Origin of the sequence: Pseudomonas lactucae, from assembly GCF_016937615.1 — a bacterium.
Taxonomy (GTDB): domain Bacteria; phylum Pseudomonadota; class Gammaproteobacteria; order Pseudomonadales; family Pseudomonadaceae; genus Aquipseudomonas; species Aquipseudomonas lactucae.
In genome coordinates, this window is the sequence record NZ_JAFHKI010000054.1 from 1 (window position 1) to 57671 (window position 57671).

Annotated in this window: 45 protein-coding genes and 5 pseudogenes; 24 read left to right on the forward strand and 26 right to left on the reverse strand. The window is 56.4% G+C overall.

Features of this window, described 5'->3' with window-relative positions; genetic code table 11:
- The 4 genes from yidC to rpmH form a co-directional block, all read right to left on the reverse strand.
- On the reverse strand, window positions 1-483 hold a 483-nt coding region (yidC, locus tag JWR98_RS10695), incomplete at its 3' end, for a membrane protein insertase YidC (protein ID WP_205489990.1).
- 2 nt (window positions 484-485) lie between these two features.
- Window positions 486-731, reverse strand: coding sequence for a membrane protein insertion efficiency factor YidD (gene yidD / locus JWR98_RS10700; RefSeq protein ID WP_003213574.1), 246 nt, complete (start codon window positions 729-731; stop codon window positions 486-488).
- A complete protein-coding gene (gene rnpA, locus JWR98_RS10705; protein WP_425273179.1) occupies window positions 724-1131 on the reverse strand; it encodes a ribonuclease P protein component in 408 nt (135 codons plus the stop codon). Before rnpA ends, yidD begins: the two co-directional genes overlap by 8 nt.
- 13 nt (window positions 1132-1144) lie before the next feature.
- Window positions 1145-1279, reverse strand: a complete 135-nt coding sequence (rpmH, locus tag JWR98_RS10710) for a 50S ribosomal protein L34 (protein WP_003213577.1) — start codon at window positions 1277-1279, stop codon at window positions 1145-1147.
- 586 nt (window positions 1280-1865) lie between these two features.
- Here rpmH and dnaA point away from each other — a divergent pair.
- From dnaA to JWR98_RS10750, 8 genes are all read left to right on the forward strand, one after another.
- Window positions 1866-3383, forward strand: coding sequence for a chromosomal replication initiator protein DnaA (dnaA, locus tag JWR98_RS10715; protein ID WP_078735326.1), 1518 nt, complete (start codon window positions 1866-1868; stop codon window positions 3381-3383).
- 38 nt (window positions 3384-3421) lie between these two features.
- Window positions 3422-4525 (forward strand): DNA polymerase III subunit beta, encoded by a 1104-nt coding sequence (gene dnaN, locus JWR98_RS10720; RefSeq protein WP_003170701.1) that lies wholly within the window; start codon window positions 3422-3424, stop codon window positions 4523-4525.
- A gap of 20 nt (window positions 4526-4545) precedes the next feature.
- A complete protein-coding gene (gene recF, locus JWR98_RS10725; RefSeq protein WP_003170702.1) occupies window positions 4546-5649 on the forward strand; it encodes a DNA replication/repair protein RecF in 1104 nt (367 codons plus the stop codon).
- Between the two features lie 4 nt (window positions 5650-5653).
- The gene (gene gyrB, locus JWR98_RS10730) at window positions 5654-8071 is read left to right on the forward strand and encodes a DNA topoisomerase (ATP-hydrolyzing) subunit B (protein ID WP_003170703.1); all 2418 of its coding nucleotides are present in this window, start codon (window positions 5654-5656) and stop codon (window positions 8069-8071) included.
- A gap of 267 nt (window positions 8072-8338) precedes the next feature.
- A complete protein-coding gene (locus JWR98_RS10735; RefSeq protein WP_205489992.1) occupies window positions 8339-9949 on the forward strand; it encodes a type I restriction-modification system subunit M in 1611 nt (536 codons plus the stop codon).
- Between the two features lie 77 nt (window positions 9950-10026).
- Window positions 10027-11265 carry a restriction endonuclease subunit S gene (locus JWR98_RS10740; protein ID WP_205489994.1) on the forward strand — a complete coding sequence of 413 codons (1239 nt, stop codon included), beginning with the start codon at window positions 10027-10029 and terminating at the stop codon, window positions 11263-11265.
- Window positions 11266-11724: 459 nt separating this feature from the next.
- A complete protein-coding gene (locus tag JWR98_RS10745) occupies window positions 11725-15009 on the forward strand; it encodes a type I restriction endonuclease subunit R (protein WP_205489995.1) in 3285 nt (1094 codons plus the stop codon).
- Window positions 15010-15022: 13 nt separating this feature from the next.
- Window positions 15023-15733 carry a YgjP family zinc-dependent metalloprotease gene (locus JWR98_RS10750; protein WP_205489996.1) on the forward strand — a complete coding sequence of 237 codons (711 nt, stop codon included), beginning with the start codon at window positions 15023-15025 and terminating at the stop codon, window positions 15731-15733.
- A 58-nt stretch (window positions 15734-15791) separates the two neighbouring features.
- On the opposite strand, the gene JWR98_RS10755 is transcribed toward JWR98_RS10750, so the two are convergent.
- Window positions 15792-16022 (reverse strand): hypothetical protein, encoded by a 231-nt coding sequence (locus JWR98_RS10755; RefSeq protein ID WP_205489997.1) that lies wholly within the window; start codon window positions 16020-16022, stop codon window positions 15792-15794.
- Between the two features lie 166 nt (window positions 16023-16188).
- Window positions 16189-16974, reverse strand: coding sequence for a hypothetical protein (locus JWR98_RS29380; protein WP_225908666.1), 786 nt, complete (start codon window positions 16972-16974; stop codon window positions 16189-16191).
- A gap of 193 nt (window positions 16975-17167) precedes the next feature.
- Between JWR98_RS29380 and JWR98_RS10765 the strand changes: the two genes are divergently transcribed.
- Window positions 17168-17356, forward strand: coding sequence for a hypothetical protein (locus JWR98_RS10765; RefSeq protein ID WP_205489998.1), 189 nt, complete (start codon window positions 17168-17170; stop codon window positions 17354-17356).
- A 107-nt stretch (window positions 17357-17463) separates the two neighbouring features.
- On the opposite strand, the gene JWR98_RS10770 is transcribed toward JWR98_RS10765, so the two are convergent.
- The 3 genes from JWR98_RS10770 to JWR98_RS10780 form a co-directional block, all read right to left on the reverse strand.
- A complete protein-coding gene (locus JWR98_RS10770) occupies window positions 17464-18378 on the reverse strand; it encodes a DUF4868 domain-containing protein (protein WP_205489999.1) in 915 nt (304 codons plus the stop codon).
- Between the two features lie 2 nt (window positions 18379-18380).
- On the reverse strand, window positions 18381-18962 hold the full coding sequence (locus tag JWR98_RS10775) for a hypothetical protein (RefSeq protein WP_205490000.1): 582 nt from the start codon (window positions 18960-18962) through the stop codon (window positions 18381-18383).
- Between the two features lie 249 nt (window positions 18963-19211).
- Window positions 19212-20129 (reverse strand): hypothetical protein, encoded by a 918-nt coding sequence (locus JWR98_RS10780; RefSeq protein ID WP_205490002.1) that lies wholly within the window; start codon window positions 20127-20129, stop codon window positions 19212-19214.
- A 120-nt stretch (window positions 20130-20249) separates the two neighbouring features.
- On the opposite strand from JWR98_RS10780, the gene JWR98_RS10785 reads away from it, so the two are divergent.
- The 7 genes from JWR98_RS10785 (at window position 20250) to JWR98_RS10815 (ending at window position 29417) form a co-directional block, all read left to right on the forward strand.
- Complete coding sequence (locus JWR98_RS10785; RefSeq protein ID WP_225908667.1) at window positions 20250-20966, forward strand: TnsA endonuclease N-terminal domain-containing protein; 717 nt, start codon at window positions 20250-20252, stop codon at window positions 20964-20966.
- The gene (locus tag JWR98_RS10790) at window positions 20956-22887 is read left to right on the forward strand and encodes a Mu transposase C-terminal domain-containing protein (RefSeq protein ID WP_205490003.1); all 1932 of its coding nucleotides are present in this window, start codon (window positions 20956-20958) and stop codon (window positions 22885-22887) included. Before JWR98_RS10785 ends, JWR98_RS10790 begins: the two co-directional genes overlap by 11 nt.
- Window positions 22884-23792, forward strand: a complete 909-nt coding sequence (locus JWR98_RS10795; protein WP_162884098.1) for a TniB family NTP-binding protein — start codon at window positions 22884-22886, stop codon at window positions 23790-23792. The genes JWR98_RS10790 and JWR98_RS10795 overlap by 4 nt, the downstream gene beginning before the upstream one ends.
- 12 nt (window positions 23793-23804) lie before the next feature.
- Window positions 23805-25727 carry a TniQ family protein gene (locus tag JWR98_RS10800; protein ID WP_205490004.1) on the forward strand — a complete coding sequence of 641 codons (1923 nt, stop codon included), beginning with the start codon at window positions 23805-23807 and terminating at the stop codon, window positions 25725-25727.
- Window positions 25728-25812: 85 nt separating this feature from the next.
- Window positions 25813-26211, forward strand: a complete 399-nt coding sequence (locus JWR98_RS10805; protein ID WP_115581281.1) for a DUF6957 family protein — start codon at window positions 25813-25815, stop codon at window positions 26209-26211.
- A 46-nt stretch (window positions 26212-26257) separates the two neighbouring features.
- Window positions 26258-26611, forward strand: coding sequence for a hypothetical protein (locus JWR98_RS10810; RefSeq protein WP_198864756.1), 354 nt, complete (start codon window positions 26258-26260; stop codon window positions 26609-26611).
- A gap of 430 nt (window positions 26612-27041) precedes the next feature.
- Window positions 27042-29417: a TOTE conflict system archaeo-eukaryotic primase domain-containing protein gene (locus tag JWR98_RS10815; protein WP_205490028.1), complete on the forward strand. Its 2376-nt coding sequence runs from the start codon at window positions 27042-27044 to the stop codon at window positions 29415-29417.
- Between the two features lie 76 nt (window positions 29418-29493).
- On the opposite strand, the gene JWR98_RS10820 is transcribed toward JWR98_RS10815, so the two are convergent.
- The 4 genes from JWR98_RS10820 to JWR98_RS10835 all read right to left on the reverse strand — a co-directional run bounded on the left by JWR98_RS10820 (window position 29494) and on the right by JWR98_RS10835 (window position 34243).
- A complete protein-coding gene (locus tag JWR98_RS10820) occupies window positions 29494-30468 on the reverse strand; it encodes a plasmid partitioning protein RepB C-terminal domain-containing protein (RefSeq protein ID WP_205490005.1) in 975 nt (324 codons plus the stop codon).
- Complete coding sequence (locus JWR98_RS10825) at window positions 30468-31373, reverse strand: plasmid partitioning protein RepB C-terminal domain-containing protein (RefSeq protein WP_205490006.1); 906 nt, start codon at window positions 31371-31373, stop codon at window positions 30468-30470. The genes JWR98_RS10820 and JWR98_RS10825 overlap by 1 nt, the downstream gene beginning before the upstream one ends.
- Window positions 31370-32941 (reverse strand): recombinase family protein, encoded by a 1572-nt coding sequence (locus JWR98_RS10830; RefSeq protein WP_225908668.1) that lies wholly within the window; start codon window positions 32939-32941, stop codon window positions 31370-31372. Before JWR98_RS10830 ends, JWR98_RS10825 begins: the two co-directional genes overlap by 4 nt.
- Before the next feature lie 579 nt (window positions 32942-33520).
- The gene (locus JWR98_RS10835) at window positions 33521-34243 is read right to left on the reverse strand and encodes a response regulator transcription factor (protein WP_078735328.1); all 723 of its coding nucleotides are present in this window, start codon (window positions 34241-34243) and stop codon (window positions 33521-33523) included.
- A gap of 448 nt (window positions 34244-34691) precedes the next feature.
- Here JWR98_RS10835 and JWR98_RS10840 point away from each other — a divergent pair, with 448 nt between their 5' ends.
- Complete coding sequence (locus tag JWR98_RS10840) at window positions 34692-36971, forward strand: CHASE2 domain-containing protein (RefSeq protein WP_205490007.1); 2280 nt, start codon at window positions 34692-34694, stop codon at window positions 36969-36971.
- Window positions 36972-37150: 179 nt separating this feature from the next.
- On the opposite strand, the gene JWR98_RS10845 is transcribed toward JWR98_RS10840, so the two are convergent.
- The 4 genes and pseudogenes from JWR98_RS10845 to glyQ form a co-directional block, all read right to left on the reverse strand.
- Entirely contained in the window at window positions 37151-37921 is a 771-nt protein-coding gene (locus tag JWR98_RS10845) for a lysophospholipid acyltransferase family protein (RefSeq protein ID WP_078735330.1), read from the reverse strand.
- Between the two features lie 83 nt (window positions 37922-38004).
- Window positions 38005-38541 (reverse strand): D-glycero-beta-D-manno-heptose 1,7-bisphosphate 7-phosphatase, encoded by a 537-nt coding sequence (gene gmhB / locus JWR98_RS10850; RefSeq protein WP_179119980.1) that lies wholly within the window; start codon window positions 38539-38541, stop codon window positions 38005-38007.
- Between the two features lie 2 nt (window positions 38542-38543).
- Window positions 38544-40597: pseudogene (gene glyS / locus JWR98_RS10855) on the reverse strand (glycine--tRNA ligase subunit beta).
- Window positions 40594-41546, reverse strand: a pseudogene (gene glyQ, locus JWR98_RS10860) (glycine--tRNA ligase subunit alpha). Before glyQ ends, glyS begins: the two co-directional pseudogenes overlap by 4 nt.
- An 81-nt stretch (window positions 41547-41627) precedes the next feature.
- Here glyQ and JWR98_RS10865 point away from each other — a divergent pair.
- Window positions 41628-42185: a DNA-3-methyladenine glycosylase I gene (locus tag JWR98_RS10865; RefSeq protein WP_078735333.1), complete on the forward strand. Its 558-nt coding sequence runs from the start codon at window positions 41628-41630 to the stop codon at window positions 42183-42185.
- A gap of 40 nt (window positions 42186-42225) precedes the next feature.
- On the forward strand, window positions 42226-43113 hold the full coding sequence (locus JWR98_RS10870) for a lysophospholipid acyltransferase (protein ID WP_078735334.1): 888 nt from the start codon (window positions 42226-42228) through the stop codon (window positions 43111-43113).
- 73 nt (window positions 43114-43186) lie between these two features.
- Here the strand turns inward: JWR98_RS10870 and JWR98_RS10875 are convergent, their stop codons facing one another.
- The 5 genes from JWR98_RS10875 to def form a co-directional block, all read right to left on the reverse strand.
- Window positions 43187-43498 carry a tetratricopeptide repeat protein gene (locus tag JWR98_RS10875; protein WP_078735335.1) on the reverse strand — a complete coding sequence of 104 codons (312 nt, stop codon included), beginning with the start codon at window positions 43496-43498 and terminating at the stop codon, window positions 43187-43189.
- A gap of 18 nt (window positions 43499-43516) precedes the next feature.
- Complete coding sequence (gene trkA, locus JWR98_RS10880; protein ID WP_078735336.1) at window positions 43517-44890, reverse strand: Trk system potassium transporter TrkA; 1374 nt, start codon at window positions 44888-44890, stop codon at window positions 43517-43519.
- A 22-nt stretch (window positions 44891-44912) separates the two neighbouring features.
- Window positions 44913-46223 carry a 16S rRNA (cytosine(967)-C(5))-methyltransferase RsmB gene (gene rsmB / locus JWR98_RS10885; protein WP_078735337.1) on the reverse strand — a complete coding sequence of 437 codons (1311 nt, stop codon included), beginning with the start codon at window positions 46221-46223 and terminating at the stop codon, window positions 44913-44915.
- The gene (fmt, locus tag JWR98_RS10890; protein ID WP_205490008.1) at window positions 46220-47173 is read right to left on the reverse strand and encodes a methionyl-tRNA formyltransferase; all 954 of its coding nucleotides are present in this window, start codon (window positions 47171-47173) and stop codon (window positions 46220-46222) included. The genes rsmB and fmt overlap by 4 nt, the downstream gene beginning before the upstream one ends.
- A gap of 69 nt (window positions 47174-47242) precedes the next feature.
- Window positions 47243-47749, reverse strand: a complete 507-nt coding sequence (def, locus tag JWR98_RS10895; protein WP_042943972.1) for a peptide deformylase — start codon at window positions 47747-47749, stop codon at window positions 47243-47245.
- Window positions 47750-47884: 135 nt separating this feature from the next.
- Between def and JWR98_RS10900 the strand changes: the two genes are divergently transcribed.
- The 3 genes from JWR98_RS10900 (at window position 47885) to tsaC (ending at window position 50461) form a co-directional block, all read left to right on the forward strand.
- Entirely contained in the window at window positions 47885-48661 is a 777-nt protein-coding gene (locus tag JWR98_RS10900) for a peptidoglycan-binding protein (RefSeq protein ID WP_078735339.1), read from the forward strand.
- 63 nt (window positions 48662-48724) lie between these two features.
- Window positions 48725-49828: a DNA-processing protein DprA gene (gene dprA, locus JWR98_RS10905; protein WP_078735340.1), complete on the forward strand. Its 1104-nt coding sequence runs from the start codon at window positions 48725-48727 to the stop codon at window positions 49826-49828.
- Window positions 49829-49903: 75 nt separating this feature from the next.
- A complete protein-coding gene (tsaC, locus tag JWR98_RS10910) occupies window positions 49904-50461 on the forward strand; it encodes an L-threonylcarbamoyladenylate synthase type 1 TsaC (RefSeq protein WP_078735341.1) in 558 nt (185 codons plus the stop codon).
- Between the two features lie 146 nt (window positions 50462-50607).
- Here the strand turns inward: tsaC and JWR98_RS10915 are convergent, their stop codons facing one another.
- The gene (locus JWR98_RS10915) at window positions 50608-51585 is read right to left on the reverse strand and encodes a quinone oxidoreductase family protein (protein ID WP_205490009.1); all 978 of its coding nucleotides are present in this window, start codon (window positions 51583-51585) and stop codon (window positions 50608-50610) included.
- Window positions 51586-51744: 159 nt separating this feature from the next.
- Here JWR98_RS10915 and hemF point away from each other — a divergent pair, with 159 nt between their 5' ends.
- Window positions 51745-52677 (forward strand): oxygen-dependent coproporphyrinogen oxidase, encoded by a 933-nt coding sequence (hemF, locus tag JWR98_RS10920; protein WP_205490011.1) that lies wholly within the window; start codon window positions 51745-51747, stop codon window positions 52675-52677.
- A complete protein-coding gene (gene aroE / locus JWR98_RS10925) occupies window positions 52677-53495 on the forward strand; it encodes a shikimate dehydrogenase (protein WP_205490013.1) in 819 nt (272 codons plus the stop codon). Before hemF ends, aroE begins: the two co-directional genes overlap by 1 nt.
- A 34-nt stretch (window positions 53496-53529) precedes the next feature.
- Here the strand turns inward: aroE and JWR98_RS10930 are convergent.
- From JWR98_RS10930 to betC, 3 pseudogenes are all read right to left on the reverse strand, one after another.
- Window positions 53530-55097 (reverse strand): annotated as a pseudogene (locus JWR98_RS10930) (SulP family inorganic anion transporter).
- A 99-nt stretch (window positions 55098-55196) separates the two neighbouring features.
- Window positions 55197-56110, reverse strand: a pseudogene (choX, locus tag JWR98_RS10935) (choline ABC transporter substrate-binding protein).
- Between the two features lie 16 nt (window positions 56111-56126).
- Window positions 56127-57640: pseudogene (betC, locus tag JWR98_RS10940) on the reverse strand (choline-sulfatase).
- Between the last annotated feature and the right edge of the window lie 31 nt (window positions 57641-57671).

Genomic DNA, 57671 nt, shown 5'->3' on the forward strand with positions numbered 1-57671 from the left:
TTGGTAGCTTTTCTTCTCCGAAGAGAAAATCGGACGACCGGCTGCGCTCGCATCTGGGCCGTTGGTGCCGATCAGGCCACTTTGTGCCTGGTAAACACGTTCGCCACCGTTATCGAACAACTGGAATGGAATTTCCGGGTGATCCTGACGACGCGGATACAGCGGCAGTGTCAGCTTGGCAACATCGCCACCTTGCGGGTCGATAGCCAGGTCCAACACATCCGTTTTGATCTGAATGAGGTCGGTGCTTGTGGCAACTGCCACTTCGGCAGGTGCTTTTGTTTCGCCCGCTGCGCGTGGAATGTCATCACTGGCGGCAGTATTGGTGCCACTCGCTGCATCGGGTAGCCCCGTTGGAACAGCATTGGCAGCAACATTCTGAGTCGGCAGGGCAGCCTGGCCGTAGTCCTGGTTCCATTTAAGGACCATGACGTAGGACACGATTGCCAGGGCGACGATCAGGATCGTGCGTTTAATATCCATGATTACTCGGCCATCGAAGAAGAACGGGAGGTAGGGATAGGCGGAACCGGGTCATAACCACCGGGATTCCACGGATGACAGCGACCTAAACGACGAAAGGTCAGCCAGCCACCGCGTAGAAGACCATGATTTTCTATGGCTTCTAACGCGTAGCAGGAACAACTGGGGTAGAAACGACAGTGGTTGGCCATCAGAGGACTAATGGCATAGCGATAAAACTGGATCGGAACGAGCGCCAGTTTACGCATCAAGGCTGTCTACCCCTACAGTTTCGGTGCTGACTGCTGGTGTTGGCTTGTGGGTACGCGCCAAACGTTTCCAGAGCTTGCCGAAATGCTGAATCAATTCGGGGTTTTCTACATCACCCAAGCCTTTGCGCGCGACGATAACAATATCCCAACCAACCAGAGTGTCCTGGTGGAGGCGAAACGATTCGCGCATCAGACGCTTGAGGCGATTGCGCTCAACGGAGAGCTTTACGCTCTTCTTGCCGATCACCAACCCGAGACGGGGATGATCAAGATCGTTGTTACGCGCAAGGAGCAGGAGATTTTTCCCCGGAACCTTGCCGGTGGGGGAGTCAAAGACTGCCTTGAAATGCCGGGGGGTTAGCAGACGCTTTTCCCGACTGAAGTCCTGACTCACCACCAGTACCGGATTATCAAACTGCCAGACGCGCACGACCTTTGGCGCGACGACGCGACAGGACAGCACGGCCGTTCTTGGTAGCCATGCGAGCACGGAAGCCGTGGGTGCGGGCGCGTTTGATGGTGCTTGGTTGGAAAGTACGTTTCATGGCGTTGTTACCTGGTTCGTCCACAACGGGCCGGAATGGCCCCCGTTTTAAGAGACCGGCGATTCTAGAGAAAGCAAGCCTCTAGGTCAATTTCCAACCAGCTTTTCCTTCTAATTAGATATTCATGGGCAACGCGGCCTTTTCCACCCGCTCGGCTTCCAAGGGCAATGCCATAGATATAAAAATAAAGAAGGAAGTTATTTAAAGCTTTTCTGTAAAGCTTATAAAAGCTAGGCAGGCCATCCTCTGTGGATAAGTGCCTTTAGGCCATATTCCACGTGATGTACAGAGAATGACAACACGGGGGAGAAACGGTGGCCTGCCTGTGCTGCGCTGTCGGATAAGCTGTGCATGGAAAGGGTTGTTATCCACAGGCCGGTTACCCACAGACTTTCGACCCCACTTGTACAACGAGCTTAGGCACGCTTATCCACAGAGCTTATGCACAGACCATTGGTCGCCTTTTTTTAGCATAAGACGTTGATTTTGGCTGGCCCGTGAGCAAGCTACATGTGGATAAGTGGACGGCTGGCCGCTACAATGGCGGCTGTTTTTGCCTCACCGGCTTTCAACTTAGGGGATATCCGTGTCAGTGGAACTTTGGCAGCAGTGCGTGGAGCTTTTGCGCGATGAGCTGCCTGCCCAGCAATTCAACACCTGGATCCGTCCGCTACAGGTCGAAGCCGAAGGCGACGAGTTGCGTGTCTACGCACCCAATCGTTTTGTTCTCGACTGGGTCAACGAGAAGTACCTGGGCCGCGTTCTCGAATTGCTCGATGAACACGGCAACGGTCTCGCGCCCGCGCTCTCCTTATTAATAGGCAGCAAACGCAGTTCCGCACCTCGTGCCGCGCCGAATGCGCCATTGGCCGCCGCCGCTTCGCAAGCCCAGGCTGCAGCCGCGCCGCCCGCTGCTGCTCCCGCACCGGCACCTGCGCGTTCCAAGTCCTCTGCGCCAAAAAATGCCCCAGAGAACGAAGAGCCCTCCCGCGACAGCTTCGACCCGATGGCGGGCGCCAGCTCCCAACAAGCACCGGTGCGCGCCGAACAGCGCACCGTACAGGTCGAAGGTGCGCTCAAGCACACCAGTTATCTGAATCGCACCTTTACCTTCGAGAACTTCGTCGAAGGTAAATCCAACCAGTTGGCCCGTGCGGCCGCCTGGCAAGTCGCCGATAACCCCAAGCACGGTTACAACCCGCTCTTCCTTTATGGTGGCGTCGGCTTGGGTAAGACGCACTTGATGCATGCTGTGGGTAACCACCTGCTAAAGAAGAATCCGAATGCGAAGGTCGTGTACCTGCACTCCGAGCGCTTCGTGGCAGACATGGTCAAGGCCTTGCAGCTCAACGCCATCAACGAGTTCAAGCGGTTCTACCGCTCCGTGGATGCCTTGCTGATCGATGACATCCAATTCTTCGCCCGCAAGGAACGTTCCCAGGAAGAGTTTTTCCACACCTTCAACGCCTTGCTCGAAGGTGGCCAGCAGGTCATCTTGACCAGCGACCGCTATCCGAAGGAAATCGAAGGCCTGGAAGAACGCTTGAAATCCCGCTTCGGCTGGGGCCTGACCGTTGCTGTAGAGCCACCGGAGCTGGAAACCCGCGTCGCGATCCTGATGAAAAAGGCCGATCAGGCCAAGGTCGACCTGCCCCACGACGCGGCGTTTTTTATCGCCCAGCGCATTCGTTCCAACGTGCGTGAACTGGAGGGTGCGCTCAAGCGGGTCATCGCGCACTCGCACTTCATGGGCCGTGATATCACCATCGAGTTGATTCGCGAATCCCTGAAAGACTTGTTGGCACTGCAGGACAAACTGGTGAGTGTGGATAACATCCAGCGCACCGTGGCCGAGTACTACAAGATCAAGATTTCCGACCTGCTGTCCAAGCGCCGCTCGCGCTCGGTCGCACGCCCGCGTCAGGTGGCCATGGCCCTCTCCAAGGAGCTGACCAACCATAGTCTGCCGGAAATCGGTGATGTATTTGGCGGTCGCGACCACACCACGGTCTTGCACGCATGCCGCAAAATCAACGAACTTAAGGAATCCGACGCGGATATTCGCGAGGACTACAAGAACCTGCTGCGTACACTGACTACGTGATGACACCAGCGCAGCTTATTAAGGCAAGGGACTAGACCATGCACTTCACCATTCAACGCGAAGCCCTGTTGAAACCCCTGCAACTGGTCGCAGGCGTCGTCGAGCGCCGACAGACCTTGCCGGTGCTTTCCAACGTATTACTGGTTGTAGAAGGCCAGCAGTTGTCCCTGACCGGTACCGACCTTGAAGTCGAACTGGTTGGTCGTGTACAGCTGGAAGAGCCTGCCGAGCCGGGCGAGATCACGGTACCGGCGCGCAAGCTGATGGACATCTGCAAGAGCCTGCCGAACGACGCGCTGATCGACATCAAGGTTGATGAGCAGAAGTTGGTGGTGAAGGCCGGCCGTAGTCGTTTCACCTTGTCGACACTGCCGGCCAATGATTTCCCGACGGTAGAAGAAGGCCCTGGCTCGCTGACCTGCAGCCTGGAGCAAAGCAAATTGCGCCGTTTGATCGAGCGCACCAGTTTCGCCATGGCCCAGCAGGACGTGCGTTACTACCTCAACGGTATGCTGCTGGAAGTGTCCGAGGGCATCATCCGCGCTGTAGCAACCGACGGTCACCGTCTGGCGATGTGCTCGATGCGCGCCGATATCGGCCAGCCGGACCGTCACCAGGTGATCGTGCCGCGCAAAGGTATCCTTGAACTGGCGCGCCTGCTGACCGAGCCGGACGGCAATGTCAGTATCGTGTTGGGCCAGCATCATATTCGCGCGACCACCGGTGAATTTACCTTCACTTCCAAACTGGTCGACGGCAAGTTCCCGGATTACGAGCGCGTGTTGCCAAAAGGCGGCGATAAGCTGGTACTTGGCGATCGCCAGGCGCTGCGTGAAGCGTTCAGCCGTACGGCGATTCTGTCCAACGAAAAGTACCGGGGTATCCGCCTGCAACTGGCCAATGGTCAGCTGAAAATCCAGGCCAATAACCCGGAACAGGAAGAGGCAGAAGAAGAAATCAGCGTTGATTACAACGGCGGCTCGTTGGAAATCGGCTTTAACGTCAGCTACCTGCTCGATGTACTGGGTGTGATGACCACCGAACAGGTTCGCCTGATTCTGTCGGACTCCAACAGCAGCGCCCTGGTGCAGGAATCCGATAACGACGACTCGGCTTACGTTGTCATGCCGATGCGCCTGTAATCATGCTCAGCAGAAGCTAGATGTCCCTCAGTCGCGTCTCGGTCACCGCGGTGCGCAATCTGCACCCGGTGACCTTCTCTCCCTCTCCCCGCATCAATATCCTCCACGGCGCCAATGGCAGTGGCAAAACCAGCGTGCTGGAAGCCATTCACTTGCTGGGGCTCGCTCGTTCCTTCCGCAGTGCGCGCCTGTTGCCGGTTATCCAGTACGAACAACTGGCAGCCACGGTATTCGGCCAGGTTGAATTGGCGGAAGGTGGGCACAGCAATCTAGGGATATCCCGTGATCGCGGCGGTGAGTTTCAAATTCGTATCGACGGACAAAATGCTCGCAGTGCTGCGCAGCTGGCGGAAATCCTTCCGCTGCAATTGATCAACCCTGACAGTTTTCGCCTGTTGGAAGGGGCACCGAAAATCCGCAGGCAATTCCTCGATTGGGGAGTGTTCCACGTGGAACCACGGTTCATGGCCACTTGGCAGCGCCTGCAGAAGGCCCTGCGGCAGCGGAACTCATGGCTTCGACATGGTACACTTGACGCCGCTTCGCAAGCGGCCTGGGACCGGGAACTGTGCCTGGCCAGCGACGAAATAGATGAATACCGCCGCGCCTATATCAAAGCCTTGAAACCAGTCTTTGAACAGACCTTGAGCGAGTTGCTGGATCTCGAGGGACTGACCCTGAGCTATTACCGTGGTTGGGACAAAGATCGTGAACTGAGTGCGGTACTTGCCACCTCTTTGCAGCGGGATCAGCAAATTGGTCATACCCAGGCAGGCCCCCAACGGGCTGATTTGCGTCTTAGGTTAGGCGCTCATAACGCCGCGGATATCTTGTCCCGTGGCCAGCAGAAGTTGGTGGTGTGCGCATTGCGTATCGCCCAAGGCCACTTGGTTAGCCAAGCTCGACGTGGTCAGTGTATTTATCTGGTGGATGACTTGCCGTCCGAACTCGACGAGCAACACCGCCGCGCGCTATGCCGCTTGTTGGAAGACTTACGCTGCCAGGTGTTTATCACCTGTGTAGACCACGAATTATTGAGGGAAGGCTGGCAGACGGAAACGCCAGTCGCTTTGTTCCACGTGGAACAAGGCCGTATCACCCAGACCCACGACCATCGGGAGTGAAGGCATGAGCGAAGAAAACACGTACGACTCGACCAGCATTAAAGTGCTGAAAGGTTTGGATGCCGTACGCAAACGTCCCGGTATGTACATTGGCGACACTGATGACGGTAGCGGTCTGCACCACATGGTGTTCGAGGTGGTCGACAACTCCATCGACGAAGCTTTGGCCGGTCACTGCGACGACATCAGCATCATCATCCACCCGGACGAATCCATTACCGTGCGTGACAACGGTCGTGGCATCCCGGTAGACGTACACAAAGAAGAAGGCGTTTCGGCGGCAGAGGTCATCATGACCGTGCTCCACGCTGGCGGTAAGTTCGACGACAACTCCTATAAAGTCTCCGGCGGTTTGCACGGTGTCGGTGTGTCGGTGGTGAACGCGCTGTCCGAAGAGCTGATCCTGACCGTTCGCCGTAGCGGCAAGATCTGGGAACAGACCTATGTCCACGGTGTTCCACAAGAACCGATGAAAATTGTCGGTGACAGTGAAACCACCGGCACCCAGATCCACTTCAAACCATCGGCCGATACCTTCAAGAATATCCACTTCAGCTGGGACATCCTGGCCAAGCGTATTCGTGAACTGTCTTTCCTTAACTCCGGTGTGGGAATCGTCCTCAAGGACGAGCGCAGCGGCAAGGAAGAGCTGTTCAAGTACGAAGGCGGTCTGCGTGCGTTCGTTGAATACCTGAACACCAACAAGACTGCGGTCAACCAGGTCTTCCACTTCAACATCCAGCGTGAAGATGGCATCGGCGTAGAAATCGCTCTGCAGTGGAACGACAGCTTCAACGAGAACCTGTTGTGCTTCACCAACAATATTCCACAGCGCGACGGCGGTACTCACTTGGTGGGTTTCCGTTCCGCACTGACGCGTAACCTGAACACCTACATCGAAGCCGAAGGTCTGGCCAAGAAGCATAAAGTCGCCACCACCGGTGACGATGCGCGTGAAGGCCTGACTGCGATCATCTCGGTGAAAGTGCCGGACCCTAAGTTCAGCTCCCAGACCAAAGACAAGCTGGTGTCTTCCGAAGTGAAGACCGCCGTGGAACAGGAGATGGGCAAATACTTCTCCGACTTCCTGCTGGAAAACCCGAACGAAGCCAAGCTGGTTGTCGGCAAGATGATCGACGCCGCACGTGCCCGTGAAGCCGCGCGAAAAGCCCGTGAGATGACCCGCCGTAAAGGCGCGCTGGACATCGCCGGCCTGCCGGGCAAATTGGCTGACTGTCAGGAAAAGGACCCTGCCCTTTCCGAACTGTACTTGGTGGAAGGTGACTCTGCTGGCGGTTCCGCCAAGCAGGGTCGCAACCGACGCACCCAGGCTATCCTGCCGTTGAAGGGTAAGATCCTCAACGTTGAGAAAGCCCGTTTCGACAAGATGATTTCCTCCCAGGAAGTCGGCACCTTGATCACGGCGTTGGGCTGCGGTATTGGCCGTGACGAGTACAACATCGACAAGCTGCGCTACCACAACATCATCATCATGACCGATGCTGACGTCGATGGTTCGCACATCCGTACCTTGCTGCTGACCTTCTTCTTCCGTCAGTTGCCGGAGCTGATCGAGCGCGGCTACATCTACATTGCCCAGCCGCCGTTGTACAAAGTGAAAAAGGGCAAGCAAGAGCAATACATCAAAGACGACGACGCCATGGAAGAGTACATGACGCAGTCGGCCCTGGAAGATGCCAGCCTGCACTTGAACGACGAAGCCCCAGGTATCTCCGGCGAATCGCTGGAGCGGTTGGTCAACGATTTCCGCATGGTAATGAAGACCCTCAAGCGTTTGTCGCGCCTGTACCCGCAGGAGCTGACCGAGCACTTCATCTATCTGCCGGCCGTGAGCCTGGAACAACTGGGTGATCACGCTCACATGCAGGATTGGTTGGCACAGTACGAAGTACGTCTGCGCACCGTCGAAAAGTCTGGTCTGGTTTACAAAGCCAGCCTGCGTGAAGACCGTGAACGTAACGTCTGGCTGCCAGAGGTCGAACTGATCTCCCACGGCCTGTCGAACTATGTCACTTTCAATCGTGACTTCTTCGGCAGTAACGACTACAAGACCGTGGTGACCTTGGGCGCACAACTGAGCACTCTGTTGGACGACGGCGCTTATATTCAACGTGGCGAACGCAAGAAGCAGGTCAAGGAATTCAAGGAAGCCCTCGACTGGCTTATGGCTGAAAGCACTAAGCGTCACACGATTCAACGATACAAAGGTCTGGGGGAAATGAACCCGGATCAATTGTGGGAAACCACCATGGACCCGGCCCAGCGCCGTATGCTGCGCGTGACCATCGAAGACGCCATTGGCGCAGACCAGATTTTCAACACCCTGATGGGTGATGCGGTCGAGCCTCGTCGTGACTTCATCGAGAGTAACGCCTTGGCGGTGTCCAACCTGGATTTCTGATCCAGGTGTAGGCGGGCAAAGTTATTTGTCCTTTCGGACAAAGATAAGCTGTTCGGCCAAAATTAAGCGCTCACTGCCCCGCTGAAAAAACCTCGGTCGACTGAAAGGTCTGCCGGGGTTTTGTCTTTAGAGGGGGATTGATTTTTCGGGCTTCAGAGGGCGTCGACTTGTACAATCCAACACCCTCAACCTTCTAATATGTCCGAGTGCTATGGCTGCGATTGCCGTGTACTGGGACGTCACGCATCCTATAGGGACTGATTACCCATGGCCGACAAGCTGTCACTCGAAACGCTGGAGTCTTGGCTCTGGGAGTCCGCGAACATCCTGCGCGGCTCCATCGACTCCTCTGACTTTAAGAACTACATCTTCGGTCTCCTTTTCCTCAAACGTTACAACGACGTATTCGAAGAGCGTGTCGCCAAGCTAATGAAGGACGAAAGCCTTAGTTATGGCGATGCCCATGAAGAAATCGAGGACAAATGGGGCACCTTCCCTATAAGTGCTCGCTGGTTTGATCTGATCTCGCGCACTGAGAACATTGGTGAGGCGTTGGATAAGGCCTTCGCAACCATTGAAGCGAATAACCCCGAACTGCAATACGTACTGACCGCCACTCAGTACGGTGACAAGCGGGTATTGTCGGATGCCACTTTGCAGCGACTGCTACGTCACTTCAACCAATACAAGCTGGGCAATAACGACCTGTACAAGGCCGATATGCTTGGTGATGCCTACGAATACCTGATCAAGCAATTTGCTGACGATGCAGGGAAGAAAGGTGGTGAGTTTTATACGCCCAAGGCTGTAGTAGAACTGGTGGTTAAGCTGATCAATCCACAGCCGGGGCACAGTGTCTATGACCCAACCTGCGGCAGTGGCGGCATGTTGGTAGAAAGCGCCCACCATGTGTCCCGTTTGCCCAACGGTACGCTGATGGGTAAACCCAATGTGCTGCTCTTCGGGCAGGAGAAAAACCTGGGCACTTGGGCCATCGCTAAGCTCAATCTTTATCTACACAACATGCATGCAGCTATTGAGCGCGGCGACACTTTGGTCGAGCCCAAGCACCTTGAGGGCGATTACCTGAAGACCTTTGACCGGGTGATTGCCAATCCCCCCTTCTCCGCCAAGTCCTGGTGGACGCCGCTGGAACTGAGTACCGAAAACGAGCAGGAAATCGGAAAGAAGCCCAAAGCGCCCAACTACAAGCAAGTTAATGACCCTTTTGGGCGACTGTTGTACGGCATACCGCCACGGAGTTATGGTGACCTCGCCTTCGCTCAGCACATGCTGGCCAGCCTAAAGGCTGATGGCCGTATGGGTGTTATCCTGCCCCATGGCGTACTGTTCCGCAGTGGTGAAGAAGGCAAGATTCGTGAAGGGCTGCTGTTTGGCTCTGACGCCGCCAGTGGCAACCAGCCGGGCGACCTCATTGAAGCCATAGTTGGCCTGCCCTCGGCTCTGTTCTACAACACAGGTATCCCGGCCTGTGTACTGATATTGAACAAGCAGAAACCCGTTGCCCTGAAGGGCAAGGTCATCATCATTGATGCCAGTCGTGGCTACCTCGAAGGTAAAGCCCAGAACAGCCTGCGCATTGAAGACATCACGCGTATCGTCAGTGCCCACAGGGATGCGTTCGAACAGCAGATGGAGATAGATAACTACTGTCGCGTGGTGTCGCTGGCGGAAATCCGCAGCTACGAATGCAACCTCAATATTGCCCGCTATATCGATAACGGTGAGACTGAAGAAATTGTGAACTTGGCCGCCACCTTGGAGCAACTGGCGGTGCTGGCCGAGGAAGATGCGCAGGTTGATGCACGACTGAATGGTTATTTGGCTGAGTTGGGGTTGCTGGAGACAGACGCATGAGGGATTGTGGCAATTCGGTATGTAAGGAAACAGCGATTGGGCGCATACCCTCAGAATGGTCTGTCGAACGAGTAGAAGTGCTTGCTGCCGTTGATTCTGAATCATTGTCAAACAAGACGACCGCAGACTTCTCGTTTCGCTACATTAGCCTTGGTGACGTTGATTCTGGAAAGTTAATCAATGGAAACACCAATATAACTTTCTCGGAGGCTCCCTCGCGAGCACGGCGAATAGTGAAATCGGGGGACATCCTGTTTGCCACCGTCCGCCCGAACTTAAAGGGGCATTACTTTGCTCGTCGAGTGGATGGAAACGTAATTGCCTCAACAGGGTTTTCTGTGGTTCGTGCAAGGGCCGAAATTGCCTCTTCCGACTTTTTGTACCACTCGCTTTTATCTGGAATTGTAGATGCACAAATCGAAAAGCTCACAGTTGGCTCCAACTATCCTGCCATCAACTCGGCTGATGTAAAGGGATTACTGATTTCAGCCCCGCCACTCCCCGAGCAACAAAAAATCTCAGCCATACTCACGGCCGTGGATGATAAGCTGGATGTGATTGCCCGCCAGATTGAAGCCACTAAAAACTTTAAACTGGGTCTGATGCAAACGCTGTTCAGCCGTGGGGTGGGCACCCAAGACGTTACTGGTCGCTGGGTGCCGCGTACCGAATTCAAGGACAGTGTGCTGGGGGAGATTCCAGCTGAGTGGCAGGTTGTACAGATTCAGGCGGTCAGTGAAGTTATTCGCGGTGCTAGCCCACGCCCTCAAGGTGATCCTAGATATTATGGGGGAGATGTGCCGAGGCTGATGGGGGCAGATGTTACCCGTGATGGAAAGTGGGTAATTCCGAAAATAGACTTTTTAACTGAGGAAGGTGCAAAGCGTAGTCGCCCATGTCCTAAAGGAACTCTTACGATAATTTGCTCTGGTGACGTTGGAGTTCCTTCATTTCTGGCTGTTGACGCTTGCATACATGATGGATTTCTAGCGCTAATTAACATTGATGAGTCGCAGGCAAACAAGGATTACCTGTATCACATCATCTACTCAGTTAAGCAAAGATTTTATACATCTGCTACGCATGGAGGAGTCTTTACAAATCTTACAACGGGAATATTGAAAGAATTTTTGGTTCCTCTTCCGACGTTAGTAGAGCAACAAAAAATTGCGTCAATATTGGACGTTGCGGACGAAAAAATTTCAGCTGTATTAAGAAAGCGGGAGTATTACCAAAGCCTTAAACGTGGTCTGATGCAGAAGCTGCTAACCGGCGAATGGCGCGTAAAGTTAGATAACCCTGCCGGCACAGTCTGAGTCGCATTTCATGGACGAGGTTCCTACCCTGTTCTCGGATCCTATGCCTGATCTGCAATACACCGTGCAGCGCAAGCTTGGGCGCTGTATGTTGCAGTCGCAGCAGTACGAACGGTGCTCAAGGCCATGGTGGCCAATAGCGAGCTGAGTGGCCCCCTGTTTCAACGATATTGGGCTGGGGGGCGCCTTACACTAGCCCCGCAGGGGGATTACCGTCTGCTTGCGTGAGGTGGAAACCAAGCTGGATCAGGCGGGTGGTGGAAGCCTCTTTTGGAAGCCATTTGTTGGATTGCAGAGTCCTATCCAGAGCAGACGCCAAAGCACTATGGCTGTGGTAATTGGCGTCTTGTCATACATGAGTAGTTTGAAGTTCGCAAGCAACGCCAAACCGTTGATAGCCTTACAGTGGTTTGATATCAAAGTCGTTCGGGGGAAACCTCCAAGGAGCAGGAGTAAGCAATGAGCCAGTCACCAGAGAAACTCGGCGTTGAGTTGCCCGCTATCAATTGGCTGATCAAGCTGGGCTATACCCATCTGCCCGGTAACCAGGTGCAGGTTGAGCATCGTCACTTGGCACCGGTACTGGACAATGTGCTGCAGGCCAGGCTGGTGACCCTTAACCCATGGCTTACGAGTGCGCCCGGTGGCATCAGTACCGCATTGATTGAGCTACGTAAACGCGTCAGCGATAAGCTGTTGCCCGCTAACAAGGCGTTCTGGGAACAGGTGGTGCACCGTTCGGACATCCAGGTGAAGGACGTTGAAGGCAAGCCGCGCAGCGTGTGTTTCTTCGACGCCAGTAACGCAGCTAACAACGACTTCCATGTGGTTGATCAGTACGTTGGACGCAATGCTGATGGAGATATCTTCCGCCCCGATCTGCTGCTGTTTGTGAATGGCCTGCCACTGGCCATTATTGAATGCAAAGCCAGCCATCACCGCCTGGATGAAGCTTTGGGCCAACTGGATGGCTACCAAAGCACATTTCCAACACAGTTTGTATTCAACCAGGTATGCGTTGGACTTAATCGGCGTGAAGGGCTGTATGGTGCGATCCTTACAAAGCCTGCATATTACGCTCGCTATCGGTTGCAGACGCAGGAGACAGCCGCTGTTGCTGCCTTGTTAGGCGACGCTCCAAGTGAGCAGGAAAGCGTGCTGTGGGCATTGTTCGAGCCAAGCCGATTCCTGCAACTAATCACACATCTTGTGCTGTTCGAAACCCGCGACGGCAAGACCGTGAAGAAGCTACCGCGCTATCAGCAATGGCGGGCCGTACGCAAAACGGTGGATCGCCTATGTGCGCCCAAACCCACAGGCGGCGTTGTCTGGCATACCCAGGGTAGCGGCAAGTCGCTGACTATGGCCCTGCTTGCGCGCATGCTGCGTGCCGATAGCACGGGTTTGAACAATCCAACCGTGTTGGTATTGACCGACCGCAAAGACCTCGATAAGCAGATATTCGATACCTTCCATGCGGTGGGCATTAATGCCATTCAGGCTGTGTCGGTTGATGGCTTGCTGAAGATGCTGTCCAACGACTACGGTAGCGTGTTCACCAGCACGGTGCAGAAATTCCAAGAGAATGATCAGCCCAGTGAGAAGGCCGCCGATTCTCCTGATGAAGACGATGACACCCTGCAAGCGAACCGCCACAGGCGGATTCGCGAGGACATGGACTTCTTCATCGTGCATGAACGCAACGTCCGCCACCGGGAGGTGGATGAGAACGGCGCGTTAGTCAAAGCTAAGTGGGAAGAAATCAGCCGGGAGAAGGTGCACTTCCGGGTGCTGAGCACCAAGCTCAATTTCTATGTGCTGGTCGATGAGGCTCACCGTAGCCAGTACGACTTTCTCGCGGCCTTTATGCGCGCCAGTTTGCCCAACGCTAAGTTCATAGCGTTTACCGGTACGCCGCTGCTACAAGAGGATAAACACACGCTGGGCGAGTTTGGTGGTGGTGAATACATCGACGAATATCGCCTACATGAAGCAGTGGCGGATGGCGCAACCCTACCGATCAAATACCAAGATGCCTGGGTGGCATTGTCGGCCAATGCTGATTTGGATGCCGCCTTCAAAGAGCAGTTCGTTGACCAGAGTGAAGTTCGCCAGCACGAGTTGAAGCGTGAGTTGCTGCGCAGCTGGCGTCAGGCTGGCGACCGTATGGAGCAGGTCGCGGAGCATCTGGTCGAGCACTTCCTCAGTAACGTAAAGGCCAAGGGCCTGAAGGCCATGCTGGTGTGCGATGGCCGCGATATGGCGGTGCGTTACAAGGATCTGCTCGATGCGATCATGGTCAAGCGGGCGAAAAAAGGGCTGCCAACCTTTGACAGCAAGGTGGTTATTTCCTTGGCCAGCATTACCTCTTCGCGTACGGGGGCTTCTGCCATGGACGAGGCAGCAGAGTACGAGGTGGATGCTGACAAGATTCGAAGCATTGAGGAGCGGGTCAAAGCTGAAGTGAAAGCCGGAAAGACTCCTGTGGCCATGCCGTCCGAACAGATTGGCAACTTTGTCAGCAAGCTGTTCCCCCTGCCCTACGGGGAGGAAAGTGAAGGGCTTGATGGTAAACCGCAGGTGAACAACGTCGGGCTGATCATCGTTTCCGACATGCTACTGACCGGGTGGGATGCCCCGATTGTTGGCACCATGTACCTCGACAAGCCGCTTAAGGAACACACCCTGTTGCAGGCTATCGCACGGGTGAACCGCACCCTGTCCGGCAAGAATGCCGGTTACATTGTGGATTACCACGGAGTAGTCGAACACCTTGACCATGCGCTGAAGATTTACGGCGGCGACGTGAAGCCTTCGCAGGTCTGGGAAGGCGTTGAAACTGAACTGCCCAAGCTGCAAGCCACGCTCGACCGCATACTCAAGCTGCTACCGAAAAAGCATGACCCGGTGGCGCAGCGTGAGGCGTACAAGGATGACGCCGAGCGCTTCCTTGATCCTGCCACTAGGCTAGACATGGTCGAGGCGTTCCTCGACTTGGTAAAGCAGTTCAACCGCTCTGTGGACATCATCCTGCCGGATGTGCGTGGCGTACCCTTCAAGCCCTACTTCACCCTGTTAGGTGAAATAAGACTGATGCTACGGGACAAGCTACCGGGTAATACCTACAAGGAGCGCATCACCAAGCTGGAATCCGCACTGCTTCAACAACTGCTGGATGAGTACATCGCCGCCAGCCCGGCTAAGAGTCTGCTGGGCCATGCGGTATCGATTTTGGATGCCAGTGATATGGAGCGCTTAAAGAAGCTGGCGAGTCCCGGTAGTCGCGCCTTGGTGATGAAGAACCAGCTGAAGCAAACCATCGTCACGGGTAAGGATAAGGATCCAGCATTCTTCGACAAGATAGCCGAGGAGTTGGAAAAGCTGCTGGAAGAGGAAAAGGCGGGTCGCATTACCCAGGCCAAATTTCTGGAGCAACTGGAGTTGTTCAGCCAGCGTATTCAGGACAAGGACAACACCGGTTTTAATAAGCCCGCGCATTCAGCGGTGTACCATTACCTTGCCGCCTTACTGGCTGATAACACGGCAAGAGTGGCAACGACCAAGCTGTTCGAGGATGAAATGCTGAATCGTGCTTTGGCTACTGAAAACTGGAAAAAAATGCCGGATACGCACCCTGACTTCAGAGACCATCTACGGGGGGTGTTGATGCCTCTGGCGGGTTGGGAGCGCTCAGTAGCACGTGATCACGCCAAGCGAATCTTCGAAATTTTGCTGAAAAACTAACGCGGCGTTGACCATGCCAGTATTGAATTACGGCCAAACGACTATCGAGTGGCGCTTCCAGCTCGATGCCAAGCTCAAGCGCCATTATGTGACAGTGGAACGGGGACGACCTGTGCTTCTGCGTGGGCCGCAGGTGGATGAGCCTGAACAAGAGGCTTTGGTGTTGCGTCGTGCGCGCTGGATTCGCGAAAAGCTGGCTCAGGTGAATCAGCCCCTGGCTAGCGAGCCCATCGTGACGGGTAGCCGTCTGCGCTATGCCGGGCGCACCTACTTCACCGAAGTCAGGCATGCGCCGGATATTCTCAAGCCCCGACTGACCTTCACCGCATCACGCTTTATTGTGAGTAACCCTGATGGTGCGAGCATCCATTCCGATGTCTTGATGCCATTGCTGGAGCGTTTCTACCGGGAACGTGCTCAGGAGAAGCTGATGCTACGTGTTCGCCATTGGCAGCGTGAAACCGGTCTTCAGGCAACAGGCACTCGCATCCGTCATTTCCAAAGTCGTTGGGCCAGCTGTGATGCTAACAATACACTTGAATTTCATCCGCGCGTGATGGAGCTACCGGCTAGCGTGCAGGACTATGTCATTGTTCATGAACTCTGTCATACGATGGAGAAAAACCACACCAAGGCATTCTGGGCCCTGGTGGCTAGCCACATGCCCGATTGGCAGAAGCAGCATCGGGTACTGGAGCAGGCGGCATTTGGGGACGCGGTGTGATATCTAATGTCGACATCGAAGATGTTTGGAGGGCTCGACAGAGATAGCGAGAGGTTGGTCAAAGCTCGACGGTCAGCATCCTGATGCCCACGCCTGAGCAAAAGCGCCCGACGGCAGTCAGTGAGCGCCAGTAACGCACTGGCTCCCGTCGCGAGCGGATTGGCAGCCACCTGGCGCCGAGGCGCAGCTCCAGGCGCCAGGCCTCGCCGTCGCGCAGCACGCGAAACTCCCGCGCCGCCCCGGTCTCGACCAACGCGGCCAGGGTTTCCTGCTCGATGGCTTTCTTCATGTCATACCCTCCAGCGCGACGGCTTAACCATAGCCCAGGGTACTGGTAGTGCGCAGCATGCCGATCTGGTGCTCAGTATCCAGTCGGCATGTCACCAGCGCCGGCCCGACCGTGGGGGCCGATTGACCATAATGGTCAATTACGCGCAGCTCAAATCGTAGGGAGGTTAGGAATGTCCCTGACGTTCCTGAGCCTTGCGAAAGGCTAAGGCCATGGTCGTGGTCGCTGCAGTCTGCTCAGTCGGTTTTTTCGGCTCACGCTGGACGTTGGGCCAGCGTGGACTGGACGTCTTAATCAACGAGGCAGTTCGCTTATCTGCAGGGATGGGTTTCGCCGACTCAGCCGGTGTATTTCGCCCATATCTCGCTTGAGCAAGCAGGCTGTACACGTCGAGGGTGACTGGCGAGCCCTGCGGGAGCAGAATCGACAGCAGAAAGTGACCGTCGCTTAAGGCTTTAATCTGCGCCAGGTTGTGCTCGGACAGCACCTGATGGTGTTGATGGTGCGCCACGACCCGCCGCAGGTAGAGGGAAAGGTGCTGTCCCTGACGAGTTCCGGTCAGCTTGAGGTAGCTTTTGTCGATGCCTGTGATCGCTTCGATAATGAACGGTTGCCAGCCGGCGCGCTGCCAAGCATAGGTGGTTGGCTCACCTGTGGCTGGAGCTTTACCTGGTCGGCTGCTAGTGTCGGTGCAGGGATGTTTAGGCCAAGGCGGGCCCAGCTCGTCGAAGAAAACTCGGCCACCCCTGGCCGATTGATAAAAGAACACCGCCGCCCCGCACACTGGGCAGCTGGCGTTGGGATTGACGTAGCTGTGGTAGGTATTGGTAAGTGAAATGAACCAGCCGCTGGGGGCCAATGGCGCGCTAAAGGTATTGATGGATCGCCCCATATGTCCATCACCGCCCCAACCACAACTGCAGTTTTTAGGATGATTCCAGGCATTACACATCAGCACCTCCTTGTGGTCGCGAATGGCGGTATTTTCCTAGTCACTCTCAGCTTTTCAATCGGCTCCTATTCAAGGGGCGTAGGCTGCTTGTATAGCACTCGACTGTTCTGGTGGAATCCTAGTAACTGACGACCGGTGTGTCGCCGGGGGCTGGCAATGCTACGTTGAATGAAATCGTACGGAGGGTCTCAGTATGGGCTGGTTCAGAAAACCTCGACAACTCACCTACTGGGAGCGCCGTGAACAAGCGTTCATTGATGCCGTGAACAAGCTAAAAACCTTGCACGTTACCCCTGAAGGGGCGATGTACATCGATCCAGAAGAGCTTCGCGAGCAAATCATTGCTTCTCGAGAACAACTAAAGCAATTCGTCGTTAAGTAGAAGGAAAAGTAAGCGGCGCGCCAGTCGGTTTTCCGCCCTCCGAATTTTAGCGCCGCCAGCGGGCAGGCTGGTATTTACTAAGTGGTGCTCCTGGATTTTTCGTAGGGTTAAATTTGTACGGCATCAGGTACGTCGTAAATATTACTCGTGACTTCACTCATCAGACGGTGATCCAACAGGACTTGTAGAATTGTAGGTGCTGTTAAATTGCAGACAACAATCTTGCCGTTGACTTGATCAAAATTCATTCCCCAGTTCCTAAGCGTATTAACCTGTTTTAGACTGTTTATAAAGCCAGGATTGGAATAAAGAGATTTTTGCTCAATCGTGGCCATGCGTCGTAATTGCGTGGAGTTAGTCCCGATGTACTCTACAAGGGGGGTGATGTCAGAAAATAAATTTGAGAAATCAGCGTTAGTTTGCAACACCATGAAGGCTTGTTTGTAAGCTTCTTTGTACTGCATTAATGATTCGAATGCGCGCTTAGAGGTGATAAGCAAAGTGTCCGCTGAGCAGTAAAAGTCAAAGTTTTTTTCTATAGTGAAACCATTGTCCTCAGCTGCTGAGAGCTCACCATTACTGAAAATCATATTGATAAACTTGTTGGGGTATGACGTTTTCCATGAAGCGGTCGAGCGCTTTACAGCATAGAGCGTCTGCCCATTATGAGAAAACTTGACTACGTAACCTTGAGCACCCTTTAGTTCGTCGACTGAGGTTACCGCGCACTCAGGCTCGGGGCGATCTACCTGCGATTTTAGTAGCAAAAAATTGGTTGCGAGGGCTGGGGCAGTTAAACAACTATTTTCATTAGTTTGAGCAAGGTAAGAGTATTGTGCGAACTCGGTCGTACGATTTGCTTCTCGGATAAGCACATTTTTAAGAAGGAGATTTACTTTGTCATCTGTTTGAACGTAAGCAGTGTTGAATTTTCGATCTGTTGTGCTTTTCTTAAATATCCATAGATGGACGGTAGAATCGGTATAGTTAAAGTTTTTAAAACTGTCAAAGTGCGCTTTCATGGCTACTCCTTGCAGATATAGAAATCTTGGATAGTTTGTGCTTTATAATGCCCTGGCGGGAAAGAATCTTTTTTCAAGATTTTCACCACTCGCGTCACACCATTGATTTTGATATTGGCCTCGTAGAGATTCCAACCGAAAATCAGCAGGAGAGGATTCATGATTATTTGTCCAGATTTATAGGTGATAGCAAACATCCACAAAAGAAATATGAGAAACCCTAAAAGCTTTTCTGGCTCTGAATAGCTAATGCCCATAAACGAAACGACATAAGGAAATGTATAGTTGATAATTTCATTGGGCACTGCTTTAACGGAAACTACTTCAATGCAGTGGGGGAAGCTAATTCGTTTGAATAGCTCACTTGCTAAAGCGGCAGAGCTTATAGTTAATATAATGAATGCTATTGCTAATATCGGATTTTTAAATGGGTTGATCGCACAGGTCAATGCCACAAGTTCTCTAGGAGCGCAAAAAGAGCGAGACCACCAGTCGAATGGAATATTTTGGATCGCGAGAATTATCGCCAGTGGCGTATAAGAGCCGATAAATATTAGGAATGCAGAGATCAGTCTAAATTGCAAAATAGCACCTCCCAGTTAAGGTGCTTAGTGCTTCTTCAAAATTACTTTGAGCTTTTCCTTGCTCCACCATTAGTGATTTCCCTTTAGCGAATGGCTAAAAGCTATCATGGCCTGCTTCCATACGCCCGCAATTTGTGACAGAAGGCAGGCAGTTGCCCATACCATTTGGTGGAAGTCAGGACGGCTGCAAAATATCGTCGCCGTTTCAGTCTGCCTGTGGTGCCATCGGTAATCGCGCTGACCGAACAATTAGGCTTTTTTGGAGGTTTCATTGCTGACGGGACGGAATGAGCCACTTGCGCGCCGTTTACTTGGCAGGCTAAAACCCTCCCAGCCTAATGGGTCTGACCATCCGAAAAGCTCCCGCTCAACCGTTTTTCCTAGATTATGGAATGGCTCAATCAGCGATCCTTCTTCGTTGAGGGTGCCCAAGAAAAGCCATTTTCTAAAGGAATTCATACTATGCGCATAAAAAGCGAGTTCGTGAACAAGGGACGAGCCATGAGGAAATACGTACCATACTTTTTCAAAATACGTTCGAGCCAAGCTAGCCAGCTTGAGCAAGTCTGCGGCAGCTCTCTCCTCTTTTCGCGAAGTGTCTCCCACCCTTATAAATATGGCTGCCTTGGGGTGCCCATCCACTTGGATCATGAAGAACTGATTGAATAAATCAGAATGAACGACCTTTATCATTTCTCCTTCGGAATAACCGAAAAAGTCTGGCCCCGATATCTCCAGCAACTCGCCGCACCGACGTTCGTGCTCGGCGACTCGGGAGCGAGCGCGGGCGCGACTGGTGGTGGTGGGCGTGCCCACGCTTTTCGCATGACCTTCTGTAATATTGCGAAGGTCGAGCAAAGTCTGTTGGTTAGCGAGCGTGCTTTGCAGAAGTGACAAAGCTACTTCACTGTTGAGCTGGTGTAGTCGTTCAAGCTGTTCAATGTGAGCGTAACCGCAGCCCACCTGTTCAGAGGAACATGGCCCTGCAATACGATCCAGGAAATTGCCGGCTTTCAGCATTCGCGAAACGACCTTGGCGTCGTACCCCTGCTCGTCTGCGAGTTTTCGGATCAGCAGGTTGATGCTGTCGTTTCCCTGGTAGGCATCCAATTGCGCCTGCACATTTTTGTATAGCGTGTACCAGTGTTGGCGTGCCTGCCTACCCATTTCAATCCCCAAGCTAACCGTGTAGTCCAGATGTGTCCTTTGAGTACACATCACCAAATCTTGACAGTCTATCGACCTCGGGCTATACCTAACAGCTCAATTATTTGGTGAAGTGTACCAATGAAGTCTGACAGTAAAAGCCATGCTTTCAGCCGAGACGTTGCAAAACGGGTCAGGCGTTCGCGCAGGGCATATGTCATGTGCTCGGCAAAAAATGGCAATGTCGAAATCCGAGTGGAGTCTCGGCTTGAGCAATCCGTTGCTCAGGTGTTCGAGCTGGATCCCCGAGTTCGCTCCTACCGGGCACAACCGTTCACTCTCGATTTATCAACGGGTGATCTGTTATTAGAGAAGCACCTGATCAAACCTCAGGGCACGATGTATTACACGCCTGATTTTTCTGTCCTCTTGGACGAGCTACAGGTTGTCGTGGAGGTAAAACCTCGTCTTTTTGTGGAGGAGCAAACTGAGTTCCTGAGGTTGGTGAGAAGTGCCCTGCTGAGTAAAGGCATGCGCTTCATCGTTATTTCTGAAGATGACTTTAAGGGTCACTACCTCAGAAATGTTCAGCTGTTCATACCCTATTTAACACAAGCATCGGCTGCTCTCTCGCAGTGGGCCGCTCCTTTGCAAACACTTACTCCCGACCGCCTCAAAGGCCCTGTCCGCCAAATCCTGGATACAGGCTTACCGGCGAACTACCAGCTCGCAGCGGGGGTGCTACTCGGGGTTGTCAAATTTGACCTTGAGATACACCAGTTCGAGCTGATGGATTTTGAAATTGCGCCTGCATTTGGCTCGTTGGAAGCCTTTGAGGTGATTCGTTATGAACTCTAATTTAGAGGCAGGGCAAGCTGTCGTATGGCAAGACACCTGCTACGTTATCAAGGCCATCAAGCCACTGTTGGGGGACATCGTTCTCGAGGCGAAGGGTGGTGTTGAGCGCGCTGTCGATATTCGAGCCTTTTATAATCAGGTCGCCTCTGGTGACATTGTATTGCCTGGTCGGAAAGTCGAGGCTACAAAGCGCTCTTGGTCTAAAACCGAGCAAGAGGAAGCCGACTTTCGTCAGAAACTGATCGAGCTTCTGGTATCACTTGATGCCCAATCTCTGGATGATCAAGCGTGCAATGAGCGTGTGGATGCATTTTGTTTACTCCACCAGCACAAAAGGCCTTCGAACAAAAGCATCCAGAATTACCGGCGCAAATTCAAATGTCATGGGTTCGAAGGACTTATCCCAAATTTCAGTCGCAGGGGCGGTTCCGGGTGGGCGAAAAAATCCGGAGCAAAGGAGGTCGCAGAACGTGTCCTGATTCAGACGTTCATGAAAGACGATAAGGTGAATCTGTCGTCCGTGACGACGATGATCAATCAAGAGTTGAAAGACCTCTGCCAAGAATCAGGGGCTGAAGAACAGATTGATCGAAAGACGATCAGTCGTCTTCTCCAGAAATTGCCCAGCTCTTTGGTGAAAGAAGGGCGCCTTGATCCTCGCACGTTCAATCTTTGGAATCGTCAGGCTGTCCGGCGTTATGACGTAAAGCAGCCCTTTGAGCGTGTTGAAATCGACGCTAAGACATTGGATGTGTATTGCCGCGACGAATTCGGTAACCGCTATACCGAGCTGACCATGTACGCCATGGTTTGTGCACACGCTTCATACCCTGTCGCCGTATATGTAAGCGGCGGTAAGCCCAGCGAATACACCTTGTTGAAAGTGTTCGAGTTCTTTCTGGCGCCGAAAGACCAGGCGTTCAAAGACCGTTTCGGCATCGAAACGGACTGGGTGCAGCCTTGCGGCATCTCCACAGTGGTTCTCGACAATGCGTCAGAGAATTTCTCCGACCTATCTTTGGGCATCGTACGGCGCTTGGGGATTCAGATCGAGTACGCCCGGGTTGCCCGAGGCGACGACAAGCCGCACGTGGAGTCATTCTTCAAGGCATCCGACGACGGTGTTTTCACCAAAATGCCGGGTGCTAAGCAGAGCCAGGACAAACGAATCAAAAATCGTCATGCCAAGGCCGAGGCTGAGGCCTGTTACTCAATCGAAGAGATCTACCGGCACATCGTGACATTCGTTGCCGACGTCTACATCCACCGTCCAAATCAGAAGCTTGGCTTTCGATATGGCAAGCCCATGACCCCCAAAATGGCGATGGATGAGGCCTTGTCTAATTTCCTGCCAGTGCCGCCACCCTCCCTCGATCAACTGAAGAAGTTGCTTCTTGAGGTGAACAGGGATACTCGCCAGCTTCAACACTACGGCGTCGACTTTGAAGGCTTTCAATTCCATAGCCAAGCTATGGCCGCATTGGCGCGCGAGCGTGCCATCAGCACTATCGACATCTTGTACAACCCCGAAGATTGCACCGCGATCTTTGCTGTGCATCCTGACGATGGCAGCCTGATCCGACTTCACAATAAAACCGTCGGTATCCCAGAGGTGTCATTCGTGGTGGCCAAGATGTTGAAGAAGGCTTATTCGGGTGGCAACGCTGAGATGAATGGACACGACTATCAGCGCGTGTATGCCCGAATGCTCGCCCAGTTCACGGCTGACAGCCAGCGGCGTCCAAAAATCAAGGCTAACAACAAGGCATTGCGTGAGCGCGAAAAAGTCTCGGAGAAGGCCGAAATAGCAGGCCAGCTCGAAAAGTACACGTCCCAACCACTAGATGCTTTCGTATCGCCAAAGGCGGACGACTCCAGTGAGGATGATTTTGAACCCGCGCCGCGCAGGGCACAACCATGAACCAAGTGATGAACCCTTTAGTCTGTCATCACCGTTTTAACGTCGTACAGACTGAAATTGAATCAGCCTTGGCGCGCACGGAGAGCGGTGATCCACAGATCCTGCCCATCGTCGGGCCCACCCGCGTCGGCAAGTCGAAGTTATTGGCAAGTATCATCGCTAGCCATACAACCAGTGAACCTTTGGGACACCGCAAAATTATCTATGTGGTAAGTCCCAAACATCTCACCGGGCGGGCTTTGCCGGATGCCTGTTTGGTCAGCATCGGCATGAGTACCGCGCTGTTCAGGAATCATGTGTTGGCGACCGATGCCTTCATCAAAGCGGTCAACAAGCAGTCGACGCGGCTGCTCATTTTCGACGAGACGCAACACATGCTGGAGCGCAGTGGACGCACGACAGTGCGTGCGGCTGCTGACTTCATCAAGCTGATTTTTGATCAGACGCGAGCCAGCATCGTGCTGGCGGGACTACCGACCCTGCTCGGGCTGTTCAAGGAAAATGAACAATTGGCTGATCGAGCCCTGAGCCCCATCGAATACTACCCATATCAATGGCAGGGCACAGATTACAAGCATTTCCGCAGCGCGCTGGGCAGCGCACTGGAGCACCTGTCTGAGAATGGCTGGGACACGTTTGCGTTTAATGATGCGGAGTTTGCTCGCCGCATGTACTTGGCCTCTGCAGGTCGGTATGGGCTGATCCACAAGCTTTTCGGCGAGGTGCAACTGGTTGGGCAAGCCGACAAGGTAGCAGGCTATGAAGCGTTTACTTTGGCCTATCAACGCGCCGTGATGGGGCGGCTGATCGACTTCAATCCCTTCGACATTCAGCAGCCTGTATTGGTTGAACACATGGCCTTGGTTTATGCGAAGGTCATGCAAGAAGCCGGCGTGCGCATCTAAGGGGAAAAAACCATGCTGGCGTTCATACCAAACGATGACATATCTGACGAAAGCCTCAACGGCTATCTGTTGAGACTGACAGAGGAGAACTTTCTTGGGTCTAGCCATGCCCTTTTGCGACCGCCCGGTGTCCGGCTAAAAAGCCGTTACACCGATGGGGAGCGGTCTGCCATAGCGCAGTACCATGGGCTAGATGCGCAACGGCTTGATCGTTTGGCAGCGTTTCCTGCTGTAGAAGGATCGATGGCTGCTGGGTTATTCCTGAGAAAGCTTGTCCCCGTCTGTCCGGAGTGCCTGCAGCTATCAGGTCATATCCGCCAGGCGTGGCATCATCAGCTATTTACGGCCTGTCCGCTGCATCAGGTACTGCTCATCGCCGAGTGCCCGGAATGTGAATCGTCGTTGGAATTAAATCGGGGGGCCGTGTCTCAATGCGGTTGCGGATGCGATCTGTCACTAGCGACCGCGCTGCCAGCCGATGCCGCCAACCTCCTGATTTCATCGATCCTCCTGCGCACCGGTGAGAATCAGCAGGTGCTTTCAGGTTTGAACCATGCGCCGGGTGTCCCGCAGGACATCGACAAATTCCTGCTGTTTCTCGCCAATCTGACCTTGAAGGTGCCACACAGGAAAAATGTGGCCATTGATTTTAAACGTGCCGTTGAGATCAATCAGGCTTGTTATGTGATGGCTCAGGATTTATTGACTGGATTTCGGACATTTGTGCTAGCAAAGGTACAGGCCGCGAACCAGGCAGACTCCAGGCAATTCATTCGTCATTTGGGGGCTTGGTACAGAGAGCTGAACGCCTCGTTCAACTCCGCAGCTTACGCACCCTTACGGGCCATCGTTACCGATATCATCCTCGGCCATGCCCATACTCCGATCAACCGAAAAATGAAGTATATCGGCGCAGAGCTATTGGGCTTAAAGGCTACGTTTACCGCTAATGAAGCTGCCCGTTTGCTTGGTTCTTCGCCCGACCGAATCATGTCGTACGTGAAGACTGGCCAGTTGCCTGGGAAGGTCATACAGGGGGCGTTGGTCGACTTCTGCCTAATCGACCGCGCAGCAGTTGAGGCGCTCCAGCAGGCTGCAGAAGGTCTCGTCACCAGCAAAGATTTGCTCCGTATCCTCAACATCACTCGTCGGGTGCGCGCGCGCCTACTGGAATCGGGAACCTTAAATCGAGTGCCGGAAAGCGACAGACCCCTGTTCGCTAAAGGGGAATTTCTAAAGAAGGATGTCCAACGCCTGATCGACGTGCTCGCCGAAGCGCCGGTGCCTGTGGTTTGCCACACAACCCTCGGGATTGAAGACATCAGCGCTAAGCGCTTCTCCTACCACCAAGCCTGTGAAGTCTATCGGCTGATTTTCACTGGTCAGATCAAGCCAGTATCAAGAACTCCTGAAGTACAGGGGTTAGCAGCCTTTGGATTCGATCAGGAAGAAATCCTGGGGCATCTGCGACAAGACTCTGCCTTGTTTGAGCTGACCATTACGGATCTCACCAAGATGACTCGCTGGAAGCACGAGAACATCAAAGCCTGGGTGGAACAAGGTCATTTGAGGGCCCGTGTTGAGTCCTTGGGCAGAAGCCGCAGGGTGTTTATTTCGGTAGTGGATCTGCTGATGTTTCTCTCCACGCACATTGTGGTCGCAGAAGTTGCCGAGCGCTTGGGCAGTAAGTCAGTACACCTAACCAACTCTTTGGCAAGTAAAGGCGCCATGGTAAGAGGCGGCCACGTGACGTCTGAAGGTACTCAGCGCGGTGCCTTGATATCAACAGATGCCCTGATCAAATTAGCGTTGGGGCGTGCTGCTGGCGAAAGTCCTCGAAAAGCTAGCGACGCGAGTATGGGGGCGACAACTCGGTGTTTGACTATGGCGGATCTCGCGGACGGGTTGTTCGGGGCGGAGTATCGGCCCGGCTAAGGTAGTCGTGCTATCAGATCGAGTGCTTAACGTATGCGCCGGGCAAGGCGTCGACGATGCACATGCTCAGCGGAGGTTAGCTGTCATGAAAAACTTGGATGCGATCACAGAGCTGTTGTATGGCGAGGGCATTTCTATGCTCGGCCACAATGCTTCCGATGAAGAGGCCATAGCACTCGCCCAGCGGCGTTTCGGTCATGCGCCGTATTGTCTAGTTAGGCAATGGATCTGGATTGATCTGGTGATGCCGCCATCACTATTGGAAGCGCTGGAGCGTGATGCTCGTCTCCCAGTCATGATCTATGCGCACGAGGTGGTCATGGACAGCCAAGGACGGCTGAAGCCGGGAGACTGGGTGCGTACTACTCCAATGGTGTCGTTCTCGGATGGTTTCTGCTTTCAGACCCGCAACACCGCGTATTTTCTGCTGGGCCCTGGCACTCGTAAATCAGCAGAGTTGGCGACAGTGGTAAAGGTGTTCTAGACCGGGCCTTGCCTGGCCTACCCACCTCATTGGCAGGGAATCTGACATGACAACCTCAACAGGTTTCGGTGAGCTCCGGCTCGCGGCGGCAGAGCGGCATTTCAGCGGTATGGCAGTGACCGCCTTCCTGACAGAAGTCGAGATTGTGGCGTGTTCTGCGGTCGGTGTGGTGCATAAGCATACTCGTGCAGGTGCAGGACGGTTTGAAGACGGGCATCGCATTCGCACCTCTGATATCCACCTGATGGCGCACAGGAGCCCTTACTGGATACTCCTTACCGCCAGCGGCAGTTGCTATGTAATCGTCACGTTCAAAGGTAACAATGGTCGGCAGTCACTTAACGACTTTTTGAAGGTACTGACCGGTGGCTTTTACCCCACCCCCAGGCACTTACAATAGGAACCTCGCTGGCGAAAACAGGCGATCATTAGCACTCACCACCTTGCACCAGCATGTGCAGACAAGAGTGGAGTAATCTTTCTCGCCCGAAGCGGGAGCATTTGGCCCAAGTTCGTTTGTCGACAGCGGACTCGAACAGCATTGTGCAGTGCGTATACCAGAGGTTAAATCCTGCTTTATCCAGCGTAACCCTGTGAGTCGTCCCCAAGTTTTCGTCGACGCGTGCCCTGCGTTATGGATGCCGCGCACGTGGTAGATTACTTTTCTAGGGGCGCTATTTAGCGGAGCGATTTGGCTGGCAGAGATAGCTCGTTGCGACTGGCTTGTCATACCCTGTCGAGAATGGGCCGAGGGCTACTGAAGCTTTTGATACACGTTGTAGTCCTGACACTGAGACATTGTGGTTTGTACAGGTATGAAAATCGACTCCATGACTGACTCTGATCTCCTGGTTGAGCTCCAGGCAGAAAATGCTCGATTGATTGCATTGCTGGAGGCCAACGCTATTGAATGGCGACTGCCAGCAGCGGTGCCTGCCACACCTGTTTCTGTAGTCGAGCTACCCACACAGAGTCTTGGAACCAAGGCGAAACTGAAGCTGTTTCAGCGCTTGTTTCTAGGACGTACTGATGTATTCCCCCAGCGCTGGGAGAGTAAAGCCGGAAAGGCAGGGTATTCGCCAGCTTGTGCGAATGAATGGCGTCCGGGTGTTTGTCAGAAGCCCAAAATCAAGTGTGGAGAGTGCAGCCACCGTCAATTAGTGCCGTTGGATGAACAGGTGCTGTATCGGCACCTGGCGGGTGAGATAGTCGCAGGCGTTTACCCCTTACTCACCGACGACACATGTAACTTCCTTGCTGTTGATTTCGACGAGGCCGACTGGCGCGATGACTTGCTAGGTTTCGCCCAGTCCTGTCGAGAGCTGGATGTACCCGTGGCTTTGGAAATCTCGCGCTCCGGTAATGGAGCTCATGCTTGGGTATTCTTTGCGAGGGCTGTCACAGCTCAGGACGCCCGGCGACTGGGCACGGCGATCATTAGTCATACCTGCGCTCGAACTCGACAGCTGAAGCTGAGTTCGTATGACCGACTTTTCCCGAACCAGGACAGGATGCCGAAAGGTGGTTTTGGCAACTTGATTGCGCTGCCTTTGCAGAAGAAAGCTCGCGAGTACGGATGCAGTGTCTTTGTTGACGACGAACTTAAACCGTATGTTGATCAATGGGCATTCCTGGCCAGCATCCAGCCTATGGCCGTGGAGGATATTGATCCGGCCATCGTATGTGCGACGGGCCACGCTCATCCTTTGGATGTAACGTTCGTTGCTGAGGAGGACGAGCAAGAGCCTTGGAAGAACCCAAGTGAACAAAGACTATCTTGCCCAATGCCAGCATCTTTAACGGTTACATTGGCAAACCTGATTTACTTTGAAAAAGAAGGATTGCCCCAGGCGTTGGCTAATCGGTTGGTCAGGCTGGCTGCGTTTCAGAATCCAGAATTCTACAAGGCACAGGCGATGCGTCTGTCGGTTTGGAACAAGCCCCGCATCATCGGTTGTGCAGATAACTTCCCCAAGCACATCGCCCTACCCCGTGGCTGCCTAGATGTCGTGTTAGAGCTTTTGAAGGAAAACGGCATTGCTCCGATCATTGAGGATGAGCGTTTTGGTGGCGAGCCCATCAACCTGAACTTCGTCGGTGCATTGCGGGAGGATCAGGAGGCTGCTGTAACGGCGATGCTACAACATGATGCTGGTATCCTTTGTGCCCCGACAGCTTTCGGTAAAACCGTGGCCGCTGCTGCATTGATCGCGCGTCGCGGTGTGAATACGCTCGTGCTTGTGCATCGAACGGATCTGCTTCGCCAGTGGCAAGAGCGACTGCAGGCGTTCCTTAGTCTCGGTAAAGGTGTAGTCGGCACCATCGGCGGCGGAAAAGCCAAGCCTACGGGGATTATTGATATAGCCGTAATGCAGTCCCTATCGAGGCAGGGTCAAGTTAGCGAACAGGTGAAAAACTACGGGCAGGTCATAGTTGATGAATGCCATCATTTATCGGCATTTTCGTTTGAAGCAATCCTGAAAAATGTTCGGGCAAAGTATGTACTTGGGCTAACAGCTACACCGGTACGCCGTGATGGTCAGCACCCCATCATATTTATGCAGTGTGGGCCGATTCGACATACGGCGAGCAGGCCAACCAGTGCTCCTGATGATTTGATGGTGGAAACTCTGCTGTTAGCAGCTCCGATCAACCTACCCGAGGGAGCTGGTATTCAAGATGTATTCCGGCACCTTGCTGAGAATATTGAACGCACAGAGCGGGTCACGCTTGAAGTCGAAAAGGCGTTCAATCAAGGACGTAAAGTGCTGGTGCTGACAGAGCGCACTGATCACCTGAGCGTCATCGAGGCGGCACTCGTTGGTCGTGTGCAGAATCTATTTACCTTGCATGGACGTATGTCGAAAAAGCAGCGCATAGCCCTGACAGATGAGTTGGCCGCCCTACCACCGGATGTTCCTCGAGTGCTATTGGCCACTGGCAAGCTCATAGGTGAGGGATTTGACCATCCGCCATTGGATACTTTGGTGCTTGCAATGCCCATTTCTTGGAAAGGCACACTGCAGCAGTACGCAGGGCGTTTGCATCGAGAGCATGCGAGTAAATCCAATGTGCGCATAATCGAGTTTATCGATGCCGGGCATCCAGCGTTGATGCGGATGTGGGAAAAGCGCCAAAGCGGGTATCGAGCGATGGGTTATCGTCTTGAAGACCGTTCGAGTTCAATGGATCTGTTTCAAGCTTGAGTGGTCAGGTTTGTCGCGCCAGATCAGCGGTTCAACCTCGACATATAAATTCCCACCGTCGCTTGATCACGTGAAATTATTCTTGTGCCTCGACAGCCGGCTCCAGTTGGGCAGCATCTGATTCGTGAATTCCCCAAGGTAGCTCGGTCGACTCGGCGATGGATTGGAACTCTTTCAGGAACTCAGGTTGGTGCCTAGCCAGCCACCGAACGACAGCAGCGTTGGCAAGAAGCTTGGCCAGGTAGCCTTTAATGACAGTGAGATGTAGGACATCAGGCCCGTAGTCTTCTTCCACTGTTTTGATCTGCATCTGCAGTGCGGCAAGCTCGCGCTCAAGGCGAGCGATTGATTCGGCAGAGATCTGTTGATCAGGTTGGTTTTTTCTCGGTACTGCCAACTGGTCTGAAGGTGTGGCAGCCAAAAGTGCTTTAGCGAACAGTACAGAAAGATTTCTATTCCCAATCATCAATTCAGCCGCTTCAATTTGCCTCAGTGGTTTCATCTGCCGCAGGAGGTTGAAAACATTCGCTGGGCAGTCCGTATCACCCAGAAGCGAAATCGCCTCAGCGCAAATGCCATTCAGCAGCCGAAATTTTTGCTTGATGGTCTGCGGTGATAATCCAAGCGCTTTGCCAAGCCGCTCCGCAGAGACTCCACGCTCCATTGCCCGCACTATCATTTTGTTGCTTTGAACGGCAGATATTCTGTTGGTACGTTTGTTATAAGAGTAGGTGTCGTCGTCGGTTGCCACGAGGCAGTCGACTTCCAACTCTCCTAGGTCTTTCAGCGCCTCAATGCGTAGATGGCCATCTAGCAGAAAGTAATGTCCACCACGTCCAGGTACTGGTGTTACAGCGGGTGGTTCGACCAGGCCGACGTCCTGGATTGATGCTAAAATTTGCTGGTATTTGAGGCTTTCTTTTACCGCAGGCCTTGAGATTTTCAGGGGCAGAATATTGGCCACTTCGACTCGAACGCACTCATCCAAAAAGGCATTTTTCGGAAGGTGGGTCGGCTGAGCGTGAGTAGGCTCAAGTCTTTGGTCAGACATCACAACTGCCCTCCATTCTGAAGCCGAGTCTGTATCAGCTTTGGCATCAAATTCAGATGCTCTGCAGAGAGTAGCTTTTCGAAGTCACTGATGGATAAGAGCTCTTTAATCGCTTGAATGGCGAAAACAACCCGGTCGTGGGTAAAGGCTGCCTTTTTTACCATTAAGCGCTGTCGTTCGGCCTCCCGTTCGAATAGTCGTCTCAAGTCTGCGGGCGTCAGTCTTTTCTTTTTATTCTGGCTGACACCTAATGAGCTCCCCCGCACAAATTTGTCTTTCTTGGCTCGGAGCTCTAAAAGGTGTCGCAGCTTTGTTATTTTCTTTCCTCTTATTCCACGCTCGTAGGCATCAGTGAGCAAATTTTGGATGTCGCTTTCACTGCTTCGGGCGATGTCGGTTGCCATGCTTAAAGGGATTAAACCGGTTTCGACAGCTGACAGGAGTTTTTCTTCACCGCGCTCCAGCAGCCCAACAATCATGCTGACCCATGATGCGGTGCTGCCAATTACTATTGCGATCTCTGCGTCTGTCTTGCCCCTTTCCTTCAAGCGTCCAACCTCGTTCATGAGATCTATCGGGCGATGCTGCCTTCGAGCTACGTTCTCTACCAAACTCATTACAAGGCAATCTTCTTCGACAGCATCAATCACAAACGCTGGAATCTCTGTGGCCTCCAGTGCTAGGAACGCCTCTAGACGGCCTTGTCCGCACACAAGGTCATAGTTGAGCGCGCCTTGCGGCGAGGCTTTTCGACTTAATGTGATGGGGCGTTTGAGGCCCACCGTTTTGATATTTTCGATGAGCTCGCGGTGAACCTTCTTATTCCTCGTTCGAGGGTTCAGGATATGAATTTGTGCTATAGGAATTAGTGCGACACGTTCGCGTGAAGTTGATGGGACGGTCATCGGCAAGCCTCCTTCAGGGAGCAACGGGCAGCAAGCCCATCAAGAACATCCAGCGTTGTGAAGCGGTAGCTGTCGATTAAAGGGCTATTTTCCTCGGCCATTTTTTGTGGCCATGCCCCCATATCTATACTGGGAACCAGGTAATAGTCCCGCACCTGCAGATTTGCGTGCTCCATGCGGACAGCAATCGTGATGTCAGGCGCCAGGCTGTTGTCGAATCTGAGCTTCCAGCGAAGAGTCCCTGTAGGTGTCGCCTGGCAGCGCGCTATGACCACGGACGCCGTCCACTCACCGTTAACGGTCAGTAGGTCATTGTCAGCATTGGGCTCGACTTGGGCTCCGACTTGCTTCAGGTGTTTGACAACATCTTCAAGAACCTTCGGATGCAGCTGTCTTATGGAGCGATTGATCTCCAAATATCGATAGTCTCTGTCGGGTGTATAACCGATGAGTGTGTAGGCACGTAAAAGCCCGCCGAATCTGCTTACATAGGTAGTGCTAGACGGCATGTTGTCCTGCTCATCGATGAGCATTCCGGACAGTAAACCCGCTCGGTTCAATAGAGTACGAAGCAGTTCCAACATTTGCGCATCGTCCAGGCGATGTGAGCGCTGCAAGATTATTTCGCGAACGACCGCAAACACCTCTAGTGAGACAATTCCCTGGAATGCTCCATCACAGCGAACCCACCTGTCGGGTGGGTTGCGACTGATGCGTTTACGTAGCTTGGAGGACGTTTTGTTGTAGACATTGTTACCGATGTATTTTTCGTTGGTCAGCACTTGGTGGACGCTACCCCGGCTCCAAGGACGGTTAAAGTCGGTGATCAGTCCTTCAGCGTTCAGTGCGTTGGCGATCTCACGTTCGTTCATTTTGTCGTGGACGAATTGATGGTAGATGCGCTGAACCACCTCAATTTCCGCCTCGGGCCCAGGAATCAAAATGACCCTGTCGGTCTGGATGCTCTTCTGCTGGCCTCTTGATAGTTCTGCCTTGAATTCGTTTTTCTCGTCGATCAATGCACGACGTAATCCATATCCTGCTGGCCCACCTTGGTGAAAACCCTTTTCGACCAGGCGGCACTGACCAGCGAAAACTTTTTGGGATAGCTCTCGGCTGTACTCCCCTGCCATGGATCGTTTGATGCCTTTGTAAATTGTTGCCAAAGGCGAACCGTCGTTTTCGAATGGCTCTGCGCAATACACAACCTTGATGCCTGAGCTAGTGCAAAGATACTCATAGTGGGCGCTTTCGTCCGTGTTCTGAAAGCGTCCCCAGCGACTGACGTCATAGACAAGAATGACCTGGAATTGGGTATGTCCGGTTTGGACGTCGTCTAGCAGCCTGCGCAGAGCATCACGACCGCCGATGTCCAGGCCGCTTTTCCCTTCGTCTCGGTAAGTTGTAATGATTTCCATGCCATGGCTCATTGCGTATGCATGGATGGCTGCTGATTGGTTTTCGGTGGAGTACCGTTGGTGATCAGTGGACATGCGAACGTACTCTGCAGCTGGTATCAAGCTATCAGAGCGGTCTCTTGAGTTTGTCCGTATGGATGGAGAGGGCAATAGGCCTCCTCTAGACCAGAGAAGGCTGGCCCATTCGATTCAGCCTAGCGATGCTTTATTACGTGATGGTGACGGAGCAGGAGTATCTACCCAGACTGAGCAGCGGCTCCTCTTCTATGCTTTCGGCGAGCTTAGAGGATCATGGATCAGTTGACATGGCTGTATTTATGTACCGTCATAGGTTGGAGGTGGGTGTCAGGGCTGGCAGTTAAAAGTTGCCAAAATAGACTGGTATTAACTTACTAAGACGTACTTGAATAAGTGAGTTATATAGTTTAATTTATATTCTCTTTTGACAAATTGTCAATTAACCGAATTTTAAAATCGTTGTTCATTTCCATGGCGTCTAACTTTGGCCGAAAATAGGTTTCCGCACTTTAACTTCTTCCAATAGGAAGATTAACTTTGCCCAAACGTGCCGTATACCTCTGATATTTCAATCTGTCAAAGTCGGTTAACTTTGCCCACCTACACCAGGCGTAACGTGCCACAACAAAAAGGCCAACGCTTAGCGTTGGCCTTTTTTATGGCGTGAAACTCACGACTTTCTTAAATGCTCCACGTGGAACATCTTGGTTTTCAGCCTTGGTTAGCCGTTGCCACACTCTCCAATCGATACCCATACCCATAGATCGTCAACAGCTGCCAACCCCGATCAGCCGTGAGTCCCAGCTTGTTGCGCAGTCGATAGATATGCGTATCCAACGGCCGTGAGGACACCATTTCTTCATGGGTCCAGAACCGCTCATACAGATACTCGCGTGAAAGCGGTCGTGCCAGATTGGCGAAGAGGCAACTGGCCAATCGGTACTCGCGTTCGGTGAGGTTGATAGGTTTACCCGCACGTGTGACGGTCAACTCGGCATCGTCGAAGGTCAGGTCGTTGAAGCTCTGCACTTCATGGGTCGGCGATTTTTGCAGGCCATGGCGCCGTAGAACAGCAGTGACACGGGCTTTGAGTTCGTTGGGGCGAAAGGGCTTGCTGACGTAGTCGTCGGCGCCGCTGTTCAGCGCGGTGACGATATCGCTCTCGGCGTCTCGGCTGGTCAGCATGATCACGGCCGGTGGCGATTCCATGTGGTCACGAGTCCAGCGCAGCAGTGCGATACCGGTGATATCGGGTAGTTGCCAATCGAGTATCAGCAGGTCGAAGGTTTCTCGGCGCAGTTGGCGCAACAGGTCTTCACCGCGTTCGAAGCAATGCAGGGCCCAGGGCTGTTCGGCGGTGCTGGCGATTTGTCGCAGTGTCTGTTCTACCCGACGCAGTTCTGCGGGTTCGTCATCCAGTATTGCGACACGCATGGGAAGGTCCTTTCTTCTTGAAGAGTTCGACAGCCATCTGCCTTTTTCGATTGAAGGCAATACTGCGTAGATGCCGGTCGGTGAATCTGAAGAATTGTGCTCAGATTCGTCGACCCCCTGGATCTCTCGGTACGCTGGGATCAATAAGGAATAACCCACTGAAAGTACTCGATACCTAAGTGGGAAAGATACCGGCTCCCGACCGCAAGGAAAAGGATCTGCCGACGCGTGCGCTGTCGTAAACTCCAGTGCGCGCTTGGTGGATGATCTCTGGACCCCCAGCGTCATGAACACCCGGCAGGAAAACTTTTCCACAGCGTCGAAAATGAGCTTCACTGGGCTCAACACGTCGCTCCATCACGCGCGTGTATCGGTTTGCGGCGAGCACCGCCAGGAGGGGGTCTATGGCATTTTCTACCACATGCCAGCAACACAGGCGCGCTGACCCATGATGCTCTGGGGTAAGGCTGAAAAACGTCAACCCACCCATGCCCAGCGCCTGTTCCACGGCCTGGTGCGTGAATGGTTATGGATCGGCTTGCTGTTGTTGCCGATCACTGCCTATCTCTCAATAAGTCCTGGGCTGGCCTTTAACAACACGTTATATGACAGCCTTCGTCGTCTGACACCATTGTCGGCGGACCCACGCATCTTGCTGGTCACTATCGACGATCCCAGCCTGAAAAAACTCGGGCAATGGCCCTGGCCTCGCAGGGTCCACGCTGACCTGATCGATCGCCTGAGCGCCGCGCAACCTGCCGGCATTCTATTTGACGTAATCTTCAGTGAGCCCGGCGACCCCGCCAGTGACAAGCGTCTGGCGGACGCGGTGTGTAACGCCGGCAACGTAGTGCTGCCCCTGGCACCCGACGACGTCGTCAGCTACAGCCAAGCCAGGGCACAAATTCTGCCAGTGCTCAAATGCGCCAGGGGCGTTGGGCACATCAACGTGGAAGCCGATAGTGACGGCGTGGTTCGCAGCCTTTACCTGCGCGAGGGCCCAGCCGATGCTACGGTGCCGCATTTGGTATGGCAGGCCTATACGATAAGCGGCCAACCCGCGCAGATGCCAGGAGCACCTCAGGAACCGATCACGCAGGACTGGCAACGCGCGCACGCGGTCCGCATCCCGTTTATCGAGCCAGGCAGCCATTTTCAAAGCGTTTCGTACGTCAGCGTACTCCAAGGTGAGATTCCTCCCGAGCAGCTACGTGATCGTCTGATTCTGGTCGGAGCAACGGCTTCGGGAATGGGCGATCGTTTTTTCACGCCGCTCTCCTCCACGGTCGGTACCACCGCGGGCGTGGAGATCCAGGCCAATGTACTCAATGGCTTTTTGCAGGACCGTAGCCTCGTAGATGTGCCTGGGTGGCTCGCGGCACTGATGGCGACGTCCCTGGTGGCAATACTGCTGGGCTTGCTGCTCTACCGTCCGCGCTATGCGTTATGGATGACACTCGGCTGCATGGCCGTCGCACTGATGGGTTCCTGGCTTCTGTTACGACTGGGCCACTGGTGGTCGCCCGCCGCCTGTTTGATCGGCTTGCTGCTCAGTTACCTCATCTGGAACTGGCGCCGTCTCAGCGTAATTCTCGCCTACTTCGGCTGGGAGTTGGCGCGTCTGGATAACGAGCCCAAAGTGCTGCCTGAACGTCGTCGTGCGCCGGCCAGCAAAGGGGACGTGTTGCAGACACGCATCTTTGCCCTGGAGCAGGCCGTAAGCCGTACGCGGGATACCCGACGTTTCATGGCCGATGGGCTGGAGTGTCTTCCGGTGGCGACGCTGATTACCGACACCCAAGGCAATATCCTGCTGGCCAACCGCATTGCACGCGATGTCTTCGGCAATGACCTGGTCAACCAGAACCTCTTGGAACAACTGGTTGACCTGGGTTACCCACCCCTGCACAACGGCGTGCGCCCTGCCCTTTCGGCGTTGGAACTCGTTGAGTTTCGCGATATTCACCAGCGCAGCCTGCGCATGGAACTCGCCCCTTTATTGCCCGCTGAGGGTGATGTGGCGTTGGGATGGTTGTTGAGTCTCACCGACCTGAGCAAGGAGCGCGAGGCGCAGCAGCACCGGGAAACCATGTTGCGCTTCCTCTCCCATGACTTGCGTGCACCGCACTCGGCGATCCTGGCGCTGCTGGATGTGCATAACGCCGAGTCACCGGTTTTTGCCCAGATCGAGCAGCAAGTGCGCCGTGCCCTGAGCCTGACTGAGTCTTTCGTCCAGCTGGCGAAAGCCGAGGCCGACGGCTACCACTTCCAACCGACACTGTTCGCGATGCTGGTGATGGATGCCTTCGACCAGGTTGCGCTGATTGCCCAGCTCAAGGGCATTCATCTGGTTCATGATCTGGACGAAGCCGATGAGGGAATGGTGTCAGCCGACCAATCGCTGCTCACCCGTGGGTTGTTCAATATGCTGGAGAACGCAATCAAATACTCGCCTTCGGGCACCACGGTGAGGTTGCGCCACAGCAGTGCCGACGGTTGGTTGGAGTGCCGCATCAGCGACCAGGGCCCGGGGATCGCCGCCGAGGATTTGCCGCAACTGTTCAGCCAATACAAACGCTTTGATTCTGCTCAGGGCAGCGAAGGATTGGGGTTGGGCCTGACGATGGTCAAAGCGGTTGTGGAGCGCCACGGTGGCCATATCGACTGTGAAAGCACAGTGGGCAAAGGCACGACATTCACTGTGCAACTGCCCTTGCTGGATGACTGAAAAACGTACGTTTTCACTGTGCATAAAAAACCGATCACAAGAATCGGTTTTTTTATGCGGAAAACTTATGCACGTTTTTCGTTGTTTTGGCAGAAAAAGAAATATCTATTGAAAACAGTCAGTTAAATCCTAAAAAAGCCAATTTTCGAACAAACCGTGCACAGGTTATCCACAGATACTCATACCACCGGTGTGTCCACCACAACCGGCTCAGGCGGCAGGGAGCCCATGGCGCGCTGCTGCGCTTCATTCCAGGCCTGGGCACGTTCGTTCAGCGCGGCGATGGCGCGCGGGCCTTCGCCCGTTGCATACATCGGTTCGCCAATCACCACGGTGATTGTGCCTGCGCGCTTGGCCCAACCGGTCTTCGGCCAGAACTTGCCGGCGTTGTGTGCAATCGGCAGTACCGGCAGGTTGGCATTGACTGCCAGAGCGGTACCGCCTCGGGAGAACTTGCCCACTGTGCCATAGGGCACTCGCGTGCCTTCCGGGAAGATCAGCACCCAGACGCCATCCTTGAGCAGCTCGTCGCCCTTCTTGGCTACATGCTTGAGCGCTGCCTTGGGGTTGTCCCGGTCGATGGCGATCGGACGCAACATGGCCATGGCCCAGCCGAAGAACGGCACATACAGCAGCTCGCGCTTGAGCACCTGGCTCAAGGGCGAGAAGTACGCCGAGAGGAAGAACGTCTCCCAGGTGCTCTGGTGGTTCGACAGAATCACGCAGGGCTGGTCCGGGACGTTTTCAGCGCCCTTGATCTCGAAACGGATGTTCAGAAACACCTTGGTCAGCCACAACGCGCAGCGGCACCAATAGACGTTGATGAAGCGATAACGCGCCTTGAATGGCAAAAAGGGCGCAATAAAAAAGCTCAAGGTGCACCAGAGAAGCGAACTGGTGCCCAGCAGCAGGTAAAAGAAAAAGGTTCTGATGGCCTGCAAGATCGACATGGCGGCATTTACCGTTGCGGGACACGGCCCGCCTGTTGAAAAGCGCACTCCCGAACAATCCTTGGTCAGGAAGTCGAGGGCGGCTAGTTGTTGATAAGTTCTGCGGCGACTGCCGCCAGATCGTCAAAAATCAAAGTGCCTACCGGCAGGTTTTTCGCCTGGGTCTTCTCGCCTTTCCCGGTTTTTACCAAAACTGGCTGAGAATCGACGGCTTTGGCTGCCTCCAAGTCACCGAGGCTGTCACCGACGAACCATATCCCAGCTAACGGCACGTTGTAATGTTCTGCAATGGTTTTCAACATGCCCGGTTTGGGCTTGCGGCAATCGCAGCCCTCATCCGGCCCGTGGGGGCAGTACGTCACCAACCCCACCTCACCGCCCTGCTCCGCCACTAACGTGCGCAAGCGCGCGTGCATGGCGTCCAGGGTGGCGATGTCGTAGTAGCCACGGGCAATGCCGGACTGGTTGGTGGCGATGGCCACGGTCCAGCCGGCTTTGCTCAACTGCGCGATGGCCTCGATCGAGCCGGGCAGTGGAATCCACTCCGCCACCGACTTGATGTAAGCGTCGGAGTCGTAGTTGATCACCCCGTCCCGATCGAGAATCAGCAGTTTCAACATGGTCAGCTCAGCGTCGAAATGTCAGCGATATTGACGAACAAACCACGCAGACGCGCCAGCATGGCGTAGCGGTTTTTCCGCACGCCGGCATCTTCGGCATTGATCATCACCGCTTCGAAGAACGCATCCACCGGCTCACGCAAGGTGGCCAGGCGTGCCAGGGCTTCGGCGTAGTTGCGTTCGGCGATCAGCGGCTTCACGGCGTTTTCTGCCTTGGCGATGGCCGAGTTCAGCGAGAACTCCTTGGCATCGGCAAACAGGCCAGGGTCGACGTCGGCGTTGCCCAGGCCTTCGGCCTTGCTCAGCAGGTTCGACACACGCTTGTTCACCGCGGCCAGGGCATCGGCTTCCGGCAGCTTGCGGAACGCTTGCACGGCTTGCACACGCTGATCGAAGTCCAGCGCCGAAGCCGGTTGCAGGGCCCGTACCGACAGGTAGACAGAAACGTCCACGCCTTCGTCTTCGTAACGCGCGCGCAGGCGATCGAACACGAACTCCAGCACTTGCTCGGCCAGGCCGGCTTGCTTGACCTTGGCACCAAACTGGCCGACGGCGAACACCACGGCCTGGGTCAGGTCGAGGTCGAGTTTCTTGTCGATCAGGATGCGCAGCACGCCCAGGGCGGCACGGCGCAGGGCATAGGGGTCTTTGCTACCGGTAGGCAGCATGCCGATACCGAAGATACCGACCAGCGTATCGAGCTTGTCGGCGATGGCCACCGCCGCACCGGTCAGGGTGGTCGGCAGTTCTGCACCGGCACCGCGCGGCATGTACTGCTCGTTCAGCGCCAGGGCGACGTCGTCTGCTTCGCCGTCGTTGAGGGCGTAGTAGTAGCCGGCAACACCCTGCATCTCAGGGAATTCGCCGACCATCTCGGTGGCCAGGTCGCACTTGGACAGCAAGCCGGCACGCGCGGCCCAGGTTGCGTCGCCACCGATGCGCGGAGCAATGTAGGCCGCCAGCTTGGACACACGCACGGCTTTGTCGTAGACGCTGCCGAGTTTTTCCTGGAACACCACGTTTTGCAGGCGCAGGTTGAAGTCTTCGAGCTTCTGTTTCTTGTCCTGCTTGAAGAAGAACTCAGCGTCGGTCAGGCGCGGGCGAACGACTTTTTCGTTACCGGCGATGATCTGCTGCGGGTCCTTGCTCTCGATGTTGGCCACGGTGATAAAACGCGGCAGCAACTTGCCGTCCACGTCCAGCAGGCAGAAATATTTCTGGTTGTCCTGCATGGTGGTGATCAAGGCTTCCTGCGGCACGTCGAGGAAACGCTCTTCGAACGAGCACACCAGCGGCACAGGCCACTCGACCAGGGCGGTGACTTCGTCGAGCAGGCTTGGCGGCACGATGGCGGTGCCTTCCTGCAGACGGGCCAGTTCTTCGGTGCGCTTGCTGATCAGCTCGCGACGCTCGTTGGCATCCGCCAGTACATAGGCGGCGCGCAGGTCGTTGAGGTAGCTGGCCGGCGACGTGATGCGCACGCTTTGCGGGTGGTGGAAGCGGTGTCCACGCGAGTCACGACCGGCCTTCTGGGCAAGGATGGTGCAGTCGATGACCTGGTCACCGAGCAGCATCACCAGCCATTGGGTTGGGCGTACGAACTCTTCCTTGCGTGCACCCCAACGCATGCGCTTGGGGATAGGCAGGTCATTCAGGGAATCTTCGACGATGGTCGGCAGCAGGCTGGCGGTCGGCTTGCCGGTGATGACCTGGCTGAAACGCAGTTTCGGACCGCTCTGGTCGATCTCGCTCAGCTCCACGCCACACTTCTTGGCAAAACCAAGGGCGGCCTGGGTCGGGTTGCCGTTGGCGTCGAACGCGGCCTGACGCGGCGGCCGTCGAGGTTGATGCTGCGGTCCGGCTGCTGGGTTTCCAGCGCGGTCAGCAATACAGCCAGGCGACGCGGCGCGGCGTAGACCTTCTTGGCTTCAAACTTCAGTCCGGCGGTGTGCAGGCCTTTTTCGATACCGGCCAGGAACGCCTCGGCCAGGGTGTTGAGTGCCTTGGGTGGCAGCTCTTCGGTGCCCAGTTCAACCAGGAAATCTTGAGCACTCATTGCGCAGCCTCCAGCTTAGCCAACACTTCATCACGCAGGTCCGGGGCTGCCATCGGGAAGCCCAGCTTGGCGCGAGCCAGCAGGTAGGCTTGGGCGACGGAACGCGCCAGGGTGCGTACACGCAGGATGTATTGCTGGCGCGCGGTGACCGAGATGGCCCGGCGGGCATCCAGCAGGTTGAAGGTATGGGACGCCTTCAACACCATTTCATAGCTCGGCAATGGCAGCGGCTGGTCGAGTTCGATCAGGCGCTTGGCTTCGCTTTCATAGAAATCGAACAGTTCGAACAGTTTGTCGACGTTCGCGTGTTCGAAGTTGTAAGTGGACTGCTCCACTTCGTTCTGGTGGAACACATCGCCATAGGTCACTTTGCCGAACGGGCCGTCAGCCCACACCAGGTCGTAGACCGAGTCCACGCCCTGCAGGTACATAGCCAGGCGTTCGAGACCGTAGGTGATTTCGCCGGTTACCGGGTAGCACTCGATGCCGCCCGCTTGCTGGAAGTAAGTGAACTGCGTCACTTCCATGCCGTTGAGCCAGACTTCCCAGCCCAGGCCCCAGGCGCCCAGGGTTGGCGACTCCCAGTTGTCTTCGACGAAACGGATGTCGTGGACCAGTGGGTCCAGGCCGACGTGTTTCAACGAGCCCAGGTACAGTTCCTGGAAATTGTCCGGGTTCGGCTTCAGTACTACCTGGAACTGGTAGTAGTGCTGCAGACGGTTCGGGTTTTCGCCGTAGCGGCCGTCAGTCGGGCGGCGACTGGGCTGCACATAAGCGGCGTTCCAGGTTTCCGGGCCGATGGCCCGCAGGAAGGTAGCGGTGTGGAAAGTGCCGGCGCTACTTCCATATCGTAGGGCTGAAGTACCACACAACCTTGCTCGGCCCAGTATTGCTGGAGGGCGAGGATCAAGTCTTGGAAGGTACGCACGGCTGGCGTAGGCTGGCTCACGAAATTCACCTGTTACTTGGGCTGCGATTTAAAGAGCGGGAGTATACCCGATTCGGCCCCGCCACCACTCCCTGGAGCCTTATGCCACGCTGCTTTTGGTGTTCTGAAGATCCGCTGTACATGGCTTATCACGATCAAGAGTGGGGAACGCCGCTGCGCGATGCGCAGGGTTTGTTCGAGTTGCTTTTACTCGAAGGGTTCCAGGCGGGCCTGTCCTGGATCACCGTTTTACGCAAACGCGAGCATTATCGAAAGGTCTTGTTCGGGTTCGATGCGCAACGCCTGGCACGCTTGAGTGATGCCGAAATCGAAGCGCTGATGCTCGATCCGGGCATCGTGCGCAACCGCCTCAAGCTCAACGCCACCCGACGCAACGCCGCCGCCTGGTTGGCGTTGGAAGATCCGGTGGGCTTGCTCTGGTCGTTCGTCGGCGGTGTGCCCAAGGTCAATCACTTCAAGGACCGCAGCGAAGTCCCGGCGATTACGCCCGAGGCTGAAGCGATGAGCAAAGCGCTGAAAAAAGCCGGCTTCACCTTCGTCGGGCCGACCATTTGCTACGCGTTCATGCAGGCTTCGGGCATGGTCATGGACCACACTCAGGACTGCGACCGTTACGCGGACTTGGCCAACGCCGGTTAGAATGCGCGCTTTGCGCACCACACACGATCAGGAGTGACCTGTGGAAAAGTTAAAAGGCGCCTTGCTGGTAGGCGCTCTGCGGTTGTTTGCCCTGCTGCCCTGGCGGGCCGTACAAGCCGTCGGCACGGCCATCGGCTGGATCATGTGGAAGACCCCCAACCGCTCCCGCGACACCGTGCGGATCAACCTTTCCAAATGCTTCCCGAACATGGACCCGGCCGAGCGTGAGTGCCTGGTGGGTCGCAGCCTGATGGACATCGGCAAGTCCCTGACCGAAAGCGCCTGCGCCTGGATCTGGCCGGCTCAGCGTTCCATCGACCTGGTGCGTGAAGTCGAAGGCCTTGAAGTGCTGCACCAAGCCCTGGCCTCGGGCAAAGGCGTGGTCGGCATCACCAGTCACCTTGGCAACTGGGAGGTGTTGAACCACTTCTATTGCAGCCAGTGCAAACCGATCATTTTCTATCGTCCGCCCAAGCTCAAGGCGGTGGATGAGTTGCTGCGCAAGCAACGCGTGCAACTGGGTAACCGCGTGGCCGCGTCGACCAAGGAAGGCATCCTCAGTGTCATCAAGGAAGTGCGCAAAGGTGGCCAGGTAGGCATTCCAGCGGATCCTGAACCGGCCGAATCCGCCGGGATCTTCGTGCCGTTCTTCGCCACCCAGGCGCTCACCAGCAAGTTTGTGCCGAACATGCTCGCGGGCCACAAGGCCGTCGGGGTCTTTCTCCACGCGCTGCGCCTGCCGGATGGTTCAGGCTACAAAGTGATCCTGGAAGCGGCGCCGGAAGACATGTACAGCACCGACACCGCCACGTCCTGCGCGGCGATGAGCAAGGTGGTCGAGCGTTATGTCGGCGCCTATCCGAGCCAATACATGTGGAGCATGAAACGCTTCAAGAAACGCCCGCCGGGTGAAGCGCGCTGGTACTGATAAACCGCTGATCTAAAAACAACACAAAACCCAATGTGGGAGGGGCTTGCCCCCTCCCACACTTGAGTTCCACTCAGGCCTGACGGTCGAGTTTCTTCAGGAACACCGTCATTTCTTTTTCGGCCTGCTTGTCGCCGTGGGCCTGGGCCGCTTCGATTCCCCTCTCCCACGCCTGTCGAGCTGCGGCCCTATCACCCAGCCCTTGCTGCGCCTTGCCCAACAACTTCCACGCCGCCGAATACTTCGGATCGAACTCGACGCATCTTTGTAAATGCTCCGCCGCCTTGGCATTGTCCTTGAGGTCCAGATAACCCTTGCCCAAGCCAAAGCGTAGCAGTGAGTTATCCACACCCTTGGCGAGCATTTTTTCCAGGGAATCGAGCATTTCAAATACTCCGTTTGGTCAGAAAAAGCTCAACCCCACGTGGAACAGTTTCTCCACATCGCGGATATGTTTTTTATCCACAAGGAACAGAATCACATGGTCACCCGTGGCGATCACCGTGTCGTCGTGGGCAATGATCACTTCCTCAGCGCGAATAATCGCGCCGATGGTAGTTCCCGGTGGCAGACCGATGTCGCGGATGGCTTTACCGATCACTTTGCTCGACTTCGAATCACCGTGGGCGATCGCCTCGATGGCTTCCGCCGCGCCCCGGCGCAGGGAGTGCACGCTGACGATATCGCCACGGCGTACGTGGGCGAGCAAGGTGCCGATGGTCGCCAGCTGCGGGCTGATGGCGATGTCGATATCGCCGCCCTGGATCAGGTCGACGTAGGCCGGGTTGTTGATGATGGTCATCACCTTCTTCGCCCCCAGCCGCTTGGCCAGCAACGACGACATGATGTTGGCTTCGTCATCGTTGGTCAGGGCCAGGAAGATATCGGCGTCGGCGATGTTTTCTTCCATCAGCAGGTCGCGGTCGGAGGCGCTGCCTTGCAGTACGACGGTGCTGTCGAGGGTGTCGGACAAATGCCGGCAGCGCGCCGGGCTCATCTCGATGATCTTCACCTGATAGCGGCTTTCGATGGCCTCGGCCAGGCGCTCGCCGATCTGTCCGCCGCCGGCGATGACAATGCGTTTGTAATTCTCGTCAAGCCGGCGCATTTCGCTCATAACCGCGCGAATATTTGCCTTGGCGGCGATGAAAAACACTTCGTCGTCGGCCTCGATCACCGTATCGCCCTGGGGCAGGATCGGCCGGTCACGCCGAAAGATCGCCGCGACGCGGGTTTCCACATTTGGCATGTGTTCGCGCAACTGGCGCAGTTGCTGGCCGACCAGCGGACCGCCGTAATAGGCCTTCACCGCTACCAGTTGCGCCTTGCCACCGGCAAAGTCGATCACCTGCAAGGCGCCGGGAATCTCGATCAGGCGCTTGATGTAGTGAGTGACCACCTGTTCCGGACTGATCAGCACGTCGACCGGAATCGCGTCGTTGTCGAACAGGCCGGCGCGGGTCAGGTAGGCGGCTTCGCGCACCCGGGCGATCTTGGTCGGGGTGTGGAACAGGGTGTGGGCGACCTGGCAAGCGACCATGTTGGTTTCATCGCTGTTGGTCACGGCCACCAGCATGTCGGCATCGTCGGCACCGGCCTGGCGCAGCACCGTCGGGAACGATGCGCGGCCCTGTACGGTGCGGATATCCAGGCGGTCGCCGAGGTCGCGCAGGCGCTCGCTGTCGGTGTCGACCACGGTGATGTCATTGGCCTCGCTGGCCAAATGTTCAGCCAGTGTGCCGCCAACCTGCCCTGCTCCAAGGATGATGATTTTCATCCGGTCACTCCCTTAAAAGCATTCAGCCGCGCGCAGCAGCAATCTTGATCAGTTTGGCGTAGTAGAAGCCATCATGCCCGCCTTCCTGCACCAGCAATTGGCGGCCGTGGGGTTGCTTGATGCCGGCGGTCGTGGCGAGGTCCAGTTCCCGTGCGCCGCTGGTGCGGGCGAGGAAGGCTTCGATCACTTCGGTGTTTTCTGTGGGCAAGGTCGAGCAGGTGGCGTAGAGCAGGATGCCGCCGACTTCCAGGGTCGGCCAAAGCGCGTCGAGCAGTTCGCCTTGCAGCACGGCCAGGGCGGCGATGTCGTCGGGCTGGCGGGTCAGTTTGATGTCCGGGTGACGGCGGATCACGCCGGTGGCGGAGCAAGGAGCGTCGAGCAGGATGCGCTGGAACGGTTTGCCGTCCCACCAGGTGGCGGTGTCGCGGCCGTCGGCGGCGATCAGTTCGGCGCTGAGGCCCAGGCGGGCAAGGTTTTCCCGTACACGTACCAGGCGCTTGGCTTCCAGGTCGACGGCGACTACGCCGGCCAGGTCTTTTTCGACTTCCAGAATGTGACACGTCTTACCGCCGGGGGCGCAGCAGGCATCGAGCACCCGCTGACCTGGGGCGAGGTCGAGCAGGTCGGCGGCCAGCTGTGCGGCTTCGTCCTGCACACTGATCCAACCTTCGGCAAAGCCCGGCAGGCTGCGCACGTCGGCGGCGGCTTCGAGCACGATGCCGTCGGTGCTGTACACACACGGCGTGGCGTTGATGCCTGCCGCGGTCAGCAATTGCAAATACGCGTCACGGCTGTGATGGCGACGATTGACCCGCAAAATCATCGGTGGGTGCGCATTGTTGGCCGCGCAAATCGCTTCCCACTGCTCAGGCCAGAACGCCTTGAGGGATTTTTGCAGCCAGCGCGGGTGGGCGGTGCGCACCACCGGGTCGTGCTCCAGCTCGGCCAGCAGTGCTTCGCTTTCGCGCTGGGCGCGGCGCAATACGGCGTTGAGCAGGGCTTTGGCCCAGGGCTTTTTCAGCTTGTCGGCGCAACCGACGGTTTCGCCGATGGCGGCGTGGGCCGGCACGCGGGTGTAGAGCAACTGATAAAGGCCAACCAACAGCAGCGCCTCGACATCGGCGTCCGCCGCCTTGAACGGTTTTTGCAGCAGCTTAGCGGCCAGCGCCGACAAGCGCGGCTGCCAACGGGCGGTACCAAAGGCCAGGTCCTGGGTGAAGCCGCGATCGCGGTCTTCAACCTTGTCCAATTGCATGGGTAACGAACTGTTCAGCGAGGCCTTGCCATTGAGTACGGCGGCGAGGGCCTTGGCGGCGGCCAGACGTGGGTTCATTGCGCAGCCACCCCTAGTACGGTGCCCAGGGCAAATTTCTCACGACGGCTGTTGAACAAATCGCTGAAGTTCAGCGCCTTGCCACCGGGTAATTGCAGACGAGTCAGGCACAGCGCTTGTTCACCGCAGGCGACTGACAAGCCGTCCTTGCTGGCGCCAATGATCTCACCGGGGGCGCCTTTGCCGTCGGTGAGGGTCGCCGCCAATACTTTCAAGGCCTCGCCGTTGAGCGTGCTGTGGCAGATTGGCCATGGGTTGAACGCGCGTACAAGGCGCTCCAGTTCCACGGCCGGGCGGCTCCAGTCGAGGCGTGCTTCGTCTTTGTTCAATTTATGGGCGTAGGTGGCCAGGCTGTCGTCCTGCACTTTACCTTCCAGAGTGCCGGCTGCGAGACCGGCGATGGCCTGGATCACGGCAGGCGGACCCATCTCGGCCAAGCGGTCGTGCAGGCTGCCGCCGGTGTCTTCGGCAGTGATTGGGGTGGTGACTTTGAGCAGCATCGGGCCGGTGTCCAAGCCCGCCTCCATGCGCATCACGGTCACACCGCTTTCGCTGTCACCCGCTTCCACCGCGCGCTGGATCGGCGCCGCACCGCGCCAGCGTGGCAGCAGCGAGGCGTGGCTGTTGATGCAACCCAGGCGCGGGATGTCCAGCACCACCTGCGGCAGGATCAAGCCGTAGGCCACCACCACCAGCAGGTCGGGCTTGAGCGCGGCCAGCTCGGCCTGGGCCTCGGCGTTGCGCAAGGTCGGTGGCTGCAGCACAGGAATGTTGTGTTCGAGCGCCAGTTGCTTGACCGGGCTGGGCATCAGTTTTTGTCCGCGACCGGCCGGGCGATCCGGCTGTGTGTACACCGCGACGATGTCATAAGGGCTGGCCAGCAGCGCCTTGAGGTGTTCGGCGGCAAATTCGGGTGTACCGGCAAAAACAATGCGCAGTGGCTCGGTCATGGGGGGTCTCGGTTAAAAGCAGTCACAAAAGAAAAAGGCTTGCCGCAGCAAGCCTTTGGAAGGAGGTCATCAAGCTTGCTGGCGATGCTTTTTTTCCAGCTTCTTCTTGATTCGGTCGCGCTTGAGCGTGGACAGGTAATCCACAAACAGCTTGCCGTTGAGGTGGTCGCACTCGTGCTGGATACACACCGCCAGCAGGCCTTCGGCAATCATCTCAAACGGCTTGCCGTCGCGGTCCAGCGCCTTGATCTTCACGCGCAGCGGGCGTTCGACATTCTCGTAGAACTCCGGCACCGACAGGCAGCCTTCCTGGTATTCGCCCATCTCGTCGGTCAGCGGTTCGAACTCGGGGTTGATGTACACCCTCGGTTCGCTGCGATCTTCGGACAGGTCCATGACCACCACGCGCAGGTGCACGTTGACCTGGGTCGCGGCGAGGCCGATGCCTGGGGCTTCATACATTGTTTCAAACATGTCATCGACCAACTGACGAACCTTGTCGTCCACTACGGCCACCGGTTTGGCGATCGTGCGCAGGCGCGAGTCGGGAAATTCGAGGATGTTCAAAATAGCCATAAGCGTAATTGCTGCACATGTGAGGTAGAGGCAAATCGGCGGTGGGATGGACCCACATGGCCGGTGTGAAACGCTCGCAAGCCGCGAAGGCCCTGGCATTTCACGCGAACGCACATAATAAAGGAGATTCACCCCATGAGGAAATCGCTACTCGTCTTGCTGCTGTGGGCGCCGTTCGCCATGGCTCTGCTGCCCCAGCCCGAGCAACGCCTGGATCGGTCGATGCAACAAGCCATCCAGCACTTTTTAACGCACAACCGCATTCTGGATTCGCCCCAGGATCTGGACAACGCGCCTTACATTGTCGCGGCAGGCGTCGGCCGCGTGCTGGGCGCCACGGGGGAACGCGTGCACGCCAGAGGCGCCCTTGACCCGACTCAGCCGAGCTATGGGATCTTTCGCCGAGGCAAGGTCTACACCGACCCGCGCACCGGAGAGCTGCTGGGCATCAACGCCGATGACATTGGTACCGCGCGTTTTGTCACCGCCGGTGACCTCAGTACCCTGGCCGTGCAGCGCGTCACCCAGGAAGTGCGCCCCGGTGACCGTCTGCTGCGTGTCGAAGTGCCCGTTGTCGATACCCGCGTCGATACTCCCAAGCCCGCACCCTTCGTTGAAGGACAGATTATCGATATTCCCAAGGGCGTCACCCAGATCGGTGTGCTGGATACGGTCATCCTGAACAAAGGGCGCCGAAACGGCCTGGTCGAAGGCCGACTGCTCAACGTGATCAAGGCCGGTGCCAGCGTGCGCGATACACTCACCGGCGCTGCGGCGAACCTGCCGGATGAACGCGCCGGCACGCTGTTGGTGTTCCGCACTTATGAAAAGCTCAGCTATGGGCTGGTGCTCAGTGCGTCACATCCGCTGGCGGTGATGGACCGTTTCGAGACTGTCCGTCAATCGCGATAAATAGCCTACTAAATAAGTTACCAACAGAGTTATCCACAGCTTGTTACGGTCAAGGATGATCCAATGTATCCGTCAAACAGCCATGAAATATCCCCGTCAGAACTGGAAGCGCGCTTACGCTTGCACAGGCTGCCGGACGTCGGTCCCAAGCGGTTTCGCGTATTGATCGAAGCGTTCGGCAGCGCGTCAAAGGCAATCAGTGCGCCTGCCAGCGCCTGGCGGGCGTTGGGCTTGCCATCCGCCAGCGCAGATGCCCGGCGCAGCCCTGAAATCCGCGACGGCGCCAGTGAGGCATTGGCCTGGCTCAGGCGCCCGGCCCAGCATTTGCTGATGTGGGACCAGCCGGATTACCCGGCGCTCCTGGCCCAGATCGATGATGCTCCGCCGCTGTTATTCGTCGCCGGCGACCCTGCAATTCTGGAAAAACCGCAACTGGCGATGGTCGGCAGTCGGCGCGCCTCACGTCCCGGCATGGACACGGCTGCGGCGTTTTCGCGTAGTTTGGCCAGCGCCGGTTTTGTCATCACCAGTGGCCTTGCACTCGGCATCGACGGTGCGGCGCATCAGGCGGCATTGGACGTGGGAGGCCAGACAATTGGTGTGCTCGGCACCGGGCTCGAAAACTTTTATCCACAGCGCCATCGACGTCTCGCTGCCGCGATGATTGCCCAAGGCAGTGCCGTGGTTTCCGAGTTTCCGCTGGATGCCGCGCCCCAGGCCGGCAACTTCCCACGGCGCAATCGCATCATCAGTGGTCTTTCCCTCGGCGTGCTGGTGGTGGAGGCCAGCATGGCCAGCGGCTCGCTGATCACCGCGAAGCTGGCGGCCGAGCAAGGGCGCGAGGTGTATGCGATCCCGGGCTCCATTCATCATCCCGGCGCCAAGGGCTGTCACCAGTTGATCCGTGAGGGTGCGACGCTGGTGGAAACCATCGAACATATCCTGGAAGGCTTGCGTGGCTGGCAGGCATTGTCGCGTCCGACGCCGACGCCTGTGACTCACCCGCTGGTGGCGCTACTGCACGCCTCGCCCCACACCAGCGAAGCCTTGGCGATTGCCAGTGGGCGGCCGCTGTCGCAGGTGCTGGCGACCCTCACGGAGCTGGAACTGGAAGGCCAGGTGATCTGTGAAAGCGGGCGCTGGCTTGCACGCTGCCAGCTTTTGTAGCAGCCAGTTTTTTGGAACTGGGTTTTGTAACGAAGATCGGTAAACTGCGCAGAGCTTTAGTCTGGAGAGTGAGCAATGGTCAACAGGTGGCGTGTGCTGGAAACCGCACGGGAAATTCGCGCAGGTGCGGTGATTGCTTATCCGACCGAAGCAGTTTGGGGGTTGGGCTGCGACCCGTGGAACGAAGAAGCGGTAGACCGTTTGCTCGCCATCAAGAATCGCTCGGTGGACAAGGGCCTGATCCTGGTGGCGGACAACATTCGCCAGTTCGATTTTCTGTTCGAAGACTTCCCGCAGGAGTGGATCGACCGCATGGCCAGTACGTGGCCGGGGCCGAACACCTGGCTGGTGCCTCATCAGGACTTGTTGCCCGAATGGATCACCGGTGTGCACGACACGGTCGCGCTGCGGGTTACGGACCATCCACTGGTGCGGGATCTGTGCTCGTTGGTGGGCCCGTTGATTTCCACCTCGGCCAACCCTCAGGGCCGCCCGGCTGCGCGCACGCGGATTCGCGTAGAGCAGTATTTCCGCGGGCAAGTGGATCTGGTGCTGGGCGGGGCGTTGGGCGGGCGCAAGAACCCGAGCCTGATTCGCGATCTGGTGACGGGTGAGGTGGTGCGTCCCTCGTAGGGCTTTTGTGGCGAGGGAGCTTGCTCCCGTTGGGCCGCGAAGCGGCCCCAAAACAGGCAATGGTGTTTTTCAGGTAAACCGCATTCTCTGGTTTTGGGCCTGCTTCGCAGGCCAACGGGAGCAAGCTCCCTCGCCACAAAGGGCAGTCAAGGCAGCAAAATGGTTGAACCCGTGGTACGCCGCGCCGACAACGCCGTCTGCGCCTTCGCCGCATCCGCCAGCGCGTACCGCTGGTTGATATCAATGCGCACCTTGCCGCTGTTGATCATCGCAAACAGATCGTCCGCCATCGCTTGCAGGTTCGCCGGATTGTTGGCGTAGGTCGCGAGGGTCGGCCGGGTTACGTACAGCGAACCTTTGGCCGACAGAATCCCCAGGTTCACCCCATCCACGGCGCCCGATGCATTGCCGAAGCTCACCACCAGCCCACGCGGTGCCACACTGTCCAGCGAGGTCAGCCATGTGTCCTTGCCGACGCCGTCATAGACCACCGGTACCTTTTTGCCGTCAGTCAATTCCAGCACGCGCTGTGCGACGTTTTCCTTGCTGTAGTCGATGGTTTCCCAGGCACCGAGGGATTTTGCCACGGCGGCTTTTTCCGGCGAACTGACGGTGCCGATCAACTTCACGCCCAGGGCCTTGGCCCATTGGCAGGCCAGGGAGCCCACACCGCCGGCCGCGGCATGGAACAGGATGGTTTCGCCGCCCTTCAATTCATAGGTCTGGCGCAGCAGGTATTGCACCGTCAGGCCCTTGAGCATGGCGCCGGCGGCCTGTTCGAAGCTGATGCCGTCCGGCAGGTGTACCAGATTGGCGGCGGGCAGTACGTGGAATTGGCTGTAGGCACCCAGCGGGCCGCTGCCGTAGGCCACGCGGTCGCCGACCTTGAACTGGGTGACTTCACTGCCGACGGCATCCACCACGCCGGCGCCTTCCGCGCCCAGGCCCGATGGCAAGGCCGGCGGTGCATACAGGCCGCTACGGAAATAAGTGTCGATGAAGTTCAGGCCAATCGCCTCGTTGCGCACGCGCACCTGCTGTGGGCCAGGCTCCGCTGGCGTGTAGTCCACATACTCGAGCACGTCGGGGCCACCATGGGTACTGAACTGGATACGTTTTGCCATCTGCCTTCTCCTTGGGTCGAATTCGCGTAGCCCCCTATCCCACTCCTAAGCTTGATCCTCGTCAACTGCGGCGAACCTGAGCGCAGTGGTATCCTGTGCGCCCATTTGCCGCCGACGCCCACTGGCCTCGCGTAGCGTTGCCCGATTCAAGGTGATCTCATGACTACCCGCACCGAGGCTGTCAAAGCCTACCTGCTCGACCTGCAAGACCGCATTTGCAGCGCCCTGGAAACCTTTGAGACGGACACTCGCTTTACCGAAGACGCCTGGACCCGGCCAGCAGGCGGTGGCGGTCGCACCCGTGTGATTGCAAACGGCGCGGTGATCGAAAAAGGCGGCGTTAACTTTTCCCACGTGTTCGGCAGCGGTCTCCCACCCTCCGCCAGCGCGCATCGCCCTGAACTGGCCGGTCGCGGTTTTGAAGCCCTTGGCGTGTCCTTGGTGATCCACCCGCACAACCCCCACGTGCCGACGTCCCACGCCAACGTACGTTTTTTTATCGCCGAAAAAGAAGGCGAAGAGCCGGTGTGGTGGTTCGGTGGCGGCTTCGACCTCACGCCCTACTACGGTAACGATGAAGACTGCGTCCACTGGCACCGTGTGGCCGAGCAGGCCTGTGCGCCATTCGGCCCGGACGTGTATGCGCGCTACAAGGCGTGGTGCGACACTTATTTCCATATCAAGCACCGCAACGAGCCCCGCGGCATCGGCGGTCTGTTCTTCGATGATTTGAACGAGTGGGACTTCGACACCTGCTTCGCCTTCATTCGCGCCATCGGGGATGCCTACATCGACGCCTACCTGCCGATCGTGCAGCGTCGCAAAGCCACGGCCTATACCGCGCAGCAACGTGAATTCCAGGAATTCCGTCGCGGCCGCTACGTTGAATTCAACCTGGTCTACGACCGTGGCACCCTGTTCGGCCTGCAATCGGGTGGGCGTACCGAGTCGATCCTGATGTCGCTGCCGCCCCAAGTGCGCTGGAGCTATGACTGGAAGGCCGAGGCCGGCAGCGAAGAAGCGCGTCTTACCGAGTATTACCTGCAGGACCGCGACTGGCTCGGCGTTGCAGTGCCCAAGGCGGCGGTCTGATGGATCGTTATGTCGTCTTCGGTAACCCCATCGGCCACAGCAAGTCGCCGCTGATTCACCGTATGTTCGCCGAGCAGACTGGCGAACAACTGGACTACAGCACCTTGCTCGCACCGCTGGAGGATTTTACCGGCTGCGCTCGTGAGTTTTTTCTGCAAGGCCGGGGTGCCAACGTCACCGTGCCGTTCAAGGAGGAGGCCTACCGCCTGGCCGACAGCCTCACCGAGCGCGCCCAACGTGCCGGTGCGGTGAACACCTTGAGCAAGCTGGCCGATGGCACCTTGTTGGGCGACAACACCGACGGCGCGGGCCTGGTGCGTGACCTGACGGTCAACGCCGGGGTGCGCCTCGAAGGCAAACGCATCCTGTTGCTGGGCGCCGGTGGCGCGGTACGCGGAGCGCTGGAGCCGTTGCTGGCCGAGCGACCCTCGTCGTTGATCATTGCCAACCGCACCGTGGAAAAAGCTGAATTGCTTGCCGAGTTGTTCGACGATCTGGGCCCTGTATCCGCCAGCGGTTTCGACTGGCTGCGTGAGCCGGTGGACGTGATCATCAATGCAACGTCCGCCAGCCTTTCAGGCGATGTACCGCCGATTGCCGGCAGCTTGATCGAACCGGGCAAGACCTTTTGCTACGACATGATGTACGCCAAGGAGCCGACTGCGTTCTGTCGCTGGGCCAGTGAGCAGGGTGCAGCGGTAGCGATGGACGGCCTGGGCATGCTGGTTGAACAGGCAGCCGAAGCGTTCTTCCTGTGGCGCGGTGTGCGTCCGGAGTCGGCGCCGGTGTTGGCGGAGCTGCGCCGCCAGTTGGCTTAGCGCCTATCTAAAGTGGGCCCAGTTTTAACCGCGTTCAGTCTTCAAAATGGATGGGGCATCTATCGGTCCCCTCCAGCTTCTTCAACTCCTCAACCACCTGCGGCCTGGCTCGGCGCAATGTCAAACTGCGTCCCAGACCGCGCAACCGCCGCGCCTCCTGATGCAGCATCTCCACCCCGGAATAGTCGATAAAGTTGATCTGCTGCGCCTCGATCACCACCTTTTCGCCCTGCAAGCTTTGCAGACGCACTTGCAGATAGTGGCTGGCACCAAAAAAGATCGAGCCGCCGACCCGCAGTACATCTTCTTCTCCATCCCGCCATTGCTGAACCCGTGGCTGCGAGGTGCGTTTGAGGTAGAAGAACAATGAGGCCAGCACCCCCGCATAGATCGCCGTTTGCAGCTCCAGCAACAAAGTGGCGATGCAGGTGAGGCTCATCACCACAAACTCGGCGCGACTGACCCGGAACAGCGCGCGGATGCCGCGATGGTCCACCAGCCCCAGCAGATCAGCAGGATGCTCGCCGCCATGCTCGGGATCGGGATATGCGCGATCAGCGCCGCGCCAAACAGTGCGAAAAGTGCCACCCACAACGCGGAAAACACCCCGGCCAGCGGCGAACAGGCACCGGCTTCATAGCTGAGGCCTGAACGGGTAAAAGAACCGGCTGACAAGTAGCCAGAGAAAAATCCGCCGACAATGTTGGATAAACCCTGCGCACGCACTTCCTGATTCGCGTCGAGCAATTGCTGCGAACGGGCCGACAGCGAGCGGGCAATCGACAGGCTGGTCACCAGCCCCAGCATGCCCACCGCCACGGCACTCGGGAGCAGGCGCAGGATCATGTCCAAGTCCATCGGCAACGGGCTGAACGGCGGCAGTTTGCCGATAAACGAACTGACGCGCGCCACATGCCCGAACATCGAAGGCGACAACCAGGCTGCCAGGCTGCTCAATGTCAGGGCGATTAACAGCGTTGGCCAGCGTGGCATCAGGTACTTGAGCAGTGCGCCCACCAGCAGGGTGCCCAGGCCCAGGGCCAGCGAGGCGTGGTCCCACTCGCCGGCATGCTCGATCAGCGCCAGCAGGCTATTGATCGCCGTGGCCTGGCTCGGCAAAACCAGCCCCAGCAGGTTGGGTAACTGCCCCAGGGCGATCACCACGGCGGCGCCCAGGGTGAACCCCAGCACCACCGAATGAGAGACGAAATTTACCAGCGCGCCGAAGCGCAGCATGCCCAATAACCACTGGAAAACGCCGGCGAGGAATGTCAGCAGTAGGATGAGCGTGATGTAGTCCTGCGATCCCGGCACGGCCAGCGGGCTGACGCTGGCGTAGAGCACGATGGAAATCGCCGCCGTCGGGCCGCAGATCAGGTGCCAGGACGAGCCCCACAGGCACGCGATCAGTACCGGGATGATGGCGGCGTATAGGCCGTACTCTGGTGGGAGGCCGGCGATCAATGCGTAGGCAATTGACTGTGGCAGGGCGAGAACCGCGCCACTGAGGCCGACGATTGCATCCCGGCCGACGCGGGCGCGGGTTTGGCGCGGGAGCCAGCTGAGGAAGGGGAAAAGTGTATGGCGGTTGGGCCGGGGCATTTATAACTCGGCTGAAAAGGTTTGACTCAAGGGTATCAGTACACGCCAATCCCTGTGGGAGGGGGCTTGCTCCCTCCCACATTGGCACAATGCAAGGCTTTAGAGTTTGGCTTTTACCGCCGCCAACGCATCCTGGCCATCCACGGTTTTTACACCCTCCAGCCATTTATCCAGCACCGCCGGATTGGCCTTGATCCACGCCTTCGCCGCCTCTGCATTGCTGACCTTGTTGTTGGCCACCTCAGCCATGATGCTGTTCTCCATTTCCTGGGTGAAGCTCAGGTTGGTCAGCAGTTTTCCTACGTTCGGGCAGGCCTGTGCATACCCTTTACGGGTCAGGGTATATACGCTGCCGGTGTCGCCAAAATACTTCTCGCCGCCCTTGAGATAGTGCATTTTCAACTGCACGTTCATGGGGTGCGGGGTCCAGCCGAGGAAGGTGACGAAGCGCTGTTTCTTCACTGCCCGTGAGACTTCGGCGAGCATCGCCTGTTCGCTGGACTCGATCAGCTTCCACTGGCCCATATCAAAGTCGTTCTTCTTGATGATCTCCTGCAACGAGATGTTCGCCGCGCGCCGGAGCCGATGCCGTAGATCTTCTTGTCGAACTTATCGGCAAACTTATTCAGGTCGGCAAAATCATGTACACCCGCGTCCCACACATAGTCCGGCACGGCGAGGGTGAATTCGGTGCCGTCGAGGTTCTTGGCCAGTTGCACCACCTCGCCATTGGCCACGAACTTGTCGTAAAAGCCTTGCTGCGCCGGCATCCAGTTGCCGAGGAACACATCCACCTGGCCATCCTTGAGCCCGCCAAAGGTGATCGGCACCGCCAGGGTGTCGACTTTCGCCTTGTAGCCCATGCCCGTCAGCAGGAACCCGGTGATGGCATTGGTCGCGGCAATGTCGCTCCAGCCGGGATCGGCCATTTTCACCGTTTCGCAACTGGCGTCTGCGTACACATTGGCGCTGCTTAACGCCAGAATGCCCAGCACTACCGTTAATTTTTGCATGGCCTTCCCTCTGTATTTATTGGTTTTGGCAGGGTTGTGGATAACGTGCCTTGCGCTCCAGGTCGTCGAGGTCTATGTGGTTGCGCATGTATTGCTGACTGGCGTCCACCAGTGGCTGGTGATCCCAGCTCTTCAGCTTGCCCTGGGTCAGCGCCTCGAATACCAGGCGACGGCGGCGTTGGCTGGCGAGCACTTGCTGGTGGATCGCCGGGATGTCCCATTTGGCCCGTGCCTCGTCCAGGAAGGCGGCAAACAGCGCCTGATGCCGCGGCGACTGGCTGAGTTCCTCCTGCTCCCGTGGGTCGTTGTGTACATCGAACAGTAGACACGGGTCGTCTTCGCTGTAGATGAATTTATAAGCGCCCCGGCGAATCATCATCAGCGGGCTGATGGTGCCTTCGGCCATGTATTCGCCGAACACTTCGTCGTGCCCACCCTGCCCTTGCAAGTGCGGCACCAGCGAGCGGCCGTCCAGCGGCAGGCGTGGGTCCAGCTCGCCGCCGGCCAGCTCCACCAGCGTGGGCAGCAGGTCGGCGGTGGACACGGCTTTTGATACGCGCCCCGCCGCGAACTGCCCCGGCGCGCTGACCAGCAGCGGTACGCGGGCGGCCATTTCAAACCAGTGCATTTTGTACCAGAGGCCACGCTCGCCGAGCATGTCGCCGTGATCGCCGGAGAACACGATGATGGTGTCGTCGCCAGGCCGGTGTCTTCCAGGGTTTGCAGCAGCTTGCCGACATTACTGTCGATGTAGCTGCAGGCACCGAAGTAGGCGCGGCGCGCATCGCGGATCTTATCCACGGGCAGTGGTTTGTCCCACAGGTCATAGACCTTGAGCAGGCGCTGGGAATGTGGGTCGAGATCACGCTGTGCCGCAGTTGCAGGCAAAGGGATGTCGCTGTCGTCGTACAGGTCCCAGAACGGTTTGGGAATGGTGTACGGGTCGTGGGGATGGGTCATCGACACGGTCAGGCAGAACGGCTGGTCGCCGTCCTCGCGAATATGGTCGAACAGATATTGCTGGGCCTTGAATACCACTTCTTCGTCGAAATCCAGCTGGTTGGTGCGCACGCATGGGCCGGCTTGCAGCACCGAAGACATGTTGTGGTACCAGCTGGGGCGTACGTGCGGCTCATCCCAGTTCACCGCCCAGCCATAGTCGGCGGGATAGATGTCGCTGGTCAGGCGTTCTTCATAGCCATGCAACTGGTCGGGGCCGCAGAAGTGCATCTTGCCTGACAGCGCGGTGCGGTAGCCGAGGCGCCGCAGGTAGTGAGCATAGGTGGGGACATCGGCGGGAAAATCCGCCGCGTTGTCGTAGGCGCCGATCTTGCTCGGCAGTTGCCCGCTGACCAGTGTGAAGCGCGATGGCGCACACAGCGGGCTGTTGCAATATGCAGCGTCGAATACCACGCCTTGCTCGGCGAGGCGGATCAAGTTCGGCAGCTTGATGGGCGAAGAACCGTAGAACGGGAGCAACGGCGCGGCCATTTGATCGGCCATGATGAAAAGAATGTTCTTGCGCTTCATGGGTTCTCGGCATTCCATAGGCGGTGTTTAT

Excerpts from the sequence above, each read along its gene's own strand:
- dnaN (WP_003170701.1), top strand. The coding sequence starts at position 3,422 with ATGCACTTCACCATTCAACGCGAAGCCCTGTTGAAACCCCTGCAACTG.
- JWR98_RS10780 (WP_205490002.1), bottom strand. The coding sequence starts at position 20,129 with ATGGGTAGGCAGGCACGCCAACACTGGTACACGCTATACAAAAATGTG.
- JWR98_RS10815 (WP_205490028.1), top strand. The coding sequence starts at position 27,042 with ATGACTGACTCTGATCTCCTGGTTGAGCTCCAGGCAGAAAATGCTCGA.
- JWR98_RS10785 (WP_225908667.1), top strand. The coding sequence starts at position 20,250 with ATGAAGTCTGACAGTAAAAGCCATGCTTTCAGCCGAGACGTTGCAAAA.
- hemF (WP_205490011.1), top strand. The coding sequence starts at position 51,745 with ATGACTACCCGCACCGAGGCTGTCAAAGCCTACCTGCTCGACCTGCAA.
- JWR98_RS10770 (WP_205489999.1), bottom strand. The coding sequence starts at position 18,378 with ATGAAAGCGCACTTTGACAGTTTTAAAAACTTTAACTATACCGATTCT.
- JWR98_RS10845 (WP_078735330.1), bottom strand. The coding sequence starts at position 37,921 with ATGTCGATCTTGCAGGCCATCAGAACCTTTTTCTTTTACCTGCTGCTG.
- rpmH (WP_003213577.1), bottom strand. The coding sequence starts at position 1,279 with ATGAAACGTACTTTCCAACCAAGCACCATCAAACGCGCCCGCACCCAC.
- JWR98_RS10795 (WP_162884098.1), top strand. The coding sequence starts at position 22,884 with ATGAACCAAGTGATGAACCCTTTAGTCTGTCATCACCGTTTTAACGTC.
- trkA (WP_078735336.1), bottom strand. The coding sequence starts at position 44,890 with ATGAAAATCATCATCCTTGGAGCAGGGCAGGTTGGCGGCACACTGGCT.
- gyrB (WP_003170703.1), top strand. The coding sequence starts at position 5,654 with ATGAGCGAAGAAAACACGTACGACTCGACCAGCATTAAAGTGCTGAAA.
- yidD (WP_003213574.1), bottom strand. The coding sequence starts at position 731 with ATGCGTAAACTGGCGCTCGTTCCGATCCAGTTTTATCGCTATGCCATT.
- JWR98_RS10900 (WP_078735339.1), top strand. The coding sequence starts at position 47,885 with ATGAGGAAATCGCTACTCGTCTTGCTGCTGTGGGCGCCGTTCGCCATG.
- JWR98_RS10755 (WP_205489997.1), bottom strand. The coding sequence starts at position 16,022 with ATGAAGAAAGCCATCGAGCAGGAAACCCTGGCCGCGTTGGTCGAGACC.
- JWR98_RS10745 (WP_205489995.1), top strand. The coding sequence starts at position 11,725 with ATGAGCCAGTCACCAGAGAAACTCGGCGTTGAGTTGCCCGCTATCAAT.
- recF (WP_003170702.1), top strand. The coding sequence starts at position 4,546 with ATGTCCCTCAGTCGCGTCTCGGTCACCGCGGTGCGCAATCTGCACCCG.
- JWR98_RS10915 (WP_205490009.1), bottom strand. The coding sequence starts at position 51,585 with ATGGCAAAACGTATCCAGTTCAGTACCCATGGTGGCCCCGACGTGCTC.
- JWR98_RS10735 (WP_205489992.1), top strand. The coding sequence starts at position 8,339 with ATGGCCGACAAGCTGTCACTCGAAACGCTGGAGTCTTGGCTCTGGGAG.
- JWR98_RS10805 (WP_115581281.1), top strand. The coding sequence starts at position 25,813 with ATGAAAAACTTGGATGCGATCACAGAGCTGTTGTATGGCGAGGGCATT.
- dprA (WP_078735340.1), top strand. The coding sequence starts at position 48,725 with ATGTATCCGTCAAACAGCCATGAAATATCCCCGTCAGAACTGGAAGCG.
- fmt (WP_205490008.1), bottom strand. The coding sequence starts at position 47,173 with ATGACCGAGCCACTGCGCATTGTTTTTGCCGGTACACCCGAATTTGCC.
- rsmB (WP_078735337.1), bottom strand. The coding sequence starts at position 46,223 with ATGAACCCACGTCTGGCCGCCGCCAAGGCCCTCGCCGCCGTACTCAAT.
- JWR98_RS10765 (WP_205489998.1), top strand. The coding sequence starts at position 17,168 with ATGGGCTGGTTCAGAAAACCTCGACAACTCACCTACTGGGAGCGCCGT.
- JWR98_RS10820 (WP_205490005.1), bottom strand. The coding sequence starts at position 30,468 with ATGTCTGACCAAAGACTTGAGCCTACTCACGCTCAGCCGACCCACCTT.
- aroE (WP_205490013.1), top strand. The coding sequence starts at position 52,677 with ATGGATCGTTATGTCGTCTTCGGTAACCCCATCGGCCACAGCAAGTCG.
- tsaC (WP_078735341.1), top strand. The coding sequence starts at position 49,904 with ATGGTCAACAGGTGGCGTGTGCTGGAAACCGCACGGGAAATTCGCGCA.
- JWR98_RS10800 (WP_205490004.1), top strand. The coding sequence starts at position 23,805 with ATGCTGGCGTTCATACCAAACGATGACATATCTGACGAAAGCCTCAAC.
- def (WP_042943972.1), bottom strand. The coding sequence starts at position 47,749 with ATGGCTATTTTGAACATCCTCGAATTTCCCGACTCGCGCCTGCGCACG.
- JWR98_RS10835 (WP_078735328.1), bottom strand. The coding sequence starts at position 34,243 with ATGCGTGTCGCAATACTGGATGACGAACCCGCAGAACTGCGTCGGGTA.
- JWR98_RS10840 (WP_205490007.1), top strand. The coding sequence starts at position 34,692 with ATGATGCTCTGGGGTAAGGCTGAAAAACGTCAACCCACCCATGCCCAG.
- JWR98_RS10865 (WP_078735333.1), top strand. The coding sequence starts at position 41,628 with ATGCCACGCTGCTTTTGGTGTTCTGAAGATCCGCTGTACATGGCTTAT.
- gmhB (WP_179119980.1), bottom strand. The coding sequence starts at position 38,541 with ATGTTGAAACTGCTGATTCTCGATCGGGACGGGGTGATCAACTACGAC.
- JWR98_RS10750 (WP_205489996.1), top strand. The coding sequence starts at position 15,023 with ATGCCAGTATTGAATTACGGCCAAACGACTATCGAGTGGCGCTTCCAG.
- JWR98_RS10790 (WP_205490003.1), top strand. The coding sequence starts at position 20,956 with ATGAACTCTAATTTAGAGGCAGGGCAAGCTGTCGTATGGCAAGACACC.
- JWR98_RS10875 (WP_078735335.1), bottom strand. The coding sequence starts at position 43,498 with ATGCTCGATTCCCTGGAAAAAATGCTCGCCAAGGGTGTGGATAACTCA.
- JWR98_RS29380 (WP_225908666.1), bottom strand. The coding sequence starts at position 16,974 with ATGTGTAATGCCTGGAATCATCCTAAAAACTGCAGTTGTGGTTGGGGC.
- JWR98_RS10825 (WP_205490006.1), bottom strand. The coding sequence starts at position 31,373 with ATGACCGTCCCATCAACTTCACGCGAACGTGTCGCACTAATTCCTATA.
- JWR98_RS10810 (WP_198864756.1), top strand. The coding sequence starts at position 26,258 with ATGACAACCTCAACAGGTTTCGGTGAGCTCCGGCTCGCGGCGGCAGAG.